Raw genomic sequence first — 55,639 nt, forward strand, 5'->3', positions numbered from 1 at the left:
GCGCCTGGCGCTGGCCGCTGCTGCGGCTCGACAGCCCGGCCGGCACGGCGATGCGTGCGGCGATGGGCCGGGCCGGCTGGTCGCTCGGCCCCGTCGCCACCTTCGCGCGGCCGGTGCTCGCGCGCCGCGCGAGCCTCGATGCCTTCCAGGCCGGGCATCCGAACCGGAGCCGGCTGAAGGACCTGCGGCGGCGCACGAAGCGTCTGTCCGAGACCGGCCTCCTCCGGCTCGACAGCGCCACCGGGGGCGCGGCGCTGGCCGCCGCGGTGGAGAACTTCCTCGCCCTGGAGCGGGCGGGCTGGAAGGGCGAGGCCGGCACCGCCATGGCCTGCCGCCCGCCCCATGCCGCCCTCGCCCGGGCGCTCTTCGCGGAGGGCGCCGGCCCCGTCACGGCCCGCGCCGACAGCCTGACCCTCGACGGAAGGCCGATCGCCATCAGCCTCGCCCTGGTCGGATCGGGCACCGCGACGCTCCTGAAGACCGCCTACGACGAGGGGCTCCGCGCCCAGGCGCCCGGCCTCGTGCTCGAAGCCGAGATCGTGCGCGCCTGCCACGAGACCCGCTTCGCCGACCGGCTCGATTCGGCGACGCTCGCCGGCTCGGCCCTGGAGAGCCTCTATCCGGAGCGCGAGATCCTCGCCGAGGTCATCGCCGTCCCCCCCGGCGCCGACCGTCCCTCCCTGGAGAGGCGCATTCGCCTCGCCCGGTTCGAGCAACGGGCGCGGGAGGCCGCCAAGACGGCGTTGCGGCGGCGTTGACGGTAGAGGGCGCCCGCGCCCTCACCCAGCCCCGATCCGCGCCAGCCACTCCGCCTCGCTGATCACCGCGACGCCGTGCTTCTCCGCCTCCTTCAGCTTGGAGCCGGCGCCGGGTCCGGCCACCACGAGATCGGTGTTGCCCGAGACCGAGGAGGCGACCTTGGCGCCGAGGCGCTCGGCGGTGGCCTTGGCCTCGTTGCGGGTCATCCGCTCCAGGCTGCCGGTGAAGACGACGATCTTGCCGGCGAGCTCGCTGCTTCCGGTGGCGGCGGGCGCCTCGGCCGGGGCGAGCGTCACCTCGGCGAGCAGCGCCTCCACCGCGTCGCGGTTATGCGCCTCGGCGAAGAAGTCGATCAGCGCATCCTTGACCACGTCGCCGACATCGCTCGCCCCTTCCGCGAAGCCGAGATAGGCGGCGCAGGGGCGCTCGCGGGCGGCGCGCAGCAACGCGGCGTCGAGGGCCTCGCCCTCGCCGAAGGCCGCGATCAGGTTCTCGCGCGCGGCGGGACCGAGCCCCTTCACCGCACCGGGCGCCTGGGCGTCGACCGGCTCGCCCGCCGCTGCGCGCGCCGAGACGTGGTCGAGCAGCGCGTCGCGGGCGACAGAGCCGATGCGGTCGACCGCGTCGAGCGCGAGCCAGCCCTCGCCGGGCCGGCAGGCGGCAGCCGCGTCCACCGCCGCGATCAGGGCGCGCATGTCGGGGAAGATTTTGGCGAGCTCCTTGGCCGTCACCTCGCCGATATTCGGGATGCCGAGGGCGAACAGAAGCCGCGGGAAGGTTACCGTGCGGCGCGCCGCGATCGCCGCGAACAGGTTCTCGATGGCGAGCTGGCGCTCGCCCTCCTTCTTCTTGGCCGCCTTGACCGGCTTCGGGGTCTCGCCGGCCGCGCGCGCGGCCTCCTCCTTCTGCCGCGCCCGCGCCTCGGCGAGCGCCCGGCGCCGTGCCGCGAGGGAGGCCGCGACCTTCTCGAAATCGAGCCGGAAGATATCGGCCGGCTGGCGCACCAGGCCATCCTCGAACAGGGTCTCGATATAGGTCTCGCCGAAGCCCTCGATGTCGAAGGCGTTGCGCGAGACGAAGTGTTTCAGGCGCTCCACGGCCTGCGCCGGGCAGATCAGGCCGCCGGTGCAGCGGCGCACCGAATCCGGCTTCTTGGTGCGCGGGTTGAAGGCCCGCACCGCCTTGCTGCCGCAGGCCGGACAGGTCTCGGGGAAGGCATAGGCTTGCGAGTCGGCCGGCCGCTTGTCGAGGACGACGTCCATCACCTTCGGGATGACGTCGCCCGCGCGCAGCACGATCACGGTGTCGCCGACGCGGATGTCGCGGCCATCGCGGATCGGCTCGCCGTCGCCGCCGACGCCCTTCACATAGCCCTCGTTGTGGAGGGTCGCGTTCGAGACCACCACGCCGCCCACCGTCACCGGGCGGAGCTTGGCGAGCGGGTTGAGCGAGCCGGTGCGGCCGACATTGATCGCGATCTCCTCCACCACCGTGAAGGCCTCCTGCGCCGCGAACTTGTGGGCGAGCGCCCAGCGCGGCGAGCGCGAGACGAAGCCGAGCCGGCGCTGGAGGGCGAGGTCGTCCACCTTGTAGACGACGCCGTCGATGTCGTAGCCGAGGTCGGCGCGCTGCCGCTCGATCGACCGGTAATGCGCCAGCATCGCCGCGATGTCCGGGCAGCGCACGCTGAGGGGGTTCACCGGCAGGCCCCAGGCCCGGAAGCGATCCATGACGCCGGACTGGGTGCCCTCGAAGGCGGGCTCCACCGCGCCCCAGGCATAGGCGAAGAAGCGAAGCGGACGCGAAGCGGTGATCGCGGGATCGAGCTGGCGCAGCGAGCCGGCGGCCGCATTGCGCGGATTGGCGAAGAGCGGCTTGCCCTGGGCCTCCTGGCGCGCGTTGATCGCGGCGAAGTCGGCATGGCTCAGATAGATCTCGCCGCGCACCTCGCAGAGGGGCGGCACCCCGTCGCCCACCAGCCGCTCGGGGATGTCCTGCACCGTGCGGGCATTGGCGGTGACGTTCTCGCCGACCTCGCCGTCGCCGCGCGTCGCCGCGGTGACGAGGACGCCGTCCTCGTAACGCAGCGACAGGGACAGGCCATCGATCTTCGGCTCGGCGGTGAAGGCGAGCGGCTCCGCCTCCGGCCAGTTCAGGAAGCGGCGCACGCGGGCGACGAAGTCCTCGACCTCCGCGTCCGCGAAGGCGTTGCCGAGCGAGAGCATCGGCACGGCATGCCGCACCTTGGCGAATTTCTCCGAGGGCTTGGCGCCCACCGAGGCGCTGGCGGCCCCCGTGCCGGCGAGGTCGGGGAAGCGGGTCTCCAGGGTCTCCAGGCGACGCCGGAGGGCGTCGTACTCCGCATCCGTGATCTCGGGCGCGTCCTCTTGGTGGTAGAGACGGTCGGCCTCGGCGATCTGCTCCGAGAGCGCGGCATGCGCCGCGCGCGCCGCCTCGGGCGTCAGGTCCGGTTCGAGATCCGGGATCGGCGGAGCGGACTTCCTGGCGGGCATGGCGGCTCGGCTGTCTGGCGGTCGGGCGCCTCTATGGCACGCTCCGGCTGGATGGGCGAAGCCCTCGCGGCCCCCTCCCCACGCACCCGTCCACGCTTTGCACGGGCCTGCGCCGGGCCGCGCTTGCGCTTCCCGGAGGCGCGCTCGATCCTGCCCTGCAATCCCGCCATCGGCGATTCCGGCGAACCCTCCTCCTCCCGTGCACGCTCCTCCCCCGCCCGCCTCGCCTGACCCGAACGGCTCCACGGCCGATCCGCCCCCTTGGCCGCTCACGGAGCCAGGCCCCCACGCCGGCACCATCGTGTGGACGATCGATCTGGCCCTCTCCGAGGCGGACCTCGCGCTCTGCACGGCCACCCTCTCGGCGGAGGAGCGGGCGCGCATGGCGCGCTATCTGCGGCTCGAAGACCGGGCGCGCTTCGCGGCGAGCCATGCCGCGACACGGCTGATCCTCGGCCGGGCCCTGGGCTGCGACCCGCGCGACCTCGCCTTCACCGCCGCGCCCGGAGGCAAGCCCGCGCTTGCGGGGGCGTCGCTCGCCTTCAACCTCTCGCATTCGGGACGACGGGCGCTGGTCGGGCTCTCGACGGAAGCGCCGCTGGGCGTCGATGTCGAGAGCGTGCGGCCCCTACCCGACGCGCTCCGCATCGCCCTCGGGCATTTCGCGCCCGACGAGACCGCCGCGCTGGCCCGTCTCGACGGCCCGGCCCGCGAGGCGGCCTTCTTCGCCCTGTGGACCCGCAAGGAGGCGGTGGTGAAGGCCCTCGGCGCCGGCCTCGCCCTGCCGCTCACCCGCTTCAGCGTGAGCCTGCCGCCCGGCCCCCCGTGCCTGCTCCGCCTGGATGCCGGGCGGGAGCATGCGATGGCCGGCGATCCCGGCACCTGGTCCCTGCACCATCTCGAGCCCGGCCCCGGCACGGTCGGCGCCCTCGCCGCGGCCGGCTCGGTGAAGGCCCTCGCCCGCCGCGCCCTGCCCCCGAACTGGCCGGCCTGGCTGCCCTGACGGAGGGATTTCGGCCCTGCCGCAAAAAGGAGCGCAGACTCCGCTTGCGGCCCGGAAAAGGCACGGCTATAAGCCCGCTCGCCGGCAACGCCCGGCCTTCGGAGTGTAGCGCAGTCTGGTAGCGCACCACGTTCGGGACGTGGGGGTCGCAGGTTCAAATCCTGCCACTCCGACCAAATTTCCCGAGATTTTTCCAAAATCGTATCGGCATTTCGCACGGCGAGACGGGCTGCTTGATCCGCCTTGGCCTCCTGCGGGATGCGTGGGTGGTCGGGTGACGGATCGCAGCCGGTCATGACCCGTCGGCCGATCCAACGAGCTTGCCGGTTCTGTCGCGCAAGGCCTGGAGGCTGCGGTAGCCCACGGAGGCGGCGACCTGACGCGGGCCCTGGCCGTCGGCGGCAAGCGCGAGGGCCCGCACCACCCGAGCCCTGGCCCGCCACTGCCCGAAGCTGAGGCCGGTCTCGCGGCGGAACCCGCGCGTCAGCGTCCGGCGGCTCACGCCGCCCTCATCCGCCCAGGCGTCGAGATCGCGGGGGGAGGCCGGGTCGTCGATCAGTTCGAGGCAGATCCGCCTGAGGCGCGGATCGCTCGGCAGGGGCAGGGTCAGCCGGGTCTCCGGAGCCCGCCGGATCTCGTCGAGCACGAGGGCCGCCAGATGGCCGCCGCGCCCGGCGACGTCGTAGAGCACGGGCTCCCGCGTGAGCGCGGCGAGCGCGGCGGCGAGCAGGGCCGAGACCTCGATGACCCGGGCCCGGGCCGGAAAGCCGGCGACCGCGTCGGCGGCGAGATAGGCCGAGCACATCGCGACCTCGCCGTGCATCGCCACCGCATGCGGCAGGCGCGGTGGGATCCAGAGGGCGTGCCCCTCCGGCACGACCCAGGTGCCGTCCTCGGCGGTCGCCATCATCAGGCCGGCGGTGGCGTAGAGCAGCTGCGCGCGCGGATGGAAATGCCGGTCGGTGCTGCTCCCGGCCGCGAAGGATTTCGGCATCACCGCGACCGCCCGCGGCACATCCTGGTAATCCTCGGCCCGGATCGAACGCATGCGGCCTCCCTGGCCCGATCCCGTACATCTTCGGCCCGACACCGTACAACGGGTCAGGTACAGAGCGGGCATCTCCGCGAGGCCCGCCCGATGGACGCCGATACCCTGTCCCGCCGCACCCTGCGCTTCGTCAACGTGGCGCACGCCCTCGACCATTTCGTGCTGCTCATCTACCCGACCGCCGTCATCGCCATCGCCGCGCAGACGGGCCTGAGCTACGGCGAGCTGATCGGGCTTGCCACAGGCGCCTTCGTGGCCTTCGGGCTCTGCTCGCTGCCGATGGGCTGGCTCGCCGACCGGTTCGGGCGGCGGACCATGCTGGCGATCTTCTTCTTCGGCTACGGCCTGTCCTGCCTGGGCGTGGCGAGCGCCGCGAGCCCGACCGCCTTCGCGGTCTGGCTCTGCGTGCTGGGGCTCGCCTCGGCGATCTATCACCCGGTCGGCTCGACCATGCTGGTCACCCATGCGCGCCGCCTCGGCCATGATCTCGGCATCAACGGGGTCTGGGGCAATTTCGGCGCGGCCACCGCCTCCGGCGTCACGGCGCTGCTGGCGGCCGGGCTCGGCTGGCAAGCGGCCTTCGTCGTGCCCGGCCTGTTCTGCCTCGCCTGCGGCGCCGCCTTCCTGGCGCTCGTTCCCGGCGATGGCGAGGGGGCGCGCGGCAAGGCCGGAGGCGCGCCCGTCATCGCGGTCGCGCGCCCGCTCCCGCTCCTCGTCGTGTTCGCCTTCGCGATCGTCGCCGGCGGCATGACCTTCAACATCACGACCATCGCCCTGCCCAAGGTCGTGGACGAGCGCGTCGGAGACGGGCTGCCGCTCGTCCTGATCGGGTCGGTCGCGACCTTCGTCTTCGTGTTCGGCGCCCTGACCCAGCTGCTGATGGGGCGGTTGATCGACCGCTACAGCCTGCCGACGCTCTTCCTCGGCCTCGCGATCCTGCAGCCGCTGGGGCTCGGCCTCGCGGCGGTGAGCACGGGCCTGCCCCTCCTCCTCGGCCTCGTCCTGACGATGGCGGCGCTCTACGGCCAAGTGGTCATCAACGATGCGATGGTCGCCCGCTACGTGCCGCCGGCCTTCCGGGCGCGGGCCTACAGCGTGCGCTACTTCCTTGGCTTCACGGTGAGCGGCTTCGTCGTGCCCCTGATCGCCGTGCTGCACGAGCGCGGCGGCTTCGGGCTCGTGCTCGGGATCGCGGCCGCCTTCGGCGCCGTCATCTTCGCCGCGGCCCTCGGCTTCTTCGGGCTGACGCGGCGGGACGCCGCGCGCCAGCTCGCTCCCGCGGAATAGCCGCCGCAGGCTCCGCCTCGGCCCGCCCGCGCTCGCACGGCTGTTGACGCTGACCTGCGGGCAGCCATACAGAAGGCCACCGGTCGGGAGGGTGGCGAAACGGTCGCACGGGGCAGGCTCCGCACCCTCGGAGACCCCGATTGCCCCAATCTCCAGAACGCCTTGGAAGGGTGGCCGAGTGGTTTAAGGCAGCGGTCTTGAAAACCGCCGTGGGGGCAACTCCACCGTGGGTTCGAATCCCACCCCTTCCGCCAATTTGTCTCGGTAATCCACTGTAGACGCAATGTTTTCTTGGGAAACATGTGTCTTGGCCCTAACATAGGCCCCCACACGATCTCTGGATCTGAATGGACTTCCGCGGACGAACAAGGGGCAGTTACGCTGGGTCGCTTCCGTCCGACCTGTGCCCGGTGAGCTCGGGACGTGTCGGGCCAATCCAATGCATAAGGTAAAGCTGAGGCGGACGCACGGGTTCACTGCCAACCTACGCCTGGTGATCTTGTGATCGATGTGATCGCCTCTCGCGGCAGCGATCTTGACCGGAGCGGAGAGCGCGGTCGAGATTGAGCCGAGCTGCTCGTCTGTCTGGCCGGGGCCTTGCCGCTTGCGCGCCCGCGGTTGTGCACCCTTCAGAAAGGGACCCATTTTTTTGTTCGGCAATAGGGGGCGGTCTTGCGCGAGGGGCGCACGCTCGCGATCGCCAAAAGGCCTATTTCCGCTGGCCAGACCGGAGTCGTTTGGATGAGTGAGTGCCTCGCTGAAGCGCCTACTCATGACCCCAGATGGTCCCTTGGAAGGTCCGCTTCTGGGCAGTCTGAGCCGATCGGGTGGACTTGAACGACTGACGGTGGCCGAAACCGGAATGGCCGCTTCGTAACAGGTTGGCCGGAAAAGCGGACGGCCTCCTACCGACCCGAAGCGGACCATCGTACCGTCCGCTTCCGGGAACTCCGCATAGCAACTCCAATCGACGGATGTGAACGGATCGAAATAACCGCTATCGGGCGGGAAAGCCGTAAGGGTGCCTGATGCCTTGACGACTTTCTGACGGTGCAGCAACAGAAAGCGTAGCAAGATCAAAACCTCTCCGTTTTGAACGGGCAGGCGATAGCGGCAGCGACATGGATACGCGAGAGGGCACAGCCGTCCGCTATATTTTTGGTGACTTCGTCTTGATCCCCTCCGAGCAGCGGCTGTGGCGAGCCGGAAAGGTCGTACGGCTCGGAGGACGACCGATGGAGATCCTGAACGCGCTCGTCGAACGTGCAGGACAAGTCGTCAGCAAGGAGGACCTCACCAAGCGCGCATGGCCGCGGACGACGGTCGACGAATCCAATCTGAAGGTCAACATCGCGGCGATCCGGCGCGCACTCGAAGGGCCGGAGCCGGAGACGCGCTTCATCGCGACGGTGAGTGGACAGGGGTACCGCTTCGTCGCGCCCGTCGACGTCACATCCTGGCCGATCCCGGCGGCAGCCCGGCGCCATAACCTTCCGAGATCCACGGATCTGCTCGGCCGAACAGAGGATCTCGCGGAAATCTCGGCGAAGGTGCTGCAGCGACCGCTGGTCACGATCACGGGTCCGGGCGGCGTCGGCAAGACCAGCCTGGCCGTGGCTTTGGGACACGACGTCGTCGGACAGTTCCGGGACGGAGTCTGGATGGTCGACCTGTGCGTCCTCGATAGCGACCGCTACCTCGCGAGCGCGGTCGCGCAGGAGATGGGGATCGCCATCCATGCGGACGATCCTCAGGCCGCACTCACGGCGGCCCTGGTGGACCGGCAGTGCCTGCTCATCCTCGATTGCTGCGAGAACTCCCTCGATCAGGCGGCCCGGCTGACCACCCTGCTCGCGACCGCCGCTCCCGGAACCCACGTACTGACCACGAGCCGCGAGCCCCTTCGGACGGCGCACGAGGTCGTGCATCACCTCCGGCCCTTAGCAAGTCCGACACTGCACGGGGCGCTGACCGCGAGCGACGCTCTGACTTCTCCGGCCGTCGCGTTGTTCGTGGCGCGCGCCTCGGCCGCCGCTCCGGGCTTCGGCCTCCGGGACGAGGACGCGCCAACCGTCGTCGAGATCTGTCGCCGCCTCGACGGGCTGCCGCTGGCCCTGGAACTCGCCGCGACCCGGGTCGGGGCCTTCGGACTTCGCGGCCTCCTTCGCCTGCTGAAGGAGCGCCTGGCCCTTTTGGACGACGGCCGACGGGCGGGTCATCCCCGCCATCGAGGCCTGACCGCGACGCTGGGCTGGAGCCACGGACTGCTGTCGACGGAGGAGCAGGCTCTGTTTCGACGGCTTTCCGTCTTTCACGGGGTCTTCCCGCTCGACGCGGCGCTCGCGGTCGGCCGACTGCCGGGCGAGGCCGAGGGCGGGTGCATCGGCCATCTGGCCGATCTCGTCGCCAAGTCGCTGGTCGTCGCGCACCCCGGGTCGTCGCCGCGATACGGGCTTCTCGACACGACGCGGGACTACGGATTGCAGCGGCTCGCTGAGAGCGGCGAGGGCAATGCGGTCCGTCGGCGGCACGCGGAACTCTGCCTTGCGCAATGTCGCGCCGTTTCAGGCCGCAGGAGTGCGCAGCCGGGCTCCGACCGCCCCGAGGATCCGATTGCGCTCGTCCACAACGTCCGCGCCGCTCTCGACTGGTGCCTGACCGATGGGCGCGATCCCGCCCTCGGTCGAGCGCTGGCAGCCGAGGCACTCGTGGTGTGGGACACGCTCGCGCTGCTCCAAGAGCGGATCGAGACGAGCGAGCGGGCGCTCGCGTCGGTTGTACCCTCCCATGGTCCGGAGGACCGGGACGAGATCACGCTGCGGGCGTCGCTCGCCGCCGCCCTGCTGCAGGTCGAGGGCCCGACCCCGCGGATCGCGGAGCTGTGGCGCGGCGCGCTCGACCGCGCCGAGCGACTGTCCGACCTCGACGGTCAGCTGCGGGCGCTGTGGGGCCTGTGCGACTTCCAGACCTGGATCGGCGATCACCGTGCCTCGTTCGCCCTGACGGAGCGCATCAGGACGCTAGCGGCCGCCGGCGGGGACCGCGCGGCCGGCGCGGCCGTCGACCGGCCCGCCGCCACCTCGCTCCGCTATCTCGGCCGTCTCGACGAGGCCCGCGAGGCGGCGGAGCGCCTGCTGGCCCGTGCGGCGCGCCGGGACGCCCCCGGTCGACGCCTGGAGGATCACGGCCTGGTCGCGGCGCGCGGCACGCTCGCGAACGTCCTGTGGCTCCAGGGCCGGCCGGCTCACGCCTTCGTAGAGGTGCGGCGCGCCCTCGCCGAGGCCGAGGCCGGCGGCCAGGCCTTCGCCCTCACGAATGCCCTGGCGCACACGGTGATCCCGATCGCGCTCCATGGCGGCGATCTCGACGAGGCCGAGCGCGGCCTCGCCCGGCTCGGCGACCACGTCGCGCGGCACGCCATGCGGATCTGGCGGGTCATCGCCGACGGCCTCGAAGCGATCATGAGCCTCCGCCGGGGCGATGCAGGCGGGCTGCACCGCCTCGAGGATGCCCTGGTCGAGATGGGGGAGATCGGCTTCCGGATGCGGCGCCCGGCCTATTTAGGCTCGCTGGCGTCGGGCCTCGCAGCGCATGGCCGCCTTCCGGACGCGCTAGCCCGCATCGACGCCGCGCTCGCCGCCTCCGAGCGCGGCGGCGAACTCTGGTGCCGGCCGGAACTGCTGCGCATCAAGGGCGAGATCCTTCTCGCCTCGGCCGGCGACGCGGGCATGCCGGACGCGGCGCGGCACTTCCGCCAGGCGGTCGATCTGGCCGGCCGCCAGGGAGCCGCGACGTGGCACCTGCGGGCCGCGACGAGCCTCGCCGTGCTGGATGACCGGTATGGCGGCCGGGCCGATCTCGCCGCCATCCTAGGCGGCTTCGACGAAGCGCTCGACACGCCCGATCTCAGGGCCGCGCGGGCGCGTCTCGCCGGCAAGGCGAGACCCGGCAGCGAAGCGCGCCATCCAGTCTCCCTGGCCTGACGTTGCCCTCGATCAAGCGATAGCCGCGTGGTCCAAGGGCGGATAGTCAGTATAGCCCTCCGCTCCGCCGCCATAGAACGTCGCCGGGTCGGCCTCCGCGAGAGGGGCCTTGCGGCGCAGCCGCTCGACCAGGTCCGGATTGCCGATGAAGGGACGGCCGAAGGCGATCATGTCGGCGTAGCCGGACTCTACCGCCTCGCTCGCGAGTTGCCGGTCGTAGCCGTTATTGGCGATGTAGGCCCCGCCGAACGCGGCATGCAGCGCCTTGTAGTCGAACGAGGACGACCCGTTGGGCCCGCGCGTCTGACCCTCGACGCAGTGGAGATAAGCGAGCCCGAGTTCTCCCAGCCGCCGGGCGAGATGGCCGTAGGTCGCCTGCGGGTCACTGTCGAGCGGGGTGTCGCCGACGGCCCGCGTCATCGGCGAGAGCCGCAGGCCGACGCGGTCGGCGCCCCAGATCTCCGCCACCGCCGTGACGACCTCGATGGGGAGCCGCGTGCGGTTCTCGATCGAGCCGCCGTAGCGGTCCGTCCTCCGATTCGTGCTGTCGCGGATGAACTGATCGAGCAGGTAGCAGTTCGCGGAATGCACCTCGACCCCGTCGAAGCCCGCCTGCTTCGCCAGGGACGCGGCGCGCCTGTAGTCGTCGATCACGCCGGGGATCTCGTCGGTCCGCAGCGCGCGCGGCATGGAGGGGGGTGCCTGCGTGCGGCTCTCAAGGAAGACAAGCTCACCGGCCTGGATCGCCGAGGCCGAGACGGGCGCCTCGCCGTTCTCCTGAAGGCTGACATGCGACATGCGCCCGACATGCCAGAGCTGGCAGACGATCCGCCCGCCTGCCTCGTGCACGGCCGAGGTCACGGGCTTCCAGGCCTCGACCTGCGCCTCCGTGTAGATGCCCGGCGTAAAGGCGTAGCCCCGGCCTTGCCGGGAGACGTTGGTCGCCTCGGTGATGATGAGGCCGGCCGAGGCACGCTGCCGATAATACGCGACGGCGAGGTGCGAATGGACGCCCTCCATGTCCGCGCGCGAGCGCGTCAACGGTGCCATCGCGACTCGGTTGGCGACGTCGATGGCTCCGATCTTCGTCGGAGAAAACAGCTCACGATCGGCAGTCGTCGTCATGCGCGGGATCTCTCCTCGTGTCACAGATATTTCGGCTTGTCGAACCTTGTTGACGCGCTCTTCGTCACTCCGGGCTCCGCTTTCGCGCGTCCGGCATGGCATGCAGGACGTCGCCTCCGCGGAACCTAGTAGGACAGGCTCTCACTCGGCCCGGGCGGCCGTGTCGCGCCGGTTGGCGTACATCAGCTCCGTCGAATGGGAGTAGATCTCGATCAGGTTGCCCCACGGATCCTCGCAGTAGACGGCCTTGAACGGCTCTCCCTCGAACAAGGTCCAGACCTTCGAGCGCTGCTTGCCGCCCATCTCGGCGATCCGCCGCGCCAGGCCGTCGACGTCCGGGTCGACCAAGCAGAAGTGGAAGACGCCGGTCCTCCAGTAGCAAAAGTTGTCGTCCGCGGCTTCCGACTTCGGCGTGACGAACTCGAAGAGTTCGATCCCGACTCCGTTCGCGGTGGCGAGGTGGGACACGTATCCTTCCTCGAACCGATCACCGAAGATCCCCTTGAACACCTCGCCGATATGCGAGCCGTCGTGCCGGATATGGAGCGGCCCGATGATGTGACGGCAGCCGAATGCCTTGGTGTACCACTCGGTCGCTGCCTTGATGTCGGTGACGGTTAGGCCGACATGCGTCACCGGAACGGGATGATAAGACATCGCTCTTCTCCGCAGGTGAGGAATCAGGCCGTGCGCGGCAGCCCGTCGAGCAGCTTGTCGAGCGTGACGGGATAGTCGCGCACCCGGATTCCGGTCGCGTTGTAGACGGCGTTCGCCACCGCCGCGGCTGCGCCGCACAAGCCGATCTCGCCGATGCCCTTGGCCTTCATCGGGGACGAGACCGGGTCCGGGTGATCGAGGAACACGACGTCCAGGTGCGGGATGTCGGCGTGGACGGGCACCTCGTAGCCGCCGAGGTCATGGTTGATGAAGAAGCCGTGGCGCGTGTCGACGACGAGCGCCTCCATGAGCGCCGATCCGACCCCCATCGTCATTGCACCGATCACCTGGCTTCGCGCCGTGAGCGGATTGAGCACCCGGCCGGCATCGATGACCGCGAGCATGCGGCGCAGGCGCATCTCCCCGGTGAACCGGTTCACGGCGACTTCGGCGAACTGCGCCCCAAAGGTGGCCTGGACGAACTCCTTGTCGAGGTCGCCGTAGGTGATCCGATCCTCGGCAGTCAGCGGCCCAGCCTTCACGGCGTCGAGAAGAGGAAGGCTCCGGCTTCCCACCGTGACCATCCCGTCCGCGAACGCCGCGTCCTCGGCGTTGAAGCCGAGCCGCGCAGCGACGCTCGTCCGCAAAGCCGTGCAGGCGGCGTAGAGCCCGGACGTCGCGTTGTTCGCGCCGAATTGTCCGCCGGAGCCAGCGGCCTCGGGATAGTCCGAGTCGCCGAGACGCACCGTCACGGCCTCGATCGGCAAGCCCATCATCTCGGCGGCCGTCTGGGCGAGAATCGTATAGCTGCCGGTCCCGATGTCGGTCATGTCGGTCTCGATCGAGAGCCGGCCGTCCTGCTCCAGCCGGACGCGGGCACCGGACGGCATCAGCAGGTTCTGGCGAAAGCCCGCTGCCATGCCCATGCCGACGAGCCAGCGATCGTCGCCCACCGAAGCGGGTACCGGGTTGCGGCGGGCCCAGCCGAAGCGCTCCGCGCCGACCTCCAGGCACTCGACCAGGTGGCGCTCCGAGAAACGCCGCTGCGGCTTGCGCGGATCGACCTGCGTGTCGTTCCAAATTCGGAACGCGACGGGGTCGAGGCCGAGTCTCTCGGCCATCTCGTCCATCGCGATCTCAAGCGCCATCAGGCCGGGGGCCTCCCCGGGCGCCCGCATGTCGTTGCCCTCGGCGAGGTCGAGGGTCGCGAGCGTCATCGACAAGTCGCGGTTCGAGGCACCGTAGAGGAGCCGCGTCGGCGCGATCGCCGCCTCGGCGAAGGCGCCGGCCAGGTTGCCGTTGAGGCTGTGGTGACTGACTGCCGCGAGCCGGCCGTCGCGGGTCGCACCGAGGCGGATGCGCTGGATGGTGCCGGCGCGGCGCGTGCCGTTATTGGCGATGAGGGGACGCTGCAGCGCGACCTTGCAGGGGCGTCCGACGGCCCTGGCGCCGAGCGCGGCGAGAAGCGCGTCGCTGCGCATTATCAGCTTCGATCCGAAACCCCCACCGATGAACGGGGCGTTCAGGCGCAGATCCTCTTTGGCGATGCCGAGCGACTGCGCGAGGCTGTTGCGGTGCCAGGACACGACCTGGGCCGAGGTCCAGATCGTCAGCTTGCCGTCGCGCCACGCGGCCGTGGTGGCGTGCGGCTCCATCATCGCGTGCGTCTGGTCGGGAGTGGTGTAGGTCTCGTCCAGGGTCACGGGCGCGGCGGCGAGCGCGGCCTCGGCGTCTCCGATCCGATCGACCACGGGGTAGTCGGGGCTGTCGCGATCCGCGGCCGGCTCGGCCCGGGGAGCCTCCGCTGCCAGGTCGCAGCGCACCGGCTCGGATTCATAGTCGATGCGCAGGAGATGGGCCGCCGACCGCGCCTCCTCGAAGGTCTCGGCCACGACGAGCGCGACGGATTGGTGATAGTGGCGCACCTCGGCGCCGCCGAACAGGTGCAGTGTCGTCCGGAAACCCGGCGGGGCGGGGTCGTGCTCAAGCGTCGTCAAGACCGCGAGGACGCCCGGAGCTGCCCGCGCGGCCGCGGCGTCGATCCGCGTGACCCGCCCGCGGGCGATCGTGGCGCCGACGATCCAGCCATAGGTGGGATCGATCGCCGCATCGTGCCGCTCGTAGGCGTAGGGCGCCGTCCCGGTGACCTTCAGGGCGCCGTCGACGCGGCGGTGAGGCCGCCCGACGATCGCTTGACCGTCGATGGGGTTCTGCCCGGCGGGGGTGTCGAATCGCATGTCACGCCCTCCCTTCGCTCAGCACCAGCTTGAGCGTGCGCTCGGCGAGCGGGATCTTGAAGGCGTTCTCCGGCGTCGGCGTCGCGCCCTGGAAGGCCGTCCCCACGACGGCGGCCGCGCCGTCCGGCAGGAGCGCCTCCGCCTCCTCCACCCGCCAGGGCCGCGGTGCGACGCCCCCGAACGCGACCCGCCCCGTCCCGTCCTCCTGCAGGACGACCGCGATCGACACAATTGCGAAAGCGTAGGAGGCCCGGTCGCGGACCTTGTGATAGTGGTGCGTCCCGCCCAGCGGCCGCGGGAGCGTGACGGCGGTGACGAGTTCGCCCGGTTCGAGAGGGTGCTCGATCTCCGGCCGGTCGCCCGGCAGCCGGTGAAAATCCCCGATCGGGATCCGGCGGCGCGACCCGTCGGGCCTCATGGTCTCGACCGCGGCATCGAGGACCCGCAAAGCCACGGCCATGTCGCCCGGATTCGAGGCGATACAGTGGGAGCTCGTGCCCACGACCGCGAGCGAGCGGGTGACGCCCCCGAGGGCCGAGCAGCCGGATCCCGGCCGGCGCTTGTTGCACGGCAGATTCGTCTCATAGAAGTACGGGCAGCGGTTGCGCTGCAGGAGGTTGCCGGCGGTCGTCGCTTTGTTGCGCAACTGCCCCGTGGCGCCGGCCATGATCGCCCGCGCGAGGATCCCGTAATCGCGCTTCACCCGCAGGTGGGCAGCGACCTCGGTGTTGGTGGCGAGCGCACCGAGGCGCAGGCCGCCGTCCGGCAGATCCTCGATGGCCCGCAGGGGCAGGTGCCGGATGTCGACGAGATGGGCCGGCGTCTCAATCTGCACCTTCATCAGGTCGAGCAGGTTCGTGCCGCCCGCGATGAACCGGGCGCCCGGCCGCGAGGCGACGGTTGCGACGGCCGCTTCGATGCTCGCAGCCCGCTCGTAGGTGAAGGGCTGCATCAGGGCCTCCCCGCGACGTCGGCAACGGCGTCGGCGATGTTGGAATAGGCGCCGCAGCGGCAGATGTTGCCGCTCATGCGCTCGCGCAACTCGCCGTTGTCGAGCATCATCGGTGCCGTGAGATCACCGGTGGCGTGGCTCGGCACGCCCGCCGCGACCTCGGCCAAGACGGCTACGGCCGAGCAGATCTGGCCCGGCGTACAGTAGCCGCACTGGAAGGCGTCGTGCTCGATGAAGGCCGCCTGCATCGGGTGCAGGGCGTCTGACCGGCCGAGGCCCTCGACCGTGGTGATCTCGTCGCCCTCGTGCATGGCCGCGAGGCTCAGGCAGGCGTTGATACGGATCCCGTTCACCAGCACCGTGCAGGCGCCGCAATGGCCGTGATCGCACCCCTTCTTCGTGCCCGTGAGGTGCAGATGCTCGCGCAGGGCGTCGAGCAGCGTCACACGGCTGTCGAAGTCGAGGCGCCGATGCTCGCCGTTGACCGTGAGGGAGACTGCGACCGAGCCTTTCGAACCCGCGGCCTGTGCCCCGGACATGGACGGCATCCCCGCCGCCGCGACCGCCGCGGCGGTCACGACCGCGCGTCGATCGATCTTGGGTGAGGGGGGAACGCTCATCGGATTGTCCCTTATTCGTCGATCCGAGCAGGCGCCACGATCGAACGACACGACTGAACTGGCGGGATTCTGGCTCGGCCTATCTCACGGATACGGCCCCCTGAGCACGCGCATCTTCATGGCCTGCACGCCCCCGAGAGCGAGTTCCGGAAGCCGATCGAACCAGGCCCGGACGTACGGTTGCCCGTTGTGCGCCTCGAAGTCGGCCTCAGTGGCAAAGACCTCGTAGAAGATGAAATGCCCGCTCGAGAACCGGTCTTCCTGGAGGAAGTAGACGAGATTCTTGGGATCGCTCCGAACGAGCGCGATCAGCGGCAGGGTTGCGGCCCTCAGTTCATCTTCTTTGCCGGGCTTCGCGCGAACCTCCGCGACGACCGAGAAGGCTCCGTCGGGTATCGGGTCGTAGCCACGGCCCGGTCCAACCTGCGCCACGGGCTGCCCCATATGTCCCATCGAGAGCACGAGCACTCCGGCAAGACATCGATGGCGAGAGCGCATCATCACTGGGCTCCGTGTCCGCGCTGACGTGGTTTCGTCCTGCTTTCATCAGATACGCCCACCAGGGCTGCGCCGGATTACGTTGCACGCGGGCGCTCCTCCGGATCTTCGATCTTGCCGCATTTCCTACGACGAACCGGCATCCGCTCCGTCGAGCAAGGTTCTAGCCTCGACTCGCCGCCGTACGGCGCGCCGCAGCATCGGCGAACGTCTTCTTCACGGGACCAAGCACCTGGACGAATTCGAGCTGCTCGCCCTCGGGGCCCTTGCAGTAGATAATCGACCAGCCGTTCGATGGACCCTCGTGGATCTTAATTGTATTGGTATTCTTCGGCGCCGCGCGGCGCTCCTCCTCGGAATGCACTGGCACGGTGCGGTTCGCCCTGACCTGCGTCATGCCGCGGCGGGCACACTCGGCCTCGAGATCGGCGATGAACTTGTCGAAGTTCACGTCGTCGCGGATGTAGAAGCAGATGTGCATCGAGCGCGGGTAGGCCGGGCTCATGTGGTCGCGCGGCTCGGCCCAGCTGTCGCCGCCGCCTATTGGCTGTGCGGCGTCGCGGTACTGCAGGAGTTCGATGACGACGTTCTCGAACTGGACAAAGCGGACATCGAGCCGCTGCGAGCCGCCCTTCAGATCCGGGACGCCGATGGTGCGAGGATCGACCCGGCGCTCGCGGGCGACGATCTCCTGGTCGGCCATCAGCGTGTAATGGACCGGCTCCCCCTTGAAGTCGCCGTCCCGCATGACCTCGGTCCCGCCGAGCACCTCGGTGTAGAAGGCGAAGGCCCGGTCCATGTTCTGAACCGTGACGCCGAAATGCTGCACGCCTTGGAGGCGCGCGCCGAGCGGACCGTCGTCACGCCCGCTCGATCGCGCAGCCTGCGCGGAAGCAGCCGGTGCACCGAGAAGACCCGCCGCGGCAGCGGCGCCAGCGACCTGAAGGATTTCACGGCGATTTTGTCCGCCCTGCTCGTCGTCACTCTGATGGCTCATAACGATACACCGGCTTGGGGCTCAGGCAGGAAGAGATACTCGTGTTGCGCGCTGTGCGCTGGTTAAAAAACGTTAAAATCGCCGATGCGCTGATGTATTTTGATGCGAGCCAAAATCGGCGGCGACCGGCGCGGCGACCCATTCTGCTATTCGTACCGGCGGCAAATTCCGCTCAGGCAATCGAACGGTTCAAAGGTAGATCATGGGTGCGGGCAGGAGACCGCAGCCTGATCGAATACGCGGAGTGTCGTGCAACGGATTGATGGGCCTCCCATAAACCAGTGACCGCCCGGTGACGCCACGGAGCCCTCTCTTGAGGCAGATGGACAGCAGAAGGGGCGACCGGGTTGGGTTGGACGCGGAAGGTTACCTTCCGGGTAAGGCGGGAGAGGCCGCTTCCCACCCCGTTCGGACCTTCGGCGGTGGTGCCTCGAAGGTCTGCAAAGGGTCAGGAGTTCGCCCGCCGATTATTCGGCTGTGCGCCATCAGCGGACCTCCGACCGAAGCCATCGAATGACCGCTTGGGGGTCGACATCTGTTGTTGGGATGGAATGGTTACTCCGACCATCATAACGTCCTCGGCAACGAACCGCTGCCGAAGCAACACAAACAAGAACGCTCCACCGTGATCGGTGGTTGGTCCAACAGCAAGGCACTCAACAACCCTTTGAAAGCAGTCGTCGGGTTACTTGGCGGGATGACCGGGGGCGCGGTCACGTCCGTGCTTGGCTGGCTACCGTCGGTGCAGCAAACATCTTGCCCTGGAGCAGTAAAGCCACGGTCATGATGGTAAGGCCGACGACGAGGCCGTTCGCTGCCAGGAAAAGCACCGGGGCGAGGACGGCGACCGCTCCGGCATCGCCATGGGCAACGAGGCGAACCGGGGCCGTTGCCATGGCAGTCGCGCCGAAGCTGAAGGCCCAGAGCCCGGGGACAGCGCCGGCCTTCGCGATCCACGGCGAGAGCCGGGCCAGAACCAGAACCTGGAGCAGACCGTAGCCGATCAGGGCATGCGCGAAGAGGTCCGGCGCTCCGCCCCCGACCGAGAGGTAGGCCACGGCTCCCACCGGCGCGGGCGCCAGCTGGATGCCCAGGGTCGGGCGCAACGCGACGGGCTTCTCAGGCCCGGTCAGCAGGCGGTGAAGCAGAACCGATTCCATCGCGAGCCAGGAGAACAGGCCGGCGCCGAGCGCGAGCTGACCCCAATCCTGGTAGCCCAGGGCCGACGCTCCGGTCGCCGAGACGAAGCTTCCGGCCACGGTCGGCAGGTACAGCACCGCGGTGGTGGTGCCGTGGTCCCGGCCGCCTTGCCAGAGGCCGCCCGTCCGCCAGACCGCGAAGCCCAGCGTGAACAGGAAGCCGAGGCCGAACAGGACGGTGGCGGCTCCGGCCGAGTAAGGGATGAGCCCGCTCGCGACGAGCATGGTCGCCACGCCGGCGAGGCCGATGAAGCAGCACTGGACCGCATGGGCCGCCTCGGCTGCCAACTTGTCCGGGGCGAGGATGGCCTTGAGGGCATAGAGGACGACGAGCACGGCCCAGACCGCGCCGGCGAGGGCGTAGACCGCTTCCCCGACGAATGCGGGCAGGTGCCAGGCGAGCGCGGCCGCGCGCCAAGCACCGCCGAGGCCGGACAGCCCCAGCACGATGCCGAAGTAGGCGGCCGGCGTGTTTGCGGCGACTTCCCTAATGCGCTGCGCGAGGTGGAGGCGTGGGCCGGCGACGATAGAGACCGTGGTCATGACCGTTCTCCTGTGAGGTCGGGATGTTGTCGGGCGGGCGCTGCGCCCACCGCTTCTCGACAAGGATGATAATGGACGACGGCCCCGATCTTTATTCCTCTCTCGGCAATGGAGAGGTTCGCGACGCGATGCTTGAGGACGGTCGCTCAGCCACCGATGTCGACATCGTCGAAGCATGACCGAGAGGTGGTTGAGATGGATAGGACCTGGTTCGTCACGGGCTCGTCGCGTGGCCTCGGCCGGGCGTTGGCCCAGGCCGTCGTCGCGGCGGGCGAGCGGCTCTGCGCGACGGCGCGCGACCCTGCTTCCCTCGCCGACCTCGTGGAGGCCGGCGGCGAGCGTGTGCTCGCCCTGCCACTCGACGTCACCGACGAGGTGGCCGCGTGTTGGGCGGTCGAGGCTGCCGCGGAGCGGTTTGGCCGCCTCGATGTCGTGGTCAACAACGCCGGCTACGGCGACGTCGCCCCCATCGAGGACACCGACCTCGCCTCGTTCCGGGCGCAGGTCGAGACCAACCTGTTCGGCGTCGTCAACGTGACCAAGGCGGCCATCCCGCTGTTCCGGACGCAGCGCTGTGGCCACTTCCTGCAGGTCTCCTCCATCGGGGGGCGAACCGGCGCGACCGGTCGCGGCCCGTACTCGGCCGCGAAGTTCGGCGTGGAGGGGTTCTCCGAGGTTCTCGCCATCGAGATGAAGCCCTTCGGCGTGCACGTCACCATCGTGGAGCCCGGCGGCTTCCGGACGGACTTCGCGGGATCGTCGACGCGCATCGCGGAAGGCAGCCCGGCTTACGCCGAGACCGTCGGCCAGGTCGCCGCCATGCAGCGGGCCTACGACGGCAAACAGCCCGGCGACCCAGAGCGCGCCGCCCGAGCGATGATGGCTGTGGTCTCGGCGAAGGCCCCGCCGCTGCGTCTGGTGCTGGGTAGCGACGCCTACGCGCGGGCCGAGGCCGGCGACGAGGCGCGGCTGGCCGAGCTGCGTGCCTGGCGCGAGCTCAGCCTCTCGACCGACTTCCAACCTTCGCCAAGTCTCCCCCGCAGATGCTTCGCTCTCACGGTCACCGAAACGCGGCAGTAATGCCAAGGACCGCACCCCCATGAAAGGGGCGCGGTCCGCGTCGCGCCTACCGGCCAGGCCCGTCAGAAGGGTCAGCGCTTCGCCACCTGCTTGTCGAGGAAGCCGCGGATGAGAGGCGCCATCTCGTCCAGCTTGTCCTCCAGCGCGAAGTGGCCAGTGTCGAGGATGTGCAGCTCCGCGTCCGGCAGGTCCTTCAGGTAGGGGTGCGCCCCTTCCTCGGGGAAGATCTTGTCGTTCTTGCCCCAGACGATCAGCGTCGGCGGCTTGCGCTCGCGAAAGAACGCCTGGAATTGCGGGTAGAGCGGCACGTTCGTGCGGTAGTCGTAGAACAGGTCGAGCTGGATGTCCTTGTTGCCGGGCCGGTCGAGCAGGGCCTGGTCGTGGACCCAGTTGTCCGGGCTGATCCTGGAGACGTCCCTCACGCCGTCCGTGTACTGGAAGATCGTCGTGGGGAGGGTCACGAGACCCGACAGCGCATCGCGGCTCTTGGCCGAGCCGTCGGCCCAGTAGGCCTTGATCGGATCCCAGAACTCGCGCAGCCCCTCGTCGTAGGCGTTGCCGTTCTGGACGATCAGGCCGGTCACCCTCTCGGGGTGCTTGAGGGCGAGGCGGTAGCCGACCGGCGCGCCGTAATCCATCACGTACATCGCGTAGGACTTGGCGCCGAGCTGGCCGAGCAGGCCGTCCACGAGGTCGGCGTAGTGGCCGAAGGTGTAGGCGAACCGGGTGTGGTCGGGCGCGTCGCTCTGGCCGAAGCCAGGGTAGTCGGGCGCGATGACGCGGTAGCGGTCCGCGAGCGTCGGTATCAGGTTGCGGAACATGTGCGAGGAGGCCGGGAATCCGTGCAGGAGCAGCACGACCGGGCCGCCGGCCGGGCCGGCCTCGCGGTAGAAGACCTTGACGCCGTCGACCGTCGCGGAACGGTAGTAGACCGTCGCCGGTGTCTGGGCGACGACCGGGGCCTGCTCCGCCTTGGCATGAGGGGGAAGGACGGTGCCGGCCGTCGTGAGCATCAGGGCAAGCAGAAGGTGTTTCATCGGTGTCTCCTTTCGTGGGGGCGTCGAGGAGCTCGCCGCCTTATGGAGACATCATCGGTCTTCAGCTTGCAGGCGTTAATCGGCTTCGTGTGGAAGGCATTGTTGTCGCCTGCGGAATAGATAGGATCGCTTGGTGCCGTTGACCTCGGCTAGGTCGAACTGACCCGGACCGACGCCTCGCATCGACCTTGCGCCCGCTCAGTTGAGCAGACGGTTGGCCCGCAGCCGCGCCACGGCCAGGTCGACGAATGTCCTCACCTTGGCCGGCGCCTGCCGCCCCTCGGGGTAGACCACATGGATGGGCAGCGGCTCCTCCTCGTAGTCGGCGAGCACGACCTGCAGGCGGCCTTCCATCAAGGCGGAGCCGATCTGGTAGTGCAGCACCCGGGTCAGGCCCCAGCCCGCGAGCGCCGCGGCGATGCCAGCCTCGTTCGTGTTGCTCATCAAGGCGGGATGGACCGTCACGCGCTGATCCCCCGCGAACCGCCACTCCGTCGAGGCCCATGCACCCGTGGACATGGCGACGCGGTGGTCCCTCAGGTCCTGCGGGCTCTGCGGGACGCCGTGCCGCTCGAAGTAGGCCGGCGAGCCGCAGACGACGCGGCGCACCGACCCGACCCGCGCGGCCGTGAAGCCGGAATCCGAGAGGTGGCCGATGCGCACGGCGACGTCGATGCCTTCCTCGACGATGTTCACCTGCCGGTCGACGAACAGCGTCCGTGCCGCCATGGTCGGGTAGGCGTCGAGATAATCGGTCACGATGGGCAGCACGTGCATGTGACCGAACAGGACAGATGCCGTCACCGCGAGGGTTCCGGACGGCGTCGCGTAGGAACCTGCGGCGGCGGCCTCGGCCTCGACGATGTCGGCCAGGATGCGCCGGCAATCCTCGTAGTAGCGCCCCCCCGCCTCGGTCAGCTTCACGGAGCGGGTGGTGCGCACGAACAGGCGGGCGCCGATGGTCTCTTCCAGCGCGGCGACGGCGCGGGTCACGGCCGGCGGGCTCATGTGCATCAGGCGCGCGGTCTCCGCGAAGCTCGCCGTCTCCGCGACCTTCGCGAAGATCCGCATGGCCTGCCAGCGGTCCATGTTCCTGCTCTCCCGTCTCCAGCGACCCGGCCATCATGGCCTTGACGAATACAGCTGTTCGAGCAGGCGCGCCGCCAAGCCGTCGCGCCATGGTGAACGGCATGCCGGGCCTGGCCGCCTAGCCCTTCCGGGCAACCGTGGGTTCGGGGTCCGGCGCTGCTCCGTCGCCGGCGAGCTCTACGGCGAGGCTCTCGATCTCGCGGCAGACCTCAGCGGGGATGCCCGACCAAACCGCCCACGCACGCTCCTCGTGAAGGCGCCCGCCGTCCCGGGAGGCCGCCGCCAGGGCCAGGGCCAACGCCCGCGACATGCGCGCGTCGAAGCTCCGGCCCCGACGCGCGGCGTCGACCTCGGCGCCACACAGCCCCAGCCTGCGGGCCTCGGTCTCTCGCTCTGGAGGAAGCGGTACGTCGCGGTTCCCGTCGAACAGGGCGAGCGCGATGGACAGGCGTGCCCGCCCATCCAGGCTGAAGGACGACATGGCGGGCTCCTGGTCTCAGAGAGGCGGTTCAGAAGCCGAAGTGGCTCAGACCCGGATGGTCGTCGGGCCGGCGCGCCAGCGGCCAGCGGAACCGGCGCTCGGCCTCGCTGATCGGGTGCTCGTTGATGCTGGCGTGGCGGGCCCGCATCAGCCCGTCCTCGGCGAACTCCCAGTTCTCGTTGCCGTAGGCCCGGAACCACTGGCCGCTGTCGTCGCGGTACTCGTAGGCGTAACGCACCGCGATGCGGTTGCCGGTGAAGGCCCAGAGCTCCTTGATCAGGCGGTAGTCGAGTTCGCGGTTCCACTTGCGGGTGAGGAAGGCCTGGGCCTCCTCCCGGTTCGTGACGAACTCGGCCCTGTTCCGCCAGCGGGTGTCGGTCGTGTAGGCCAGGGCGACCTTGGCCGGATCACGGCTGTTCCAGCCGTCCTCGGCGAGGCGGACCTTCTCGATGGCGCTCTCCTCGGTGAACGGCGGCAGTGGGGGACGGGACATCGGCTTCTCCTTGGGGTTTTCGGGGTGGACGCGTGTCGGGAGGTCGGTCGGCAGGCCGGCGGGACGTGACCCTCGGCCATCGCCCTCGGTCAGAGGGCGAGATGAACGGGGTCGCTCCCCGCGGCCGGGGTGGCCGAGCAGATCAGCACCTCGTCGGCCGCTCGGGGCGCGGTGGGCGCCTTCGCGTAGGTGACCGCACCTTTCAGGAGCTTCGTCCGGCAGGTGCCGCAGGTTCCGGTCCGGCAACTGAACTCCGGGCTGAGGCCGCGGGCCTCGGCGAGTTCGAGCAGTGTTCCGGCGTCCGGCGTCCAGCGCGCCTCCTTTGACGAGTTCAGGAAGGCGATCGGAACCGGCTCCGTCGACGCGGGCGGCAGCGCGGCCGCCCCGGCATCCGCCGGCATGCTCCGGACCAGGGACGAGGGACCGAAGGTCTCGGCGTGGATACGGTCGTCGGCGACGTTCAGGCCCCGCAGCCCGTCGTAGAGCGCCTGCGTGAAGGCCGCCGGACCGCAGAGGTAGAAGTCGTAATCGCCGAACGGCAGCACGCGGGCGAGCAGCGCGATGTCGATCCGGCCAGCGACATCGTAGTCGACACCCGCCACCGCATCCCCGGGCGCGCTCAGCACCCGCACGACCCTCACCGCGCTCCCGGCCGCGGCGGCGAGCTCGGCCACCTCCCTATCGAAGGGACGCTCCTCCTTGGAGCGGGCCGCCTGGACCAGTGTGGTCGGCCGGATGCCCCGGGTGCGCAGGCCCTCGTAGACGAGGTGGCGCAGCATCGCCAGCAGCGGCGTGATGCCGATGCCGCCGGCGAGCAGCACGGCCGGCCGCTTGGCATGGGCGTCGATGGTGAAGCCGCCGGCCGGCGCCCGCGCCTCGACCAAGTCGCCGACCCGCAGCGTGTCGTGGAGGTGCCCGGACACAGTGCCATCGCGCTTGACGCTGATCCGGTAGACCGCGTCCGAGGGCGCGACCGAGAGCGTGTAGGTGCGGATGACCGGCTTGTCCGCGCCGGGGAGCGGCACACGGATGGGCAGGTGCTGCCCCGCCTGGTGCGGGATCAGCCCGGACCCGTCCGCAGGCTGGAGGTGGAAGGAGCGGATCGTGCGGCTCTCGTCGACGATCTTCGTGACCGTGAACGGGCGCCATTGCGTCGCGAGGTCGGCGGCCCGGAGCCGGTCGGCGGCCGCGTGCCAGTCACCGGTCATCAGGGAGTTCGGCGACCAGCCGTCCGCCTGAAACGTCCAGCGCAGGGGCAGCGCGCCCCGCCGCCGCACGACCCGGCGGGGCCGGAACGTCCACAGCCGTTCAGCGCCCTGGAAGGCGGCGATCTCGGGGGAGGACAGGACGACCTCGGAGTCGCCCGTCATCTGCAGGAGGTCGCCGGTCTCGAAGTCGGCGAAGACGAGGCCGGCCCGGCCGTTCAGGAGGATGTTGCCGAGCGTGGCGAAGAACAGGTTGCCGGCGAAGTCGGGGACCGTGAGCGTCCCGTCCTCGGCGACGCGAACGAAGCCGGCCTTACCGCCGCGGTGCGAGACGTCGACCTGGCGGCGGCCGTCGCGCTCGGCGTAGGAGGCGACGAAGAACGTGTCGGCACCCTCGACGATGGCGCGCGCGTCCGCGTCGAGGCCGGCGTTCTCCTCGACGGTTCCAGAAAAGGGCTCACGCGGGTCGCGGACGAAGGCGAAGTCGCGCAGCTGGATGTACTGCGGGCAGTTGCCGAAGCTCTGGTCGACGGCGAAGTTCAAAACGCCGTCCGCCGCGGCGCGGATGAGGCCGTTGACGCGGTTGCGTCGGCGGGTGTGCAGCTCGATCCCGAGGAGCCCGATGGCCTCCCCGTCGCGCAAGCCCGCGCTCGCCGGGTCGCTCGGATCCGGCCGCACCGCGATGTCGAGTGTCGTCGGCGTCGGCGAGGCGATGAACCCGGGACCGCCGGCGACCAGCGTCGCCCAGGCGTCGCCCCGACCGTCGACGCTGCCGGCCACGATGAACGGGATCTGTTCGTAGAACGCGCGGTGTTGGTCGGGCATGAAGTCCCGCACCACGCGGCGCCCGACCTGCTCCATCCGCTCGGCCACGCCGACCTGCTGCTGGATGGCCTTCTCGCCCGGATGCCAGGGCGAGGATGTCGTGATGGTCGGACCGTCGCTCATGATACTCTCCCGTCCGGTTCGGTCGGGCGCGCGCACCGGCGCGCCCGAACAAGCGGGGTCACGCTGCGGCCGTGAGGCCGGCCGGCGTCTGGACGAAGGGGACGAAGCCCGGCAAGGCCTCGATGCGGCGGAGGAAGGCGTTGACGTTGACGTAGCTTGAGAGGTCGACGTTGCCCTCGGGTGCACGCGCCAGGTAGCTGTAGAGCGCCACGTCCGCGACGGTGGGCCGCTCGCCAACCAGCCATTCCCGGCCCGTCAGATGCGCCTCCAGGCGGCCCAGCAGCGTGTGCGCCCGCCCGATCACCTCCTCGGGCCGGAAATTGGCACCGAAAACGGTGACGAGGCGCGCGGCGGCCGGGCCGTAGGCCAGTTCGCCGGCCGCCACCGACAGCCAACGCTGCACGGCGGCCTCACCCTCGGCATCCTCCGGCAGCCAATCGGTCCGCCCCAGCTTGCGCGCCACGTAGACGAGGATGGCGTTCGAGTCGGAGACGACGGTTCCGTCGTCGTCGAGGACCGGCACTTGGCCGAACGGATTGAGGGCAAGGAACTCGGGCCGCTTGTGGGCGCCTGCCTTGAGGTCGACCTCGATCGCCTCGTGCGGCACGCCGAGCAACGAGAGGAACAGCCACGCCCGATGCGCGTGGCCCGAGAGGGGGTGGTGGTAGAGCTTCATGACTGCGTTCCCTGCTTTCTGTCCGGGTGAAGCCCGAACCACATTGGCAAGGTGACGCGATCAGGGGGCCGGGAGAATGCTCGACCTCCGCAGTTCATTGTTGTCGCGAGCGGAACAATTCATCCTGACGGGCCCGGCCGGTGCGGGATGCACGGCCGGGTCCCTCGAAACGGGTCACGCCTGACCTTTGGCGGCCAGGAAGCTCGCGTAGATGTTGCCGGCGAAGGGCAGGTGGTCGCCCATCAGCCTGGCGTGCGCCTCGCCGGTGGCCGATTGCCAGTGGCCAAGAAGCTCAGCGCCGACCGCGACCCAGGTGATCGGCACGACGCCTGCCTGCACCATGCGGGCGACGGCCGCTTCCTCGACGAGCTTGCTCCAGGTGCCCGATGCATCCAGCACCGCGTAGACGTCGTAGCCCGCCTCGCGGGCCGCGAGCGCGGCGAAGGCCACGCAAACCTCCGTCGAAATGCCGGCGATCAGGAGCTTCTTCCGAGCGGTCGCCTTCACGGCGGCGGCGAAGTCGGCGTTGTCGAAGGCGTTGATCTCGCCCGGCCGGTGCACGACGGTCGCGTCGGGCAGGCCCTGGGCGACGACCGGCAAGACCGGCCCGTTCGGGCCGTCGGCCGCGCTGGTGGTGACGATGGCCGGCAGCTTGTAGATCTGGGCGATGGCGACGAGCGCCTTCACGTTGTTCAGGAAGTCCGCGGGCGTCTGGGTCTGCACGCCGTTGGCGAGACCGGTCTGGTGGTCGACGAACAGGACGGCGGCGTTCTCGGCGGTCAATCTCTCGTAGGACATGGTGCTCTCCTTCGGTGGGGATGGTCCCGCTTCGGAGCCACCCGGCACGATGAAGATGCCGTTCCATGAGAAGGGCCACTAGCCGCCACTTCCGGCACTCTGCGTCCCTGAAACCGGAACGCCGCCGGAACGCTTGCCGGGGCGGCACCTGTCGCTGCAAGGGGGGCCTTACCGGCCGAACCGCTCGATCAGCAGGTCGGTGAGCGCCTGAACCTTGCGCGAGGAGTGCTGCCCCGGTGGGCGCACGACGAACATCCCGATGGAGGGAAGCGCATAGCGCGGCATGACCGGTATCAAGGTCCCGGCCGCGACGTAGGGTTCCGCGATGACATCGGGCAGGGCGGCGATACCCGCACCCGCGGCTGTGGCCTCCGCGATGGCGATGGCGCTGTCGGCCTTGAAGCGACCCGTCGGGCGGACCGGGTACGGCTTGCCCCCGGCGCTGAACGTCCAGGTTTCCGTCGCGATCATCACGGCGGGATGGCCGGGCACGTCCTCGGGCGTCTCGGGGGCGCCGTACGTGGCGACATAGTCCGGGCTCGCGAACAGCCGCACGGAGAAGGATCCGATGCGGCGCGCGACCAGGTTCGAATCCGCCAGGTAGCCGACCCGGATGCCGCAATCGAAGCCCTCGGTGACGAGATCGACGTAGCGGTCGCTGTAGCGGCAGTTGATCTGCAGTTGGGGATGGCGACGGGTCAGCTCCGCGATGGCCGGCGCGAAGTGCGTCGGGCCGAACGTGGAGGGTACGGCAACCCGCAGGAGGCCGCGGAGCTCGCCGCCAACCTCGACCGCCTCCAGCGCGGTGTCTACCTCCGTGCAGATCCGTGCCGCATGTTCCCGGAACGTCGTGCCCGCCTCGGTCAGGGCCGCGCCCCGGGTTGTACGGGCGAGGAGTTGTGTTCCGATCTCGGCCTCCAGCCGCAGAAGCCGCCGGCTGACAATCGACTTCGCCAAGTTGAGGCGGCGTGAGGCGGCCGAGACCCCTCCCGCGTCGGCGACTTCCACGAAGGTCCTCAGGTCGTCCACGTCCATCGCGTTCCGCTTCCCGGGACGGAGCTTGCCCGGATTGGACGATACCGTCCCTCACACGACGACGCTACGTTCCTCGGCGAAGGCGGCCCACCGAGAGACGAAGACGACCATGAACGCGACCAAGCTCAAGCGCGGCGACCGGAAGGGCGATCCGGCCCGCGGCTTCGCCGTCGAGATCATCCACCCTGGGCTGAGCCTCGGAGGCTCGGACAGCGGCCTGGGAGCCATCGGGCGGATCGACCGCGCCACCGTGTCGCCCAGGCACGTCATCGGGATGCACCCGCACCGCGACGACGAGATCCTGACCTACGTCCGGGCCGGGCGGATGCTTCACCGGGACACGGTCGGCAACGCGGAGGAGATCACGGCGACGCGGCTCATGATGATGAACGCCGGCCACACCTTCCAGCACGAGGAGCGCATGCTGGACCACGGCCCGGTCGAGGCACTGCAGATCTTCCTGCGGCCACGGGCGGCCGACCTCGGACCGAAGGTCCAGTTCCACGACTTCGGGGAGGTGTTGAGCCACGGCAAGTGGCGCCTCATCGCGGGGCCCGAGGGCGCGCCGCTGGAGGTCCGAGCCCAGGCATGGGTCTCCGACGCGCATGTTGCGGCCGGGGCAGCGTCGTCCCTGCCGCCGCTTCCGGCGCCCGATGCGGTTCGCCTGCTCCACGTCTTCGGCGGCGACGTCGAGGTCGGCGGCTTGACGCTGCGGGCGGGTGATACGGCGTACCTCAAGGGGGACGGCGGGAGGGTGCTGGCCGGCTCCGACGCCGACCTCGTCCTCTTCGTGACCGATCAGGGCGCACCGGTCTTCCGCGGTGGCATGTTCAGCGGGAACGTACTCGCTGATTAATCGCGCGTTCCGCGCGCCGGTCGTGTCCCTCGATGGAATTATCGAACTCGACCGGGGCGCGCAGCGGAAGGTGCAACGGTGGAGGTCGGTTGCGAGGCCGGTGCGCGTCGAGAGCCGGACCCATAGCCTTCCACCACGTAGTGAACCGCACTGACATGCCTGCTACTCGTCGGTCGCTAATATGCCCGTAGCTGCTGATGTCGTGGCCGCCGCTCATAGGTCCGCTTCTTCCTACCAAGCGGAGTTCTGGGCTCGCAGGCTTGAAGGTCTGCAAGGGGTCACTTCTACGCCTTCTCCTCAGCCGCGCCGAACGTCCGCTCTCCCACTTCTCGAGCCTCGAAGCGGACAAGCCGCTTACGGCCACATCACGTCACGCTGAATCGCTAACGCGCGCAGGACCGGACGTTCAGCTTGGCCCCCATTGTCGCCATCAGATCGTTCCGGCGAACGCTCCTAAGCCGACACCGGCTCGGGCCGGATCACAGGTCCTACATGCGTCAGAAAATAGAAGGCGCCTTCGCGTGCCGCGTAGGAGACACACCAGTTCGTGTTGCCTGAACGGGAGTCTGACCCACTGAACTAGTTCGGCCCATCGACAGCCGATCGGCTCCCGCCAGCCCCGAGCGAGTTCATCAGAGCAGGTGCTCTGGCCGGAGAACGATCTTCGACGCAGCTTGGTGCTCATCGATGGCGGCAAAGGCGAGAGCACCATCACACAGCGGCCGCTGCTCCAGCCAATTTAGGTCACCAAGTCGCCCGTCCGCCAGAGCGCCTACCACCTCGCGGAACTCCTGCATCGTGTAGCAGTACGAGCCTGAAACAATGATTTCCTGCAGGGTGATCTTACGGATGTCGAGCCCCTCATCGCCCGGGAGCAGTCCGATATGCACGATCACTGCGCCCGGTCGCGCCAAGCGGCTGGCGGCACTGCGGGTCGAGCGGCTGCCGACGGCGTCGAGGATCAGATCGGCGCTGTCGGGACCGGGCTCGCCGGCGTCGCCCGGCGCGTAGGCCTGGATGCGCGGGACACTGCGGGCGACGACACCGCGCCGCTCCGCGTTCGGCTCGGCGAGCAGGACCTCGCCAGCCCCCTGCATGGCCAGGACGAGGGCCGCTCCGAAGCCGATGGCGCCGCCGCCGAGCACGACGCAGCGCGCGCCTGCGAGTGGCCGTCCGAGCAGCCGCGCTCCCTGGTTGACGGCGTGGTAAGAGACGGCGAGCGGCTCGGCCAGGGCCGCGCACTCGATTGACAAGCCATCCGGCACCGGCACGAGGTTGTCCTCCGGCACGCAGACATACTCCGCGAAGGCACCGGGTCGCGGCGGCATCGAGAGGATCTGCCGGGTCGGACAGAGATGGCTGCGGCCTGTCGTGCAGGCCATGCAGTGCCCGCAGGTGACGAGCGGGTTGATCGTCACGCGCTCGCCCGCCCGCCTCCCCTCGGCGATGGTTCCGGCCGCCTCATGCCCGAGAACGAGAGGCGCCGGCCGCCGGGCATCGTGTCCGTGATAGGCGTGCATGTCCGAGCCGCAGATGCCGACCGCCTCGACGCGGATTAGAACCTCGCCGGCTCCCGCGACGGGCACCGGCAGGTCCCGCATTTCGAGCCCGTGCGGGCCGGTATAGACGAGCGCCTTCATCGCCGGTGCCATCCTCGTCATTTGGCCGTGAAGCCGCCATCGACCGCGAGCGTCTGGCCGGTGACGTAGGCGGAGGCGTCCGAGGCCAGGAAGACCGCCGTGCCGTGGAGGTCGGCGAGGGCGCCGTTGCGCCCGCAAGCGGTCTGGGCGGAGTTGCGCGCCGCGCGCTCGGGATCGTCGAAGACGGCCTGCGTGAGCGGGGTCGGAAAGAAGCCCGGCGCGATGGCGTTGCAGGTGACCCCGCGGGCCGACCACGCCTCGGCGATGGCCCGTGTGAGCTGCACCACCGCCCCCTTGGCGGCGCCGTAGGGCGCCGAGTTCGGGAAGGCGCGGAAGGATTGCAGCGAGGCGACGTTCAGTATCCGGCCGAAGCCGCGCTCGGCCATGGCGGGAGCAAGCGCCTGGGTCAGCAGGAACGGCGCCCGCACATGCAGGGCCATGTGCAGGTCGAACGCCTCCGGCGTCACCGCCTCGAAGGGTTGACGCAGGTTCACCCCCGCGGCGTTGACGAGGATGTCGACGCGTCGCCCTTCGAGCCGGCGCGCCACGCCCCGGACCGCCTCCGCCTCGGAGAGATCGGCCGGCATCACGTCGCAGGCGATCGCATCCGCACGCAGTTTCTCGGCAGCCGCGGCGAGATCCGCCTCGCGACGTGCCGCGAGAACCAGATCCGCCCCGGCAAGCCCGAGCGCATGGGCGAGCGCGAGGCCGATCCCGGAATTGCCGCCCGTCACCAGGGCGGTGCGGCCGGTGAGGTCGAACAGCGGCGCGAGGCGGAAGCTCATGCGCGCACCGCCACGCCGAGGTCGAAGCTCTGGCCGGGAAAGTACTTGGCGAGCCGGTCGTCGGCCGTGCGGGCATGGGCCTCCATTCCCTCGAGCCGCGAGATGCGGGCCGTGGCCTGCGCGATGGTCTTGCAGGCCTCCCGGTCCATGCGCTGCCAGGTGAGGGGCCGCAGGAACTTGTGCACCGAGAGGCCCGCCGAGTAGCGGGCGGCGAACTTCGTGGGCAAGATGTGGTTCGGCCCCGAGGTCTTGTCGCCGAAGGCCACCGTCGTCTCCTCGCCGAGGAAGAGCGAGCCGTAATTGCTCAGCGCGCCGAGCCACCAGTCGAGGTCGGCCGCGTGGATCTCCAGGTGCTCGCTGGCGTAGCGGTCGGAGACCGCGACGATCTCTTCGCGGCTGTCGCAGACGATCACCTCGCCGTAATCGCGCCACGCCGCGCCCGCCGCCTCGCGGGCGGTCGGCGGCAGGGCCTCGATGAGTCGGGGCACACGGCCCATCACGTCCCCGGCGAGCGCGCGCGAGGTGGTGAAGAGCCAGGCCGGGCTCTCGTGCCCGTGCTCCGCTTGGCCGACGAGGTCCGAGGCGACGATGGCCGGATCGGCACTCTCGTCGGCGATGACCGCGACCTCGGAGGGGCCGGCGAACACATCGATGCCGACGCGCCCGAACAGCATGCGCTTGGCCTCGGCCACGAACTTGTTGCCGGGCCCCACGATGATGTCGGCGGGCTTGCCGGTGAACAGGCCGAAGGCCATCGCGGCGACCGCTTGCACGCCGCCGAGCGTCAGGATCACGTCGGCGCCCGCGACCTGCATGGCGTAGAGCACGTAAGGGTGAATGCCCTCGCCGCGATAGGGCGTCGAACAAGCCACCACCGTCGGTACGGCCGCGGCCTTGGCAGTGGCCACCGACATGTAGGCCGAGGCGATGTGGGCGTAGCGCCCGGTCGGAACGTAGCAGCCGGCCACGTTGCAGGGCACCAGCTTCTGCCCCGTGGTCAGCCCCGGCAGCAGCTCCACCGAGAAGTCCCTGACGCTGTCGCGCTGGGCCTCGGCGAAGCGGCGCACCTGGCCTGCGGCGAAGGCGATGTCCCGCTTCACGCCGTCCGGCACGGCCCGGGTGCGTCGCTCGATCTCCTCGGGCGAGACCACGATCTCGCCGGTCCAGTTGTCGAGGCTCTTCGCGTAGTCCCGCACCGCGTCCTCGCCGCGGGCCTCGATCGCGGCCAGCATCTCGGTCACGACCTTGCGCGCCGTATCGGTCTCGGTCTCCGGCGTCTTGGTCGCGCGCTTCACGTGCTCGATGGTCATCTCTGATCGGCTCCGGTGTCGGCTGACGGGCCTCGCGCCCGTGGGGAGGGGGCGCTCAGCGCTGGGCGGCGCCCGCGTCGAACTCGGTGGCGAAGGCCTTGAGCTTCGGATCGTCGGCGACGCGCTTCAGGAAGGCGTCGTCGATATAGCCCTTCGGGTCCGGGGCCTGTGGAATGGTGCCGACCTCGGCCATGAAGCCGCCGATCCGCGAGAACCAGCCGTCGACCTCGGATGGGCCACTCGTCCGCGCCATGGCCTTGAGCTGCTGGTCGAGGGTGAAGGTCGGGCGCAGCGAGAATTCCTGCTCGATCGCCGCGTCGGAGGCTTCGACACCACCCTCGGCGTAGAAGCGCTTGGCCATGGCCCGGGCCTCAGCCGGGTTGGCCTTCGCCCAGCCCCAGCCGCGCAGATAGACCGCAAGCGCCTTGGCGACCTGATCGGGATGAGCCTTCGCATAGTCGGCGCGCGCCACCAGGGCGCCCGGGACGACGGCGCCGGCATCGGCTCCGCTGCACAGGACCCGCGCCTTGGCCTTCTCCTCTAGCGTGTAGGTGTTGGGGGCCCAGACGCCGACCACCTCGCCGGCATCGGCGATCACCGCCGAGATAATCTGCGCCTGGCCGAGATTGACGAAGCGCAGGTCCCGCGCCGAGAGGCCCCATTTCTTGAGGCAGTTGCGGGCGGCGTAATCGGCCGTCGAGTTGGTGGTGACGAGGAGCTTCTGGCCCGCGAGCTGCTTCGGGTCCTTGAGGATCGCGTCGTAGCGGTCGCCGCGCACCATCAGGACGTTGGTCTTCGACTCGTCGTTGGTCAGCCCGACCGTCAGGAGGCCGAAGCGGGCCGCGCCGAGGATCGCCGGCACCGAGCCGGTCCCGCCGACATCCCAGGAGCCGGCCTGGGCCGCGGCGACCTGGGGCGCGCCCGCGGGGAAGACCGCAAAGCTCGGATCGAGCCCGACCTCCTTCCACCAGCCCTTCTGGCTCGCAACGTAGTAGGGCAGAGCCCAGTAGAGCGAGGGCTGGTAGGAGACGCCGATCTTCTGCGCCCCGCCCGTACCCTGCGCGGCGAGCGGCAGCGGCGCCAGCGCGAGGGTGCCGGCCAGGAGGAGGCGCGCCAGCGCCCAGGCCGGTCTCCTGCCCGGAACCGCGCGACCGAACGGCGTCTTGGCGAACGGCATCTTGGTCATGATGCATCTCCCTCGGGTTGCAGGGTGCGCCGGTCGGCTCAGTGGCCGACCCCGCCCTTCTCCTCGCGCAGCGACTTCCAGATGTGCGTCCGCAGATGGACGAAGGATTCGAGGTCCATCACGTCCTCGATGCGGGCGTGGTCCTCCCAGCGCTCCGCCTCGCGAATCGCCTTGACGTCCACGATCTCCTTGATGCGGCCCGGGCGACGGGTCATCACAGCGACCCGGTCGGCGAGGTAGACCGCCTCCTCGACGCCGTGGGTGATGAACAGGACGGTGCGCGGGTTCTTCCGCGCGAGGCGGACGAGCTCCTCCTGCATCACCACCCGGGTCTGCGCGTCGAGGGCGCCGAAGGGCTCGTCCATCAGGAGCACCTCGGGCTCCAGCACGTAGGCGCGGGCGATGGCGACGCGCTGCTGCATGCCGCCCGAGAGCTGGTGCGGATAGGCGTCGGCATAGGCCGAGAGGCCGATCATCCCGATCGCGGCGGCAACGCGGGCATCACGCTCCGAGGCCGGCATCCCCTTGTTGCGCAGGCCGAAGGCGATGTTCTGCGCCACCGTCTTCCAGGGGAACAGGGCGAATTGCTGGAAGACCACCGCCCGGTCGGGGCCCGGCGCGGTCACCGCCTTGCCGCCCACCGTGACGCGCCCGCCGGTCGGCGCCTCGAATCCGGCGGCGAGCCGCAGGCAAGTGGTCTTGCCACAGCCGGACGCGCCGACGATCGCGACGAATTCGCGGTCGGCCACCGTGAGGTCGACCCCGTCGAGGGCCTTCACCGCGCCGCCGAAGGTCTTGTCCACCTGCTCGAACCGGATGCAGCTCATCGCTCTCTCCTTACGCCTGTCCGAGATGCGCGCGGATGCGGGCCTCGACGAGCCGCAGCCCCAGATCGATGGCGACGCCGATGAGGCCGATGGCCGCCATCCCGACCATCACCGTCGTGGTCGAGACCGCCCCTTGGGCCTGGACCATCATGTAGCCGACCCCCGTGGAGGCCACGATCAGCTCGGCGCCGACGAGGGATTGCCAGCCGAGCCCGGCGCTGATGCGCAGCCCCGCGACGATGGAGGGAAGGGCCGCCGGCAGCATCACCTCGGTGATCACGCGATGGCCGGGCGTGCCGAGCATCGCCGCGGCCTCGATCAGCCGGCGATCGACGTAGCGGGCGCCGCGATAGGCGTTGATTAGGCAGGGCGGGAAGGCGCCCGCGAAGATGATCAGCAGCGGGCCGCCGACCCCGGTGCCGAACCACAGAGCGGCGAAGGGCACCCAGGCGATCGGCGCAATGAAGCGAAGGGCGTCGAAGATCGGGGTGACGATGTCGTCGATGAGCCGTGACCAGCCCATCATCAGACCGAGCGGGATGCCGACGAAAGCGGCCAGCAGGAAACCGCTGAGGAAGCGGAGCACGCTGGAGGCGAGATGCGCGAGGAGCGTGCCGCCGGCGAACGGCGTGGTGACGAGCACCGCGAAGCGCTCGGCCACCTCGAGCGGACCCGGCAGGAACATGTGCAGCACGAGGCCCGAGCGCGCGAGCCCCGCCCAGAGGCCGAGGAAGGCCAGGGTGCCGGCCATCCCGAGAAGCAGGCTGCGGCCGAGCGGCAGGGGCTGGCGGTAGGCGATCATGCCGTCGCTCCCTGCGCCCAGACCACGGCACGGCGCTCGGCGAGGCCGAGGAGCGCGGTGCTGCCGGCCCCAAGCACGCCGACCGCCGCCATGCCGACCAAGATCATGCCGGGATAGAGGTCCTGCTGGGCGACGTTCAGGACGTAGCCGAGCCCGGCGAGCGAACCGACAAGCTCGGCCGCGACGAGGGTGGTCCAGCTCGCCTGCAGCGACAGGCGCAGCCCCGTGAAGATCATCGGCGCGGCGGCTGGTGCCAGCACCTCGAGCACGAAGCGCAGGCGCGGCGTGCCGAGCATCTGGGCCGCCTCGATCACTGGGGGCGGCACGGCGCGCACCCCGGCATGGGTGCTGATCACCGCGGGCGGGAAGGCCGCGAGGAAGATCACCATCACCTTCGCCTCGTCGCCGAGGCCGAGCCAGAGGATGGCCAGCGGGATCCAGGCGAGCGGCGGGATCGGGCGCAGCACCAGGAAGACCGGGTTGATCAGCGCCTCCGCGACCCGGTTCCAGCCCATGAGCAGGCCGAGCGGCACGCCGAGCGCCACCGAGACGGCGAAGCCGATGGCGACGAGCTTTAGCGAGTGCAGGATGTGGGTGACGAGGGTGGCGTCCGGATAGCCGCGGCCGAAGGCCTGGACCGCGGCGGCCTCGACATCGCCGGGCGCCGGGAAACGGCCGGCCGAGACGAGCCCGAGACCGCTGGTCGCGAGATACCAGAGAAGCGCGAGGACGAGCAGGGTCGTCGCGCCGACATAGGTCCGGCGGCTGAGCCTCACGACATTTCCTCTCCCTTCGACGGCTGCTTTGCCGCAGCTCGCCACGTCTCATATCGCTATGAAAGCGCTTTCATTGGATTTCCATCTAGCCCTGTTGTCAAGGGCGTCCCGACCTTCAAAGGTCCTTGTTTGTCAGACGGTAATGGCGTTAATTTCGCAAATCGCGGCCGACGTCGACATGTTGTGAATGCGCATTCATCAGTTTCCATGGCTGGAGCCGATTGGGGGCGGCGCGCCGTGAGACGAATCCCACGCCCGACCCTGCAGGCGGTGGCCGAGCGCGCCGGCGTCTCGCCGGCCACGGCCTCGCGCGCCATGGCCGGCTCGGCGGCCGTTCTTCCCGAGACGGTGGAGCGCGTGCGCGCCGCCGCTGCAGCGCTCGGCTACCTGCCCGGCGGGCCGGCCCAGGCGCTGGCCTCCGGCCGGACACAGACGATCGGGGCGATCATCCCGACCCTCGACCATGCGATCTTCGCGCGCGCGGTGCAGGCCCTGCAGACGAGCCTCGCACGACACGGCTACCAGCTCCTGCTCGCGGCGCACGACTACGCGGCAGCGCAGGAAGCGGCGGCCGTCCGCTCGATGCTCGGGCGCGGCGTCGACGCGCTGATGGTGGTGGGCGCCGACCACCTGCCCGAGACCTGGACCCTCCTGACGGAGGCGCCGATCCCGGTGGTGCTGAGCTGGTCCTTCGATGAGCGGCTCGACGCGATCGGCTTCGACAACGCGCAGGCCGGCTATCTCGCTGCACGCCACCTGCTCGACCTCGGGCACCGCCGCTTCGGCATGGTCTCCGGCTTCACCGAGGCCAACGACCGGGCGCGGCTGCGCATCGCGGGCGCGCGGCGCGCCCTGGCCGAGGCTCGGATCGACCTCCCGAATGCCCGCATCGCGCAGGCACCCTTCACGCTCGCCGGCGGGCGGGCGGGCCTCGCGCAGCTCCTCGGCCTCGCAGAGCCGCCGAGCGCGGTCGTCTGCGGCAACGATCTCCTGGCGGTCGGTGTGCTGCTGGAGGCGGAACAGCGGGGCCTGCGCGTCCCGCAGGATCTGTCGGTGGTCGGCATCGACAACCTGGAGATCGCGAGCCACATCGCACCGCCGCTCACCACGATCCACCTGCCGACGGCCGAGCTCGGGCGACAGGTCGCCGAGCATCTCCTCGCACGGCTGCGCGGCGAGGCGCGTCCGCGCCGCATCGAGATGCCAATCGAGCTGGTCGAGCGCCGCTCCTCCGGGCCGCCCACGGTCGAGAACACGGTGCGCTCTCCGATCCAGGCAGCCTGAGCACACACTCCTTGGACATATTACTGAGGACCGCTTGACTCAATACGCAATGGATAATAGCGAATCGCGCGAATAATACTTGAAATTTACCGTATTAGAAGAAAATCCTGGCCTTCAAAACAATTTGTACCCGCCGCAGATCTCATCTAGACCTTCAGTAAGATCAGCCCAAGTCTCCACTTGGGATCAAGTTGAGCCCGTCGCCTGAGCTATGCGAGACGTCTTCTTACTCGCTGACCAAGACTCGAAGTGAACGGGCCGCGATCGGCCATTTCCAGCCCGCTCGAATGTGCCTCTGGATGACCGGGGTGGGTGGTGAGCAGTCCGACCGGTTTTCGGGACGTATCTGGGGGAAGCCGCCGTCGCCCGATGGTGGCAGCGCCCCGGAGCGGAAGCGCAGGCGACTGGGGTGAGGCCAGAGCCTCACCCTTTCCACTCGGTCGCAGCAAGGGAGGCGACCACTCAGGCGGTTGCCGCCCCCTTGCCAACGAGCGCGGCGGCGAAGTTGTGATAGGCGTGGAGCGGGCGGCCGAGGATGCCGGTCAGCCGCTCGCGGTCGCCTGCCTCCGGGATCATGCCGTGTCGGACGTAGCGCTCGGCCATTAGGCGCATCTCGTAGGCCATCCACTTCGGCATGAACGTCGCCATGTTCGCCTCGAACCCGCTCGGGTCGTCGCCACCGTAGGCGACCGGGCGGTCGAGCAGATCGGTCCAGATCGCTGCGGCATCCGACCCGGTGAGAGTGTCGGGGCCGACGAGGTTGATGGTATCGATCGGCAACGTGCTTGATGCTTGGTCGCGGCGGATCAGCTCGATCGCGGCGACCTCGGCGATATCGCGGGCGTCAACCATGGCGACACCCTTCGATCCGATCGGCATCGGGTAGACGCCGTGGTTCACGATCACATCCTTGATCATGACCTCGTTATCGATGAAGTAGCTCGGCCGCAGGATCGTGGCGCCGAAGCGCATCTGCTCCAGCATGCGCTCGGCACCGAACTTGACCGCGAAGTGCGGGACGTTGACGGCCCGGTCGGCATCGAACACAGACAGGTAGACGACCCGATCGACGCCGGCCTCGCGGGCGACGTTCAGAGTGACGATCGCCTGGGTGAACTCGTCACCCGTCACCGCATTCAGCAGAAACAGCGTGCTGACACCGGAGAAGGCGGCGCGCAACGCGTCGATGTCGAGCAGGTCGCCCTTCATGACCTCGACGCCGCCTCCGAAATCGACCTTGGTGGGATTGCGGGTCAGCACGCGTACGCGCGCTCCGCGCTGGGTGAGTTGCTCGACGACGTTGCGGCCGACACGGCCGGTGGCACCGGTGACGAGGATGGTCATGGGGATCGCTCCTTCAGGTTGAGCCGTTTGGCTGAGCCCAAGATGAGTGATCCACGCTTGCGCCAATAGCAGCTATATTTGGACGCGCCGTCTCTTTGGTGGAACGATGGATCTGCTCGCCCTCGCCGACTTCACCCTGGTTGCCCGCCATGGCGGGTTCGGGAAGGCCGCGCGGGCCGCCGGGCGCCCGAAGGCGACGTTGTCCCGACGCGTGTCCGAGCTGGAGGCCAGCCTGAGCTTGCGCCTGTTCGAGCGGGGCGGGCGCGGCCTGAAGCTGACGCAGGAAGGGCGGGCCCTGTTCGAGCGAGCGGGCTCGCTCCTCACCGAACTGGAGGAGACCGCTGCGGCGATCGCGTCGGGGGGCGAGCGGCCCCGGGGCCGGCTGCGGATCAGCGCCCCCTTGCTTTTCTCCCAGACTGTTATGGGCACGCTCGCGGCCAGCTTCGCCCTCAAATACCCGGAGGTCCGGCTGGAGGTCACGACGGAGGACCGGACCGTCGACATGGTCGAGGAAGGCTTCGATTTGGTGATCCGGGTGAACCCCGACCCGGACGAGCGCCTCGTCGGCCGCGCGTTCCTGCGCGACCGTCTAGTTGTCGTAGCGAGCCCCGACCTCGCCCGGCCGACCGGGGGCACGGCCGTTCCAGCCGTCGTGCGGGGCAGCGGCGACCGCGCGGCATGGCGGATCAGGACGCCGACCGGCCATGCCGCGATCGCGGTCGAGCCGGTCCTCGGCCTCGCATCGCTCATCATGGTCCGCGACGCGGTGCGCGCGGGCGTCGGCGCAGGATGCTTGCCCGTATCGCTTGTCGGCCGCGATCTCCGTGAGGGAACGTTGGTCCACTGGGGCGACGTCGACGCGCCGGAGATCGCGCTGTGGACACTCTACCCGACGCGCCGTCTGCTCAGCCCGCGCGTCTCGGCCTTCCTCGACCATCTGAAGCGGGCGTTTCCCAACGGGACGCCGGACGAGCTGGCATCCTACGCCGAGGGATGAAGCCGCCCCAAGTCGAGCCCACGTGAATGCTGAAGCTGCCGGGTTTGCCCGTCACGCTCGAACGTCCGCTTCTCGGGCACCAGAGCCACCGCGCCAACGGCCGAGGCTAGTCGATAGGAGGCCGGCTGCTTTTCCGGTCAATCATCTCCGGTGCGGCCGCTCCGCTTGGGGCCCGATACGGCCGGTCAGGTCTGCAGGTGACCGAGGTTTTTCATGCCATCCAAGCATAAACCCGTCGGCTACAAAGCCAAGGCGGGCAGGTCCGACTCACTAGGAATGAGAGGCCTGCCGAGGCAGGCGCAGGCCTCAAAGGAGTTGCCCTCAACTTCCGCGCTGGCAGTCTCAGGCTTCCGGCGGGTTTAGCAGCACCCAGAGGCGCGCGATCCTGCCGTCGATGATTTCCGCGACGTCCGAGCCCGTCACCGTGACTGGGCCACCGTCGGGACCCGCGTGCCACCGTAGGGAGCCCAACCCGTGATGGCCGACGGCCGCGCCGACCGGGCTGAACCGGAAGGTCGGCCCAAACTGATCCAGCAGCTTGCCGGCGACCGTCGAGATGGCCTCGCGTCCCTGCACGACGTTGGCCGGCTCGTACATCACCGGCGCCTCGACGAAGAGTTCGGCGAGCGCTGCGGCGCGCCGTTCCGCGTCCCGCTCGTTGAAGACGCGCTCCAGGTTGGCGCGCAGGATCCGGTCGTAGTCAGGCTCCGCCGCTTCCGGGACTGTCGACGTGGTGTCCGACATGGGATGCCTCCTTGGGATGGCCGGTTCGGTGGTTCAGCCGAAATTGACGAGGTTGAGCGTGGGCAAGGGGCCGCCCGGAAACTGGATAAGTCGGCCACCGGCCGCGAGCGGACCCAGGTCGATGCCGAAGAAGCCGAGCCGGTCGATCAGCGCCCCGACCTTCGCCTTCGCCGGCGCGTCGTCGCCCGCGTAGAACAGCACGCGGCGGCCACCGCGGTCGGCGGGATCGCCGGCGACCAGGTCCGGCCGCAGGTGGTTGAACGCCTTCACGACCCGGGCTCCCGGGACCAGGCCCGCGAGGACCTCGCTCGACGAGCGGGCGCCGAGGTCGAACGGCTTGAACAGCGGCGCCTCGATGGGGTTGTTGGCGTCGACGACGATGCGGCCGCCGAAGTCCGGCAGGCCCGCGAGGGCGGTCTCCAGCTTCGACCAGTTCACGGCGACGAAGACGATGTCCTTCGAGGCGGCTTCCTCGGGGGAGCCCGCTGTGATGCTCGGTCCCAGCGCGGCGACGGTCTCCGCGAGGCTGTCCGGCCCGCGGCTGTTGGCGAGCGTCGCGGGAATGGCGTGGCGGGCGAGCGCCGTCGCGATGGCGCGGCCGATCTGTCCGGCGCCGATGATGCCGACGGAAGTCATGGCTCTGTCTCCTTCGATGAGGGTTCGAGGGTTCAGGCGGACTGGCCGCCGTCGACGTTCAGGGCGGCGCCGGTGACGTACCCGGCGTCCGGACCGGCCAGGAACGCGACCGCGGCCGCGATGTCCTCCGGCTGTCCGTAGCGGCCGAGCGCTGCCAAGCCCTTCAGCGTCTCGGCGAAAGGGCCGTCCTGCGGGTTCATGTCGGTGTTGATCGCACCGGGCTGGACAAGGTTGACCGTGATGTTGCGGGGTCCGAGGTCGCGGGCCCAGCCGCGGGTGTAGGCCGCCACCGCCGCCTTGGTGGCGACGTAGTCGGCGGCGCCGGCGAACGGGACGTGGACCGCGCCGGTGGTGCCGATGGACACGATGCGCCCGCCATCCGTCATCAGCGGCACGGCGGCCCGGACCGCCGCGGCGACGCCCTTGACGTTGACATCGAACTGCCGGTCGAACGCGGCGCGGTCGGCCTTGGCGTCGTCGACCATGCCGGTGACGAACACGCCCGCGGAGTTGACGAGGATATCGAGGCGACCGAGCTCGGCGTGGGCCTTCCGCACCAGTGCCTCGACCTCGCCGGCGTCGGCTTGGTCCGCCCTGATGGCGACCGCCCGCCGGCCTAGCGCCTCGACCTCCCGGACGACGTCCTCGGCCCGCTCGCGCGAGGCGGCGTAGCTGAAGGCCACGTCGGCGCCGTCGCGGGCGAGGCGACGGACGATGGCCGCCCCGATGCCGCGCGATCCGCCGGTGACGAGGGCTACCTTGCCGGCGAGGGGGTGGGATTCCAGGGTCATGTCATCGCTCCATCGCGTGTTTGATGGGATGAGGATGGCCCGGGGATTCCTCTTGGTTTAGCCGTGAATGGCTTGTTATGCTTTCAACGGATCGTTGAAGGTGATGGCATGGAGACCTTGGCCAACCTCGAAGCCTTCGTGCGCAGCGCCGAGTGCGGCAGCTTCTCCGAGGCCGCCCGGAGGCTGTCGCTGACGCCGGCCGCGGTCAGCCGCAACGTGGCCACGCTGGAACGGAACCTCGGGGTGCGGCTGTTCTACCGCTCGACCCGCAAGCTCTCCCTGACCGAGGCCGGGGAAGGTTTTCGCCAGGCGGTCGCCGGGAACCTTGAGGGGCTGCAAGCCGCGATTGCCGGACTCTCCGCGGACGGTGGCGAACCGGTCGGCACGCTCAAGGTCAGCCTGCCGCCCACCTTCGGGATGAGCCACGTTCTGCCGCTCCTGCCGGGCTTCCTGGCCCGCCATCCGCGCGTCAGGCCGGAATGGCACTTCGAGAATCGCCAGGTCGACCTCGTCGCAGAAGGGTACGACGCCGCCATTGGAGGCGGCTTCGCGCTGTCCCCTGGCATCGTGGCCCGCACCCTGGCTCCGGCCCACATCATCGCGGTGGCGTCGCCGGCCTACATGCGGGGCCGGGTGCCGCCATCCGATCCGGTAGGGCTTGAGGCGTTCGACGGCATCGTCATGCGGTCGCTGCAAACCGGCCGCATCCGGCACTGGACCATGCGCGATGTCGTCGGCGGCGAGATGGCGGCCGAGCAGTTGGAAAGCGTCGTCGTCAACGACCCCAGCGCGATGCGCGAGGCCGCCCTTCTGGGCCTCGGCGTGGCGCTCGTCGCGGTGCCCGACGTGCGCGCCGACTTGGACGGGGGCGACCTCGTGCGCCTCTTGCCGCGCTGGTACGCCGATGCCGGCGCGATCTCCCTCTACTTCGCCTCGCGCGCTCATTTGCCGGCGAAGACGCGGGCCTTCGTCGACTGGGTGGTCGAGGCATTTAAGACTGAGCGTCTGGCCGAACGGTTTGCAGGAAGTCTGGGGTGAATTTTCTGGTCACCAGCGAATCAGATGAATGTCAGGGAGCGACGCTCGCAGCCCGCTATAAATCGATCCCGCCGTTTTCTGGCTGCCCCCGTAGCCCTTTGGACGACTGGGTTGGGTCGCCAGCGGAACGTCCGCATATGCTCCCATCTTCATAGCTTCGGTTCGGGTGTCTCCTCGCCTCGTCGGCATGAGCCGACAAGGAGACAGACGATGGGACACTCTGCACACGATCCGGCCACGAAAGGGCGGCCGGCCTGGAACGCTGGCCGCAAGCTCGGGGCCAAACGAGCCCTCAAACCTCAGCAGGTCTGGGCCAGCCGGTTCTGGCTCGACCGCGAACGACGCACACGCGACCGAGCAATGTTCGACCTCGCCATCGACAGCAAGCTGCGCGGCTGCGACATCGTCAAGCTCAAGATCAGCGATCTCGTCAGCGGTGGTCGCGTTCGTAGCCACGCCATCGTCATCCAGCGCAAGACCGGCCGACCAGTGCAGTTCGAATTGCTCGAACCCGCCCGTACCAGCATCCTGGCATGGCTGGAGGCCAGGGGTAGAGCGCTCGACGACTATGCCTTTCCGAGCCGGCTCGACGGCGTCACGCACATCAGCACTCGGCAGTATGCGCGGCTGGTCGACGAGTGGGTCACGGGCATCGGGCTGCGCAGCGAGGACTACGGAACCCATTCCCTCCGTCGCACGAAGGCCTCGTTGATCTACAAGCGGACCGGGAACCTGCGTGCGGTCCAGATCCTGCTCGGCCATACCAAGATTGAGAGCACGGTCAGGTACCTCGGTGTGGACGTCGAAGATGCTCTGATCCTAGCCGAAGGTACTGAGATTTGATCGCTCGGCCCCTCGGCTTCTGTGTTGAGGGGCTTTCAAACCAGCCCAGCAGCAAAGCGCCCGTTGCGGCCGCTCGGCCGGCCCTGGTGGCTTCTCCGAAGTAGATGGGGTGGATGGCCCCCGCTCCGACTGACGGCATCTCAGTGCCAGGATGTGGTTGCTGTCGAAGCAGCCACGCAGATGCAGGAGCCATCCCCATGGAGATCACCACATCATGTGGAGAAGCCGGGGGGAAGAGACTACGATGGAGGCTATTTCCGCAGCTTCCAAGTTGCGGTGGCGTGGGCAACGAGCTGCCCGCTCTCGTCGAAAGCGTGAGATTGGAGGTATGAGATTGTACGGCCGCGTCGTAGGAAGCTGCCCTCGCACCGCACGATCCCGCTCGTCACCGCCGCAAGGTACTGCACCTTCATCTCTAGCGTCGCGCCCGCACCTTCGACCCTGTGGAGCAAGTGCCCCATGGATACGTCCATCGCTGTCGCTAGGACACCGCCATGGAGTGTCCCCTGCGGATTGAAAAGCGGCGGGACGGCCTCGAACCTGACGATGCACCTTTCCCCTTCGTAGGAGACGTTGAAGCCGAGGAGGCGGGAGAGGAAGAACGATCCGAACTCTTGGGCTCCGCTTGCCTGGGCTCGCGCCAGCATGGCGGTGCCAAGCGCCGCGTGCTGGTCTGTCAGTCCATCAGTCATGCCGCAGTCTCGTTGGTTCGAGAACGTCCGAATGCGCCTTCGGCATTAAGTCGTTCAACCGCAGCCGTGTCGAGATCAAGCCAATCGGCGAGCACGGCCGGCGTATGTTCACCCAGCATCGGCGGCCGCACAGCATCCGGAGGAGCTTGGTCGTCGAAACGAACTGCGCTCGCGAGATAGCGCACGTCCCCAGCTGCTGGATGCGCGAAGCTCCGAGCGACTCCTCGTTCAGACAGTTGCGATGCCTCGCACACCTCACCAACACTCCTGATCGCCCCGCATGGCACGCCGGCCCCGCTGAAGAGGCTGATCCAGTGTTCGCGCGGCTCGCTTAGGAAGATCGGCTCTAGGATCGCCTTCAGGTCGTGGCGCCGTGCCGCCCGATCCGACGCTCGAGCGAACTCGGCCTGCGCGGCGAGATCGGGAAGGTCGAGAGCGCGGCAAAAGCTGGTCCAGAAGCGGTCGTTGGCGACGCCGACGTTGATCCAGCCGTCGGCTGCCTGGAAGGTCTCGTACGGGCTGATCGTTGGATGGGCGTTGCCTCTCCGCCGCGGGCTTATTCCAGTGGCGAAGTACATGCCGGCGTTGAAGGTCAGAAGTGATGCCATGGCGTCGAGCATCGACACGTCGACACGCCCGCCCGTACCGGTGCGAGCCCGCTGCATCAGTGCGGAAAGGACAGCCTGGGCCCCGTAGAGGCCTGTCACCAGGTCGGCGATTGACGTGCCGACCTTGGTGGGCGGACCATCAGGATCACCGGTGATGTCCATAACGCCGGACTCACCCTGCACGATCAGATCGTAGCCTGGGCGACCGGCATCGGGTCCCGCCTGCCCAAAACCGGAGATGGCACAGTAAATCAGGCGCTCGTTCCCGCGCCGCAGCGTCTCGTAGCCGAGACCGAGGCGGTCCAAGGTGCCGGGCCGGAAATTCTCGATCACCACGTCGGCCGTGGAGGCGAGCGCGACGATGAGCTCGCGCCCGGCCTCGGATTTCAGATCGACCACGCAGCTCCGCTTGTTGCGGTTGATCGACAGGAAGTAGGCGCTCTCCCCGCCCACGAAGGGAGGCCCGTAGGTTCGAGCCTCGTCCCCCCTGCCGGGCTCCTCGATCTTCACGACATCGGCACCGAGGTCGCCAAGCTGCATCGTCGCGAACGGACCTGAGACGACCCGACAGAGATCGAGAATCCTGACACCGGCCAGCGGTTTCGCATCAGACCATGGCATGGGCGAGGTCCGTCATGGTGGGGACCGTGATGTCGGGCTGATAGGGGGTGCGCTCGAACGGTCGGTTGCGACGGTTGATCATCGCGGTTTGCATCCCTGCAGCCTTGGCGCCAATGACGTCGAAGGCGTGGTTGGCCACGAACAGGATCTCGTCCATGCGCAGACCCAGGATCTCGGCGGCCTTGGTGTACGTCGCAACGTGCGGCTTGAAGGCGTTTGCCTCCGCGACCGAGATGACCTTGTCGAACGGCACCTTGTGGTACTGCTTGGCGGTCTCAAGCATGTCCGGGTCACCGTTCGAGAGGACAACGAGCTGGTACTTCGTCTGAAGCTGGGCGAGTGCCTCGGGCACCTCGGGGAAGCACTCCAGCTTCTCGATTTCGGCGACGAGCCCACGGACCTCGTCCATGGTGTAGGGGATCCCGGATCGCTCAAGCACATAGGCCACGGCGCGCTGCCCGATCTCGCGGTAGGGCGTGTGCTCCTTGTGCAAGAGGGCGTCGATCATGGAGTTCTCGAAGTGCGTGCGGCGCCACCACGTCACGAAGGAGTTGGGATTTCCCGTCCACCCCTTCGCCTTGAGGAAGGGGGTTGCGATCTTGACGAGCCCGCCCTGCATGTCCACGACCGTCCCGTATTGGTCGAACATGCAGACCTTGATGGTCTTCTTCAGATCGTCTGCGATGGCCATTGGTCTACCTCGATAAGGAAATTTCGCCGCTCCAAATAAATCGACGTCTTAGATTGGAGTGAAATTGATTCTCGCTCTGCGTGCATTGCGGTGATGAATAGCGGGGGCCATCGGGCCCGCCGACCAGGCGCCGTTCCGCGACGCATCCCAGAGCTTCCCAGTCGGTTCGCCCGCGCTATCAGTCCATACATGTTCCGCAGCCCCGCTTCGGGCCGCAATGCACGTCGCACTACCAGGAGCCCGGATGAACCTGCGTTCTGTCGACCTCAACCTCTTGGTGGCTCTGGACGCTCTGTTGACGGAGTTGCACGTCACTCGGGCGTCCGAGAAGGTTGGCCTCAGCCAACCGGCGATGAGCAACGCCCTGTCGCGCCTGCGGCACCTGTTCAAGGACGATCTCCTCGTCCGGACCCCGACGGGCATGCAGGCCACGCCCCGTGCGCTCGAACTGGCCGAGCCGACGAGACAGGTGCTGCGTCAGATCGAGCGCGTGTTGGACCACGACACGGAGTTCGATCCTGCCGTTGCGCAACGGACCTTCACGGTCCGCCTTTCCGATCTGCTCGGCCTGATCCTACTACCACAATTGCTGGAAGGCCTGGGCAAGGATGCGCCAGGATTGCACCTCGACGTCGTGCACCTTTCCCCCTCCAAGACCGTGGAAGGCCTTGAACGGGACGAGATCGACCTCGCCGTCAGCATGGGCCTCAGCCATTCAACCGCGCTCCGGTCGGAGACGCTGATGGAAGACCGCATGGTCTGCGCGCTGCGGGAAGATCATCCCGCGGCCAGCGAGCCGATGGGGCTCGATCGGTTCCTGGCCTTTGCACACCTCAAGGTCTCGATGTCGCCCACCGATTTGCGATTCGTCGACGATGTACTCGCGCGCGACGGCCTGAAGCGGCGTCTGACGCTGAACGTCCCGCACTGGCTCCTCGTGCCTCACGTCCTGAACCGGTCGGACCTGATCTCCGTGATGCCGCAGCGCTTAGCCTCCGCCTTGACCGCGGCCGGGCACAGGCTGGCGGTGCGCGATCTGCCCTTCGCGTCGGAGCCCTTCGCCTGGTCGCTGTATTGGCACCGCAGGCATGACAGGAACCCGGCCATTGCCTGGCTGCGCGCCGAGCTTCGATCCATTGCGTCGACCCTGGACCAGAGCTGATCCGACTCGGCATGCGGGACCGGCCGATGTTACGAGACGGCCTCCCCTAGCTTCAGGAGTTCTGCGCAGGTCGACGAGCGATTGGCGTACTCTTTCCAGACCGTGTCTTGGGCGAGCGTGCGCCACTTGGCGAGCGCGCCGTCGTCCAGCGGCACGACCTTGGCCCCAGCTTTGGCGAACACCTTCTCAACCTCGGCATCGTCGGACTGCGCGCCATGTAGCCCGAACGGCTCCATTTCGGCCCCCACCGAAAGGATGGCTTCCTGCTGGTCCTTGGGCAGACCATCGAAGATCGCCTTCGACATCATGATGGGTTCAAGCATGAACCAGTAGAAGCGTCCGCGTCCGGAAGTGAGGTGCTTGGCTAGCTCCTCGACATGGAACGAGATCATGCTCGTCGAGGATGTGATCGTCGCGTCGCAGGCACCCGTCTGCATCGCTACATAGACCTCGTTCGAAGGCAGGTTGAGGGTCGCCGCCCCGGCGGCTTTCATGAGCAGATCGACCTCTCGCGAGCCCCCACGGATCTTCAGCCCCTTTGCGTCCTCCGGCAGGTAGAGAGGCCGGTCGCGGCTCGCGGCATTGCCGGATTGCCAGACCCAGCTGACGAAGATCAGGCCCTTGGCCGCCATCAACTCGGTGAGGCGACGCCCGACCGGTGCGTGCTTCCAGAGCGCTGCCTGCTCGTATGAGCTGACGAGCGCCGGCATCAGGCCGATGCTGGTCTCGGGCGCCTCGCCGCTGGCGTAGGCGAGAGGCCACAGGCTCATGTCCAAAGCGGCTTTGCGCATAGAGCTGAACTGGGCGTTCGTCTTCATCAAAGACGAGCCGGGATAGACCTGGATCTCCACCGCGCCTTTGGTCCGTGCGTTGACCTCCGCGGCAAACCTCCGGCACATGCGATCGCGAAAATCGCCCTGATCACCGTTCGAACCAGGGAACTGATGGGAGAGCTTCAGGACCGTCGCCGCCTTGGCACGGTTGATACCGAACGGCAGCATGAATGGCGCGGCAAGCGCCGAGCGCAGGATCGTTCGGCGCGCCACAATGCCTTGAAGCGACATGGATTTCCTCCAACGTTCTGTACCTTTGGGAACACATCACCAGTCGCGGCGCCCATCACAAAATACATATTTGGAATGTGGCGATTGACATGCCCGATCTGCCCGGTGTCCGAGGATCATCAGCGGCGACGAGGTCAGCCGGCGCCGTAGCCGCCCTTTGCATTGACCGTCTGCGGGACGGGTGGCCGGTCGTCATAGCCACCGCTTTCCGGCCCGAGGTTGTCCACCGGCTCCGGCCTCCCAGTCCGGTTGCCGGCAACACGAGCCTCTAAGCGGACCGGCTGCAATCGGCCAGATTACGTCACGCCGGATTGCCAGAGCGCGCAGGACCCGACGTTCCGCCTTGCGCTCCATTACCGCCATTCACCCCATTCGGGCGAAAGCTCCGAAGCGGACATAGCGACAGTCGAGATCGCAGGTCTGGATCGCGCCAGGACCCGACTCTTGGCACGCCGGGCTTGAACCGCCGATCACGACCCTTCTCGGGCTTTCAGAAGGTCTGCTTACCGGCCCTCTGATTGGCCCAGAACGACCGATCCTGGCCGAAACCGGAATGGCCGCTTCGGAGCATGCCCGCTGGAGAAGCGGACGGCCTCCTACCGACCCGGCCCAGCCGCCCGGACCGCCGCCGACGCTCCTCCAAAGCAGTCGTTCGTCAGACCTCCGGCAACCTGGGCTCGGGGTGGTAATCGGAAGTCGGCCGGAGATCGGAAATCGGACCTCCGGCTTCGCGCTCCATACCGGTCATTCAACAGCCGTCGCGGGCATCTCTGAAGCGGATTTCCGGGAGTGCGTTTTCTCGCTCTTGATACCCCCACTTCCGGACCTTGGACCCGATGCGATCGCTATCTTCAGCCCGAGGGCAAAAAAGCCAGGACCTACACTGGTGGCGCGATCATCAAGTTCGGACGAAGTGACCCGCTCCCCGTCCGCGATCAGGGTAAGGCAATCAGGCCGCAACGCGGCGGCTTGTTGAAACTCCGCCCAGTCGTGCTCCCGTTCGGAGGTGCCGTGTGCGCTCCTCTCCAACGTCGCGCGATTCTGCCAACGAACTTCTAACTCAGACCACTAGAACTTCGCCCTTTTAGCTCTGCTTCGCTGCAGATAGCAAAAGTCACGTAGGCCAGAGCATTGGCCGTTGAGGCGCAATCGGAGTAACAAGCGTGTGCAGGGACGAACCTCAATCGACGTAGGCACCTGCTCCCACCAACGCGGCAGTCCCGTCGATCGTCACCCCTCGAAGGTAGCTCCACTTCACGGACGGACTCGCGCGCCCGGGCTTCGGAAACATATAGTCGACCCAGCCGGACCCGTATGTTCTCACGACTTCCACGAAATCTCTGTGGAAGCGTTTTCCGTCGGCATCGCGCTCATCGAGCCAGTTCCGTCCCTCACGATGCGGATTCGCGGCGTTGAACAGAACGTTGCCGGAAAGGTCCATAGCGAACAGGTAAAGATCGTCGTGTCGCCATTGGCTGTCCGGCCTCCTGAGCTCCTCGAAAGCCTTCCGGCCCCGCCTGTCTAGGAGTTCGGCGGCCGCATCCACAAGACCTTCGATCTCAGCGGCATCATGCGCCCGAGGAATGGCCTTCTGCGTGATCGCGGAAGCCGTGAGGAGCAGGAGCAGCAAGGGCCAAGTCAGGAGGGCGCCGCGCATAGCTGTGCCTCTTGTCGGTCGAACGGCTGCCTGTTGCCGATTGCCCCCCCTGTCTGAAGGAACATACTCACTAACTAGACCTGAACAAGTCTTAGCAGCAGCGCGAAGCATGCGTCCGTGACATACACATAGCGGTACCCCGAAGCGAAGTTTTTCGCGACAGCCAGACCTAATTCTGCTATGGGATTGAACGATTGCGCATGAAAGCTTAGCGATAGGCGTCCGATTGGATGTCAGACGTCGGTTGCGAGCAGGTCTTCCTATGGAGGGCTATGCGATGGCCGGTCTACACACCGCCTCCCACCCGCTGATCCTGGCGCGCGCACATGTGCGTCGCATTGGCCTCGACGATCTTCGCTTCGCGCTGAGGAAGGGCCTGGACGATTTCATCGCCATGCCGACGCATGCCCTGTTCCTCGTCGCCATCTATCCCGTCGCGGGCGTGCTCATCGCGGCCGCGACGTTCGAAAACGACCTTGTGCCACTGCTCTTCCCGCTGGCGTCAGGCTTCGCCCTGCTCGGGCCCTTCGCGGCGATCGGGCTCTACGAGATGAGCCGCCGCCGGGAACAGGGCCGCGACATCGGCTGGATGAACGCCTACGCGCCCCTGACCCGCCGCTCAGCCCAGGCCATCGTGGTGGTCGCCCTTGCTCTCACGCTGCTCTTCGTCGCGTGGCTGATCGCCGCGATGGCCCTCTACTGGGCTCTCTACGGCGAGGCGCGCCAGGATTCGGGACTCGGCTTGCTGCAGGAGGTGCTGACGACGCCGAGAGGCTGGACACTCATCGTGGCTGGGAACCTCGTCGGCGCGGCCTTCTCGCTCCTCGCGCTGGCCATCAGCGTAGTCTCGTTTCCGCTGATCATCGACAGCGGGACCGATGCCGCCACGGCCATCGCGACCTCTGTCGTCCTCGTTCAGCAGAACCCGGGCACGATGGCGGTCTGGGGGCTCATCGTCGCGGGCCTCCTCGTCCTGGGGATGCTGCCCCTGTTCGTGGGCCTCGCCCTCGTCCTGCCGATCCTGGGCCATGCCACCTGGCATCTCTACCGGCGAGCCGTCGTGCCCTGACGGCCCGCCGCCCGGCACCCCAAGGCCTGCCCCGGCAGCTCGGCGGGGCGCGGGAGGTAGCGATGGCGCTCATCCTGGTCCTGATTGCCGTCGGCTCCGTAGCGTTCCACCTGCTGAGCCCGTGGTGGTGGACTCCGATCGCGTCGAATTGGAGCTACATCGACACCACGCTGATCATCACGTTCTGGATCACGGGCGCGGTCTTCACCGCGATCGTGCTGTTCATGGCCTATTGCCTGTGGCGCTTCCGGCATCGGCCGGGCCGCCGGGCCGCCTACGAGCCGGAGAGGCCGCGCCTTGAGGCTTGGCTCACGGTGGTGACGGCGCTCGGCATCGCCGCCATGCTCGCTCCGGGCCTCGCCGTCTGGAGCCAGTTCGTCCGAGCTCCGGCGGACGCCGCGGAGGTCGAGATCCTCGCCCAGCAATGGCGCTGGAGCTTTCGCCTACCCGGTGCCGACGGCCGCCTCGGCGCGGCCGACATCCGCCATGTCGGGGACGACAACCCGCTCGGCCTCGATCCCGGGGACCTGGCCGGTCAGGACGACCTCGTGGTCGATGGGGGCGACCTGCACCTAGCTCTCGGCCGCCCCGTGAAGCTCCTGATGCGCTCGTACGATGTGGTCCATAACTTCTACGTCCCGGAATTCCGCGCCAAGATGGACATCATTCCCGGCATGGTGACCCATGTCTGGCTCACGCCGAGCCGGACGGGCACGTTCGAGGCGATCTGCAACGAGGTTTGTGGGACCAATCACTACGCGATGCGCGGCCGCGTCGTGGTCGAGGATGAGCCTGCTTTCCGCTCCTGGCTCGACCAGCAGACGGCCGTCTCGCAGCGCGCCGCGCGGTCGACCGGCATGCGCGAGGCCGGCATGCGCCGGTCCGCGACGAACAAGCGGTGAGGGCCATGTCCGACGCGATCACCGGTCCGCAGGACGGGTCAGCTCTCCTTCCCGAGGCGGACGAGCTCTACCATCCGCACAGCTGGTGGACCCGCTACGTCTTCAGCCAGGATGCGAAGGTCATCGCCATCCAGTATTCCGGAACCGCCCTGGCGATCGGCTTCGTCGCTCTGATCCTCTCCTGGCTGATACGGTTGCAACTCGGATTTCCAGGGCTGGCCGCCTTTATCGGTCCGGCCGAGTACTACCAGCTGATCACCATGCACGGCATGATCATGGTCGTGTACCTGCTCACGGCCGTGTTCCTCGGCGGCTTCGGCAATTACCTGATCCCTCTGATGCTCGGCGCGCGAGATATGGTGTTCCCGTACCTGAACATGCTGAGTTACTGGATCTACCTGTTGGCCGTCCTGGTCCTCGTGGTGAGCTTCTTCGCTCCGGGCGGCCCGACCGGCGCCGGCTGGACCCTCTACCCGCCCCAGGCCATCCTGGCGGGAACGCCTGGGCAGGAATGGGGCATCGTTCTGATGCTCATCTCGCTCATCCTGTTCATCGCGGGCTTCACCATGGGCGGCGTGAACTACATCGTGACGGTGCTTCAGGCGCGCGCGCCTGGCATGACGCTGATGCGCATGCCGCTAACGATCTGGGGCATCTTCACGGCGACGATCCTGGCGCTGCTCGCCTTTCCGGCGCTGTTCGTCGGCGCCGTGATGATGCTGCTCGATCGTCTGCTCGGCACGAGCTTCTTCATGCCGGCCATCCTCGAGGCTGGCCAGCGCCTGCGCTACGGCGGCGGCAGCCCGATCCTGTTCCAGCACCTGTTCTGGTTCTTCGGCCACCCCGAAGTCTACATCGTCGCGCTTCCGGCTTTCGGCATCGTCTCCGATCTGATCAGCACCCACGCACGCAAGAATATATTCGGCTACCGCATGATGGTTTGGGCAATCGTTGCCATTGGGGCGCTGAGCTTTGTGGTCTGGGCGCACCACATGTACGTCAGTGGCATGAACCCGTATTTCGGCTTCTTCTTCGCGACCACGACGCTCATCATCGCGATCCCGACAGCCATCAAGGTCTACAACTGGGTCCTGACCCTCTGGCGCGGCGACATCCACCTCACGGTGCCGATGCTCTTCGCGATCGCCTTCATCGTGACGTTCCTGAACGGTGGTCTCACCGGCCTGTTCCTGGGCAACGTCGTCGTCGACGTGCCACTCTCCGACACGATGTTCGTCGTCGCCCATTTCCACATGGTCATGGGGGTCGCCCCGATCTTGGTGATCTTCGGCGGCATCTATCACTGGTACCCCAAGGTGACCGGCCGCATGCTCGACGCGCGGCTCGGGCAGGTCCATTTTTGGATCACGTTCATAGGCGCCTACGCGATCTTCTTCCCGATGCACTATCTCGGTCTGCTCGGAGTGCCGCGGCGCTACTACGAGACCGCGGGGCTCGGCTTCGTGCCGCCGTCCGCCCAGTCCCTCAACGCCTTCATCAGCCTCGTGGCCTTCGTCGTCGGGGCCGCGCAGGTCGTGTTCCTGTTCAACATCCTGCGCAGCCTAAAGCATGGCGCGCCCGCGGGCGGCAATCCCTGGCACGCCACGACGCTGGAGTGGCAGACACCGGAGACGCCGCCGCCGCACGGCAACTGGGGGCCGACGCTGCCGGTCGTCTACCGCTGGCCCTACGACTACAGCGTGCCCGGCGCACCGGAGGACTTCCTGCCGCAGAACCAGCCCGACCCGGCTCACGCGGGGGCGGTGCCGTGACTCTCGTCCTGCTCTACCTCGCCGCCCTCGCCGTCCTAGCCGCGCGCTGGCTCGGTCAGCAGCATCTCGCGGACCGGCCTTGGCTCACGGCCGGCTCTCCGCACCCGCTCGGCGTGCCCACGACTCGTCCGTCGCCGGCGCGGCTCGGCCTGGGCGTCTTCCTCGCCAGCGCCGGACTGCTCTTCGCGCTCCTGGTGGCCGCCTACGCGATGCGCGTTCCAGCAACGGCACCCGTGCCGCTCGATCCACGCCTGCTCTGGCTCACGACGAGCCTGCTCGTGGGCGCGAGCCTCGCCCTGCACGGAGCCCGCGGCGCGGCGCGGCGCGGGCGGGAGGACGAGGCCACGGCCGCTCTGGGCCTTGCCGCCGCGGCGGGTGTCGGGTTCCTCGGGGGCCAGGCCCTGGCCTGGCGCGCGCTCTGGGAGGCGGGGATCGCGCATCAGGGGCCCGACGCGGCGGCCGCCTTCTTCTGCCTGATCACGGCGCTGCACGGCCTGCACATCCTGGCCGGCCTCGTCGCTCTCGCATGGGTCACGGCCCGGGGCGCTCTCCTGCCGCGTCCGGCGGATCTGGGGCCGAGCATCGCGCTCTGCACGCTGTACTGGGACGCCCTACTGGCGGTCTGGCTGGTCCTGTTCGGGCTCCTGTTTCGTACACCCTGGTCCGGCCTGATCGATGCCCTGTGCCGGCCCGGCTGATGCCTCGCGAGGCCCCCTATGGCTCACACCGCTGCCGGTGACGGCACCGCCTTCCGCGCACCGCCCTCGACCCTGCCGCCGACGCGCTGGCACCGCCTCTCTGCCGAGTGGGCCGGCGATCGGCAGGTCTTCGATGGTGCATCCTGGCGCAAGGCCATGATTTGGGTCTTCCTTCTCAGCGATACCTTCGTCTTCGGATGTTTCCTGATCGGCTACATGACGGTGCGCATGTCGACGTCGGTGCCGTGGCCGAAGACCAGCGAAGTCTTTGCCCTCGAGATCGCCGGCAAGCCCTGGCCCCTCCTTCTCATCGCCATCATGACCTTCGTGCTGATCTCGAGCAGCGGCACGATGGCGATCGCCGTCGCCTTCGGCTATCGCCGCCGCCGTCGCACGACGGCTTTCCTGATGGGCCTCACCGCCCTCTTGGGGGCCACCTTCGTGGGCATGCAGGCCTTCGAGTGGACGAAGCTGATCCTCGAGGGAGTCCGTCCCTGGGGCAATCCCTGGGGTGCCGAGCAATTCGGCTCGGCCTTCTTCATGATCACGGGATTCCACGGCACGCACGTGACGATCGGGGT

50 protein-coding genes and 2 tRNA genes (1 of these 52 cut by a window edge) are annotated in these 55,639 nt (G+C 68.6%); 18 read left to right on the plus strand and 34 right to left on the minus strand.

Annotated features, from left to right (window positions below):
- Positions 1-758 (plus strand): GNAT family N-acetyltransferase (locus tag MET9862_RS11585; RefSeq protein WP_142583113.1); only part of this gene is annotated, 758 nt, incomplete at its 5' end.
- 21 nt (positions 759-779) lie between these two features.
- On the opposite strand, the gene ligA is transcribed toward MET9862_RS11585, so the two are convergent.
- The gene (gene ligA, locus MET9862_RS11590) at positions 780-3,272 is read right to left on the minus strand and encodes an NAD-dependent DNA ligase LigA (RefSeq protein WP_142583114.1); all 2,493 of its coding nucleotides are present in this window, start codon (positions 3,270-3,272) and stop codon (positions 780-782) included.
- Between the two features lie 301 nt (positions 3,273-3,573).
- Between ligA and MET9862_RS11595 the strand changes: the two genes are divergently transcribed.
- Positions 3,574-4,275: a 4'-phosphopantetheinyl transferase family protein gene (locus MET9862_RS11595; RefSeq protein WP_244612683.1), complete on the plus strand. Its 702-nt coding sequence runs from the start codon at positions 3,574-3,576 to the stop codon at positions 4,273-4,275.
- 99 nt (positions 4,276-4,374) lie between these two features.
- Positions 4,375-4,451 (plus strand) — tRNA-Pro (locus MET9862_RS11600).
- Positions 4,452-4,567: 116 nt separating this feature from the next.
- Here MET9862_RS11600 and MET9862_RS11605 read toward each other — a convergent pair.
- A complete protein-coding gene (locus MET9862_RS11605; protein ID WP_142583115.1) occupies positions 4,568-5,323 on the minus strand; it encodes a helix-turn-helix domain-containing protein in 756 nt (251 codons plus the stop codon).
- Positions 5,324-5,413: 90 nt separating this feature from the next.
- On the opposite strand from MET9862_RS11605, the gene MET9862_RS11610 reads away from it, so the two are divergent.
- From MET9862_RS11610 to MET9862_RS11620, 3 genes are all read left to right on the plus strand, one after another.
- The gene (locus MET9862_RS11610) at positions 5,414-6,610 is read left to right on the plus strand and encodes an MFS transporter (protein ID WP_142583116.1); all 1,197 of its coding nucleotides are present in this window, start codon (positions 5,414-5,416) and stop codon (positions 6,608-6,610) included.
- Between the two features lie 164 nt (positions 6,611-6,774).
- Positions 6,775-6,864 (plus strand) — tRNA-Ser (locus tag MET9862_RS11615).
- A gap of 867 nt (positions 6,865-7,731) precedes the next feature.
- Positions 7,732-10,593 (plus strand): ATP-binding protein, encoded by a 2,862-nt coding sequence (locus MET9862_RS11620; protein ID WP_142583117.1) that lies wholly within the window; start codon positions 7,732-7,734, stop codon positions 10,591-10,593.
- Between the two features lie 12 nt (positions 10,594-10,605).
- On the opposite strand, the gene MET9862_RS11625 is transcribed toward MET9862_RS11620, so the two are convergent.
- The 8 genes from MET9862_RS11625 to tehA form a co-directional block, all read right to left on the minus strand.
- Positions 10,606-11,718 (minus strand): alkene reductase, encoded by a 1,113-nt coding sequence (locus tag MET9862_RS11625; protein ID WP_142583118.1) that lies wholly within the window; start codon positions 11,716-11,718, stop codon positions 10,606-10,608.
- A 141-nt stretch (positions 11,719-11,859) separates the two neighbouring features.
- Complete coding sequence (locus tag MET9862_RS11630) at positions 11,860-12,375, minus strand: VOC family protein (protein ID WP_142583119.1); 516 nt, start codon at positions 12,373-12,375, stop codon at positions 11,860-11,862.
- 23 nt (positions 12,376-12,398) lie between these two features.
- Positions 12,399-14,612, minus strand: a complete 2,214-nt coding sequence (gene paoC, locus MET9862_RS11635; protein ID WP_142583120.1) for an aldehyde oxidoreductase molybdenum-binding subunit PaoC — start codon at positions 14,610-14,612, stop codon at positions 12,399-12,401.
- A 1-nt stretch (position 14,613) separates the two neighbouring features.
- Positions 14,614-15,564 (minus strand): FAD binding domain-containing protein, encoded by a 951-nt coding sequence (locus MET9862_RS11640; protein WP_142583121.1) that lies wholly within the window; start codon positions 15,562-15,564, stop codon positions 14,614-14,616.
- On the minus strand, positions 15,564-16,184 hold the full coding sequence (paoA, locus tag MET9862_RS11645) for an aldehyde dehydrogenase iron-sulfur subunit PaoA (RefSeq protein ID WP_142583122.1): 621 nt from the start codon (positions 16,182-16,184) through the stop codon (positions 15,564-15,566). Before paoA ends, MET9862_RS11640 begins: the two co-directional genes overlap by 1 nt.
- Positions 16,185-16,268: 84 nt before the next feature.
- Entirely contained in the window at positions 16,269-16,685 is a 417-nt protein-coding gene (locus tag MET9862_RS11650) for a putative quinol monooxygenase (protein ID WP_210248100.1), read from the minus strand.
- Between the two features lie 160 nt (positions 16,686-16,845).
- Positions 16,846-17,511, minus strand: a complete 666-nt coding sequence (locus MET9862_RS11655; protein ID WP_142583123.1) for a VOC family protein — start codon at positions 17,509-17,511, stop codon at positions 16,846-16,848.
- A gap of 881 nt (positions 17,512-18,392) precedes the next feature.
- A complete protein-coding gene (gene tehA / locus MET9862_RS11660; RefSeq protein WP_142583124.1) occupies positions 18,393-19,421 on the minus strand; it encodes a dicarboxylate transporter/tellurite-resistance protein TehA in 1,029 nt (342 codons plus the stop codon).
- Between the two features lie 195 nt (positions 19,422-19,616).
- Between tehA and MET9862_RS11665 the strand changes: the two genes are divergently transcribed.
- Positions 19,617-20,501 (plus strand): oxidoreductase, encoded by an 885-nt coding sequence (locus MET9862_RS11665; RefSeq protein WP_142583125.1) that lies wholly within the window; start codon positions 19,617-19,619, stop codon positions 20,499-20,501.
- Positions 20,502-20,572: 71 nt separating this feature from the next.
- On the opposite strand, the gene MET9862_RS11670 is transcribed toward MET9862_RS11665, so the two are convergent.
- From MET9862_RS11670 to MET9862_RS11705, 8 genes are all read right to left on the minus strand, one after another.
- Positions 20,573-21,538, minus strand: a complete 966-nt coding sequence (locus MET9862_RS11670) for an alpha/beta fold hydrolase (protein ID WP_142583126.1) — start codon at positions 21,536-21,538, stop codon at positions 20,573-20,575.
- A gap of 198 nt (positions 21,539-21,736) precedes the next feature.
- Positions 21,737-22,627 (minus strand): LysR family transcriptional regulator, encoded by an 891-nt coding sequence (locus MET9862_RS11675; protein WP_142583127.1) that lies wholly within the window; start codon positions 22,625-22,627, stop codon positions 21,737-21,739.
- A 118-nt stretch (positions 22,628-22,745) separates the two neighbouring features.
- Positions 22,746-23,108, minus strand: coding sequence for a hypothetical protein (locus MET9862_RS11680; protein WP_142583128.1), 363 nt, complete (start codon positions 23,106-23,108; stop codon positions 22,746-22,748).
- Positions 23,109-23,136: 28 nt separating this feature from the next.
- Entirely contained in the window at positions 23,137-23,601 is a 465-nt protein-coding gene (locus MET9862_RS11685; RefSeq protein ID WP_142583129.1) for a nuclear transport factor 2 family protein, read from the minus strand.
- Positions 23,602-23,690: 89 nt separating this feature from the next.
- Positions 23,691-25,754, minus strand: a complete 2,064-nt coding sequence (locus MET9862_RS11690) for a 2Fe-2S iron-sulfur cluster-binding protein (RefSeq protein WP_142583130.1) — start codon at positions 25,752-25,754, stop codon at positions 23,691-23,693.
- 58 nt (positions 25,755-25,812) lie between these two features.
- Entirely contained in the window at positions 25,813-26,430 is a 618-nt protein-coding gene (locus tag MET9862_RS11695; protein ID WP_142583131.1) for a glutathione S-transferase family protein, read from the minus strand.
- Between the two features lie 174 nt (positions 26,431-26,604).
- The gene (locus MET9862_RS11700; protein WP_142583132.1) at positions 26,605-27,228 is read right to left on the minus strand and encodes an isochorismatase family protein; all 624 of its coding nucleotides are present in this window, start codon (positions 27,226-27,228) and stop codon (positions 26,605-26,607) included.
- 168 nt (positions 27,229-27,396) lie between these two features.
- Positions 27,397-28,263: a LysR family transcriptional regulator gene (locus tag MET9862_RS11705; RefSeq protein WP_142583133.1), complete on the minus strand. Its 867-nt coding sequence runs from the start codon at positions 28,261-28,263 to the stop codon at positions 27,397-27,399.
- 109 nt (positions 28,264-28,372) lie between these two features.
- Here MET9862_RS11705 and MET9862_RS11710 point away from each other — a divergent pair, with 109 nt between their 5' ends.
- Positions 28,373-29,119 carry a pirin family protein gene (locus tag MET9862_RS11710; RefSeq protein ID WP_142583134.1) on the plus strand — a complete coding sequence of 249 codons (747 nt, stop codon included), beginning with the start codon at positions 28,373-28,375 and terminating at the stop codon, positions 29,117-29,119.
- 632 nt (positions 29,120-29,751) lie between these two features.
- Here the strand turns inward: MET9862_RS11710 and MET9862_RS11715 are convergent.
- Genes MET9862_RS11715 through MET9862_RS11745 form a run of 7 tightly spaced genes read right to left on the minus strand, consistent with a single transcriptional unit; the run spans position 29,752 to position 36,445 of the window.
- On the minus strand, positions 29,752-30,759 hold the full coding sequence (locus tag MET9862_RS11715; protein ID WP_142583135.1) for a zinc-dependent alcohol dehydrogenase: 1,008 nt from the start codon (positions 30,757-30,759) through the stop codon (positions 29,752-29,754).
- A 17-nt stretch (positions 30,760-30,776) separates the two neighbouring features.
- Positions 30,777-31,544 carry an SDR family NAD(P)-dependent oxidoreductase gene (locus MET9862_RS11720; protein ID WP_142583136.1) on the minus strand — a complete coding sequence of 256 codons (768 nt, stop codon included), beginning with the start codon at positions 31,542-31,544 and terminating at the stop codon, positions 30,777-30,779.
- Positions 31,541-32,854: a sulfopropanediol 3-dehydrogenase gene (gene hpsN, locus MET9862_RS11725; RefSeq protein WP_142583137.1), complete on the minus strand. Its 1,314-nt coding sequence runs from the start codon at positions 32,852-32,854 to the stop codon at positions 31,541-31,543. Before hpsN ends, MET9862_RS11720 begins: the two co-directional genes overlap by 4 nt.
- Positions 32,855-32,909: 55 nt before the next feature.
- Positions 32,910-34,040, minus strand: a complete 1,131-nt coding sequence (locus MET9862_RS11730; protein ID WP_244612686.1) for an ABC transporter substrate-binding protein — start codon at positions 34,038-34,040, stop codon at positions 32,910-32,912.
- A gap of 38 nt (positions 34,041-34,078) precedes the next feature.
- A complete protein-coding gene (locus tag MET9862_RS11735) occupies positions 34,079-34,867 on the minus strand; it encodes an ABC transporter ATP-binding protein (RefSeq protein ID WP_142583138.1) in 789 nt (262 codons plus the stop codon).
- A gap of 10 nt (positions 34,868-34,877) precedes the next feature.
- The gene (locus MET9862_RS11740) at positions 34,878-35,669 is read right to left on the minus strand and encodes an ABC transporter permease (RefSeq protein ID WP_142583139.1); all 792 of its coding nucleotides are present in this window, start codon (positions 35,667-35,669) and stop codon (positions 34,878-34,880) included.
- Positions 35,666-36,445, minus strand: a complete 780-nt coding sequence (locus tag MET9862_RS11745) for an ABC transporter permease (RefSeq protein WP_142583140.1) — start codon at positions 36,443-36,445, stop codon at positions 35,666-35,668. Before MET9862_RS11745 ends, MET9862_RS11740 begins: the two co-directional genes overlap by 4 nt.
- Positions 36,446-36,682: 237 nt before the next feature.
- On the opposite strand from MET9862_RS11745, the gene MET9862_RS11750 reads away from it, so the two are divergent.
- Complete coding sequence (locus tag MET9862_RS11750) at positions 36,683-37,729, plus strand: LacI family DNA-binding transcriptional regulator (protein WP_142583141.1); 1,047 nt, start codon at positions 36,683-36,685, stop codon at positions 37,727-37,729.
- Positions 37,730-38,191: 462 nt separating this feature from the next.
- Here the strand turns inward: MET9862_RS11750 and MET9862_RS11755 are convergent, their stop codons facing one another.
- Positions 38,192-39,073: an SDR family oxidoreductase gene (locus tag MET9862_RS11755; RefSeq protein ID WP_142583142.1), complete on the minus strand. Its 882-nt coding sequence runs from the start codon at positions 39,071-39,073 to the stop codon at positions 38,192-38,194.
- A gap of 106 nt (positions 39,074-39,179) precedes the next feature.
- Between MET9862_RS11755 and MET9862_RS11760 the strand changes: the two genes are divergently transcribed.
- The gene (locus MET9862_RS11760) at positions 39,180-40,070 is read left to right on the plus strand and encodes a LysR family transcriptional regulator (protein ID WP_142583143.1); all 891 of its coding nucleotides are present in this window, start codon (positions 39,180-39,182) and stop codon (positions 40,068-40,070) included.
- Between the two features lie 342 nt (positions 40,071-40,412).
- Here the strand turns inward: MET9862_RS11760 and MET9862_RS11765 are convergent, their stop codons facing one another.
- The 3 genes from MET9862_RS11765 to MET9862_RS11775 are packed head-to-tail and all read right to left on the minus strand — an operon-like array spanning position 40,413 to position 42,241.
- Positions 40,413-40,814, minus strand: a complete 402-nt coding sequence (locus MET9862_RS11765; RefSeq protein WP_142583144.1) for a nuclear transport factor 2 family protein — start codon at positions 40,812-40,814, stop codon at positions 40,413-40,415.
- A gap of 33 nt (positions 40,815-40,847) precedes the next feature.
- Entirely contained in the window at positions 40,848-41,450 is a 603-nt protein-coding gene (locus MET9862_RS11770) for an NADPH-dependent F420 reductase (RefSeq protein ID WP_142583145.1), read from the minus strand.
- Between the two features lie 32 nt (positions 41,451-41,482).
- Complete coding sequence (locus MET9862_RS11775) at positions 41,483-42,241, minus strand: SDR family NAD(P)-dependent oxidoreductase (RefSeq protein ID WP_142583146.1); 759 nt, start codon at positions 42,239-42,241, stop codon at positions 41,483-41,485.
- Positions 42,242-42,349: 108 nt separating this feature from the next.
- Between MET9862_RS11775 and MET9862_RS11780 the strand changes: the two genes are divergently transcribed.
- Together MET9862_RS11780 and MET9862_RS11785 are read left to right on the plus strand one after the other, a co-directional pair.
- Positions 42,350-43,279, plus strand: coding sequence for a LysR family transcriptional regulator (locus MET9862_RS11780; protein WP_142583147.1), 930 nt, complete (start codon positions 42,350-42,352; stop codon positions 43,277-43,279).
- Positions 43,280-43,489: 210 nt separating this feature from the next.
- Positions 43,490-44,122, plus strand: a complete 633-nt coding sequence (locus tag MET9862_RS11785) for a tyrosine-type recombinase/integrase (protein ID WP_142583148.1) — start codon at positions 43,490-43,492, stop codon at positions 44,120-44,122.
- Between the two features lie 251 nt (positions 44,123-44,373).
- On the opposite strand, the gene MET9862_RS11790 is transcribed toward MET9862_RS11785, so the two are convergent.
- Genes MET9862_RS11790 through MET9862_RS11800 form a run of 3 tightly spaced genes read right to left on the minus strand, consistent with a single transcriptional unit; the run spans position 44,374 to position 46,734 of the window.
- Positions 44,374-44,814: a PaaI family thioesterase gene (locus tag MET9862_RS11790; RefSeq protein WP_244612687.1), complete on the minus strand. Its 441-nt coding sequence runs from the start codon at positions 44,812-44,814 to the stop codon at positions 44,374-44,376.
- Positions 44,811-46,043 carry a CaiB/BaiF CoA transferase family protein gene (locus MET9862_RS11795; protein ID WP_142583149.1) on the minus strand — a complete coding sequence of 411 codons (1,233 nt, stop codon included), beginning with the start codon at positions 46,041-46,043 and terminating at the stop codon, positions 44,811-44,813. Before MET9862_RS11795 ends, MET9862_RS11790 begins: the two co-directional genes overlap by 4 nt.
- Entirely contained in the window at positions 46,030-46,734 is a 705-nt protein-coding gene (locus MET9862_RS11800; RefSeq protein WP_142583150.1) for a haloacid dehalogenase type II, read from the minus strand. The genes MET9862_RS11795 and MET9862_RS11800 overlap by 14 nt, the downstream gene beginning before the upstream one ends.
- Positions 46,735-46,978: 244 nt before the next feature.
- Here MET9862_RS11800 and MET9862_RS11805 point away from each other — a divergent pair, with 244 nt between their 5' ends.
- Positions 46,979-47,896 carry a LysR family transcriptional regulator gene (locus MET9862_RS11805; RefSeq protein WP_142583151.1) on the plus strand — a complete coding sequence of 306 codons (918 nt, stop codon included), beginning with the start codon at positions 46,979-46,981 and terminating at the stop codon, positions 47,894-47,896.
- Between the two features lie 29 nt (positions 47,897-47,925).
- Here MET9862_RS11805 and dctP read toward each other — a convergent pair whose 3' ends face one another.
- Positions 47,926-48,960: a TRAP transporter substrate-binding protein DctP gene (dctP, locus tag MET9862_RS11810; RefSeq protein WP_142583152.1), complete on the minus strand. Its 1,035-nt coding sequence runs from the start codon at positions 48,958-48,960 to the stop codon at positions 47,926-47,928.
- Positions 48,961-50,140: 1,180 nt separating this feature from the next.
- On the minus strand, positions 50,141-50,617 hold the full coding sequence (locus MET9862_RS11815; protein WP_142583153.1) for a cache domain-containing protein: 477 nt from the start codon (positions 50,615-50,617) through the stop codon (positions 50,141-50,143).
- Between the two features lie 277 nt (positions 50,618-50,894).
- Here MET9862_RS11815 and MET9862_RS11820 point away from each other — a divergent pair, with 277 nt between their 5' ends.
- The 5 genes from MET9862_RS11820 to MET9862_RS11840 form a co-directional block, all read left to right on the plus strand.
- On the plus strand, positions 50,895-51,686 hold the full coding sequence (locus MET9862_RS11820; protein WP_142583154.1) for a DUF2189 domain-containing protein: 792 nt from the start codon (positions 50,895-50,897) through the stop codon (positions 51,684-51,686).
- Positions 51,687-51,748: 62 nt separating this feature from the next.
- A complete protein-coding gene (locus tag MET9862_RS11825) occupies positions 51,749-52,588 on the plus strand; it encodes a cytochrome c oxidase subunit II (protein ID WP_142583155.1) in 840 nt (279 codons plus the stop codon).
- 5 nt (positions 52,589-52,593) lie between these two features.
- A complete protein-coding gene (gene ctaD / locus MET9862_RS11830; protein ID WP_142583156.1) occupies positions 52,594-54,360 on the plus strand; it encodes a cytochrome c oxidase subunit I in 1,767 nt (588 codons plus the stop codon).
- Positions 54,357-55,058 (plus strand): cytochrome c oxidase subunit 3, encoded by a 702-nt coding sequence (locus MET9862_RS11835; protein WP_142583157.1) that lies wholly within the window; start codon positions 54,357-54,359, stop codon positions 55,056-55,058. Before ctaD ends, MET9862_RS11835 begins: the two co-directional genes overlap by 4 nt.
- An 18-nt stretch (positions 55,059-55,076) precedes the next feature.
- On the plus strand, positions 55,077-55,639 hold the 5' portion of the coding sequence (locus tag MET9862_RS11840) for a heme-copper oxidase subunit III family protein (protein WP_142583158.1). 175 nt of this gene lie beyond the right edge of the window; the window shows 563 of its 738 coding nt (coding positions 1-563); the start codon lies at positions 55,077-55,079; its stop codon lies off the right edge, out of view.

Origin of the sequence: Methylobacterium symbioticum (genome assembly GCF_902141845.1) — a bacterium.
GTDB classification, from domain to species: domain Bacteria; phylum Pseudomonadota; class Alphaproteobacteria; order Rhizobiales; family Beijerinckiaceae; genus Methylobacterium; species Methylobacterium symbioticum.

Coding starts and splice junctions, on each gene's coding strand:
- ligA (WP_142583114.1), bottom strand. CDS start 3,272: ATGCCCGCCAGGAAGTCCGCTCCGCCGATCCCGGATCTCGAACCGGAC.
- MET9862_RS11605 (WP_142583115.1), bottom strand. CDS start 5,323: ATGCGTTCGATCCGGGCCGAGGATTACCAGGATGTGCCGCGGGCGGTC.
- MET9862_RS11610 (WP_142583116.1), top strand. CDS start 5,414: ATGGACGCCGATACCCTGTCCCGCCGCACCCTGCGCTTCGTCAACGTG.
- MET9862_RS11620 (WP_142583117.1), top strand. CDS start 7,732: ATGGATACGCGAGAGGGCACAGCCGTCCGCTATATTTTTGGTGACTTC.
- MET9862_RS11625 (WP_142583118.1), bottom strand. CDS start 11,718: ATGACGACGACTGCCGATCGTGAGCTGTTTTCTCCGACGAAGATCGGA.
- MET9862_RS11630 (WP_142583119.1), bottom strand. CDS start 12,375: ATGTCTTATCATCCCGTTCCGGTGACGCATGTCGGCCTAACCGTCACC.
- paoC (WP_142583120.1), bottom strand. CDS start 14,612: ATGCGATTCGACACCCCCGCCGGGCAGAACCCCATCGACGGTCAAGCG.
- MET9862_RS11640 (WP_142583121.1), bottom strand. CDS start 15,564: ATGCAGCCCTTCACCTACGAGCGGGCTGCGAGCATCGAAGCGGCCGTC.
- paoA (WP_142583122.1), bottom strand. CDS start 16,184: ATGAGCGTTCCCCCCTCACCCAAGATCGATCGACGCGCGGTCGTGACC.
- MET9862_RS11650 (WP_210248100.1), bottom strand. CDS start 16,685: ATGATGCGCTCTCGCCATCGATGTCTTGCCGGAGTGCTCGTGCTCTCG.
- tehA (WP_142583124.1), bottom strand. CDS start 19,421: ATGACCACGGTCTCTATCGTCGCCGGCCCACGCCTCCACCTCGCGCAG.
- MET9862_RS11665 (WP_142583125.1), top strand. CDS start 19,617: ATGGATAGGACCTGGTTCGTCACGGGCTCGTCGCGTGGCCTCGGCCGG.
- MET9862_RS11670 (WP_142583126.1), bottom strand. CDS start 21,538: ATGAAACACCTTCTGCTTGCCCTGATGCTCACGACGGCCGGCACCGTC.
- MET9862_RS11675 (WP_142583127.1), bottom strand. CDS start 22,627: ATGGACCGCTGGCAGGCCATGCGGATCTTCGCGAAGGTCGCGGAGACG.
- MET9862_RS11680 (WP_142583128.1), bottom strand. CDS start 23,108: ATGTCGTCCTTCAGCCTGGATGGGCGGGCACGCCTGTCCATCGCGCTC.
- MET9862_RS11685 (WP_142583129.1), bottom strand. CDS start 23,601: ATGTCCCGTCCCCCACTGCCGCCGTTCACCGAGGAGAGCGCCATCGAG.
- MET9862_RS11690 (WP_142583130.1), bottom strand. CDS start 25,754: ATGAGCGACGGTCCGACCATCACGACATCCTCGCCCTGGCATCCGGGC.
- MET9862_RS11695 (WP_142583131.1), bottom strand. CDS start 26,430: ATGAAGCTCTACCACCACCCCCTCTCGGGCCACGCGCATCGGGCGTGG.
- MET9862_RS11700 (WP_142583132.1), bottom strand. CDS start 27,228: ATGTCCTACGAGAGATTGACCGCCGAGAACGCCGCCGTCCTGTTCGTC.
- MET9862_RS11705 (WP_142583133.1), bottom strand. CDS start 28,263: ATGGACGTGGACGACCTGAGGACCTTCGTGGAAGTCGCCGACGCGGGA.
- MET9862_RS11710 (WP_142583134.1), top strand. CDS start 28,373: ATGAACGCGACCAAGCTCAAGCGCGGCGACCGGAAGGGCGATCCGGCC.
- MET9862_RS11715 (WP_142583135.1), bottom strand. CDS start 30,759: ATGAAGGCGCTCGTCTATACCGGCCCGCACGGGCTCGAAATGCGGGAC.
- MET9862_RS11720 (WP_142583136.1), bottom strand. CDS start 31,544: ATGAGCTTCCGCCTCGCGCCGCTGTTCGACCTCACCGGCCGCACCGCC.
- hpsN (WP_142583137.1), bottom strand. CDS start 32,854: ATGACCATCGAGCACGTGAAGCGCGCGACCAAGACGCCGGAGACCGAG.
- MET9862_RS11730 (WP_244612686.1), bottom strand. CDS start 34,040: ATGACCAAGATGCCGTTCGCCAAGACGCCGTTCGGTCGCGCGGTTCCG.
- MET9862_RS11735 (WP_142583138.1), bottom strand. CDS start 34,867: ATGAGCTGCATCCGGTTCGAGCAGGTGGACAAGACCTTCGGCGGCGCG.
- MET9862_RS11740 (WP_142583139.1), bottom strand. CDS start 35,669: ATGATCGCCTACCGCCAGCCCCTGCCGCTCGGCCGCAGCCTGCTTCTC.
- MET9862_RS11755 (WP_142583142.1), bottom strand. CDS start 39,073: ATGACCATCCTCGTCACCGGTGCCACCGGCCGTGTCGGCCGCAACGTC.
- MET9862_RS11760 (WP_142583143.1), top strand. CDS start 39,180: ATGGATCTGCTCGCCCTCGCCGACTTCACCCTGGTTGCCCGCCATGGC.
- MET9862_RS11765 (WP_142583144.1), bottom strand. CDS start 40,814: ATGTCGGACACCACGTCGACAGTCCCGGAAGCGGCGGAGCCTGACTAC.
- MET9862_RS11770 (WP_142583145.1), bottom strand. CDS start 41,450: ATGACTTCCGTCGGCATCATCGGCGCCGGACAGATCGGCCGCGCCATC.
- MET9862_RS11775 (WP_142583146.1), bottom strand. CDS start 42,241: ATGACCCTGGAATCCCACCCCCTCGCCGGCAAGGTAGCCCTCGTCACC.
- MET9862_RS11780 (WP_142583147.1), top strand. CDS start 42,350: ATGGAGACCTTGGCCAACCTCGAAGCCTTCGTGCGCAGCGCCGAGTGC.
- MET9862_RS11785 (WP_142583148.1), top strand. CDS start 43,490: ATGGGACACTCTGCACACGATCCGGCCACGAAAGGGCGGCCGGCCTGG.
- MET9862_RS11790 (WP_244612687.1), bottom strand. CDS start 44,814: ATGACTGATGGACTGACAGACCAGCACGCGGCGCTTGGCACCGCCATG.
- MET9862_RS11795 (WP_142583149.1), bottom strand. CDS start 46,043: ATGCCATGGTCTGATGCGAAACCGCTGGCCGGTGTCAGGATTCTCGAT.
- MET9862_RS11800 (WP_142583150.1), bottom strand. CDS start 46,734: ATGGCCATCGCAGACGATCTGAAGAAGACCATCAAGGTCTGCATGTTC.
- MET9862_RS11805 (WP_142583151.1), top strand. CDS start 46,979: ATGAACCTGCGTTCTGTCGACCTCAACCTCTTGGTGGCTCTGGACGCT.
- dctP (WP_142583152.1), bottom strand. CDS start 48,960: ATGTCGCTTCAAGGCATTGTGGCGCGCCGAACGATCCTGCGCTCGGCG.
- MET9862_RS11815 (WP_142583153.1), bottom strand. CDS start 50,617: ATGCGCGGCGCCCTCCTGACTTGGCCCTTGCTGCTCCTGCTCCTCACG.
- MET9862_RS11820 (WP_142583154.1), top strand. CDS start 50,895: ATGGCCGGTCTACACACCGCCTCCCACCCGCTGATCCTGGCGCGCGCA.
- MET9862_RS11825 (WP_142583155.1), top strand. CDS start 51,749: ATGGCGCTCATCCTGGTCCTGATTGCCGTCGGCTCCGTAGCGTTCCAC.
- ctaD (WP_142583156.1), top strand. CDS start 52,594: ATGTCCGACGCGATCACCGGTCCGCAGGACGGGTCAGCTCTCCTTCCC.